This window comes from Streptomyces sp. NPDC001515 (assembly GCF_053597115.1).
Map to the genome: position 1 here is coordinate 112,444 of NZ_JBSFHN010000001.1, position 56,261 is coordinate 168,704.

Genomic DNA, 56,261 nt, shown 5'->3' on the forward strand with positions numbered 1-56,261 from the left:
ACCGTCGTCCACAACTACGCGGAGGGCACGTTCATTCAGATCCGCGCGTGCGTGTACGAAGGCTCGACGAAGCTGTCGTGCAGCCGGTGGGACCAGGGCGAGGCGTAACGCTTCGGCCGTCGGCCGAGCCGTCGCCCGTCCGAGTACCGCCGTTTCGCCGTGACCGCCACGCGGAGAGCGGAACACTGAACCGGTGACCCGGCAGACAACCACGCGCACCCGGTCCTCCCTGACCGGGTGCGCGGTCCTCGCCCTCATCGCCGCCGCCCTCGCCGCCTTCCTCGACAGGCCGGACATCCCTCCCGAAGAGCGGCTTGCCAAAAGGTCGGCCTCACGGAGTGCAGACTCCGCAACGCCGTACGGGACGGCACCCTCACCCACTCCGAGATCGCTGACGCGGCCGGCGGGCACTGGAGCGTCGAGCGCGCGCCCTCCGCCATCCGTATCGCCGTCCGCTACAGCCCGGAGGACGCGTGCTACGTGTACGAGGTGACCGGGGCCCTGAACGACACAACGGCGATACTAAAGCGGCGATTTGACTCGTGCCCGGCCCACGGCTCCGAGGGCAGCGGGGATCGCTGAGCGATAGCGCTGGGGCACTCGCCGCGCAGCACGCAGGGCACCGATCAGCTCCCGCAGATGGCCGACATCGTCCGTACCGACCGCGACCGCCTCGACCTCGGGATTCGACTCCTGGCAGTAGGGAGCGATCCGGACACGGGTACGCGAACGGGTAGGCACCCGGTTCGCTGGCGTTGCCGGGCGGGTGGCGCCTCAGGCCGCCGTGTGCCGGATGAACGCGGACCAGGCGGTGGGGGAGAGGGTCAGGGCGGGGACGGTGAGGTCCTTGGAGTCGCGGACGTGGATGGTGTGGGGGCAGGTGGCGACCTCGACGCAGTTGCCGCCGTCCGGCCCGCTGTAGCTGGACTTGGACCAGGAGAGGGCGACCTCGACGCAGTCGCCGCCGTTCTGGCCGCTGTAGCTGCTCTTGATCCACTTGACGTCAGTGCTCATAGTCCTTCTGCCATCTTCTCGACCAGTTCGCGCGACTCTTCTACGCCAAGAGCCTGAGTCCGCAGCATCCCATAGGTGGCGAACAAGTCTCCCAGGTGCGGCTGTTCGCCCACAAGGAAGTTCCGGCTCTGGACCTCCAGATACGCCAGGCGACGCCGGTCGTCGGTTTCCAGCAGGACGAAGGATCCACTCAGGCCGGAGTGCGTCTCTCTCCGAGGTGACATGACCTGAATGTGGACGTGCCGCAAGTGGCTGGCCTCAAGGATGTGCCGGAGCTGCGCTCGGTGTACGTTCCGTCCGCCGATGGGGCGGGTGAGCGCGCTGGCTTCGAGGATGAAGCTGATGTCTGGCAGCGGCTTGCGGGTGAGCAGATCTTGCCGCGCCATGCGGCCAGCGACCAGTCTCTCGATCTCGTCGTCGTCGAGGGGAGGGCAGGCTTGGCTGAACACTGCGCGCGCGTGGGCCTCGGTCTGTAGCAGGCCGGGTACGACGTGGCTTTCGTACTCGTACCGGGCTACGGCCTTGGCTTCCTCGTCGGCGAATGGTTCGAACCATGACGCCACGCGGCTGAAGCTGAACTTTGTTGCCGCTGCGATCAGCGCACCGCCAGCGCCCACCACCGCATCCGCCTTCGGTACGAACTTCCCCTTCGGTGGGCGTTGCCCCCGCTCCACCATCGCCACCTGCGACTTGGAGAAGCCGATCCTCGCTCCTAAGCCCTCCTGCGAGAGCCCTGCCATCTCGCGGTAGTGGCGGAGCAGCGCTCCGAACATCTCCGCGTTCCCGCTCCCGGTACTACTGGAGTGCACAGCCCCACCTCCACGTACACAACAGTGCACAGATGCCTTGTGTCCCTGGTCACAGTAGGTGTGCGTGCCGACGCTTAGCGCATGGAACAGAAAAATTCACCGGACCTGGTGCCTTCCTGGATTCCCGCGAGCGGGCATGCCCTGCGGCACGCGGGGATTCACTTCGACGCCGTGCGGATCAGCGGGTTGCTGGGGGAGCAAGTGGCGTACGAGATCATGCAGTTCACGGACTTCCAGGCGGGGCCGATCGTGCGGTCGCGGATCGGGATGCGGAGCATGTACTTCCTGGTGCCGCCGGGGACGGCGGGGGCGCATCGGTGGCCGGCGGGGGCGGATGCGCTGACGCGGAAGGGGGCGGAGTTCGTGGGGGTGCCCGCGTTGAACGGGCTGACGTATCCGTTGGACTGGCGGTCGGTGCCGACGGCCGAGGATCCGTTCGTGGATACGGAACTGCTGTTCGAGCTGCTGATGAAGGTGGTTGCGGACGAGATTCCTGCTGTACGGTGATCACGTCGTTACGCTCCGTGCGCTCCGCGCACGGGGCGGCCCTCGGTGGTGCGGGAACACCGGTCCGAGGGCCTTCACCCCACGATGGATTCTGGAGTCCACCGGGATGCTTTGGCATGCTATCTCGCCGTCCTACGGCTATGTGAAGGCCGCGCACGACATCGTGCGCCATCCGCGCCTCTCCAGTGACGCGAAGATCTTGATCACCTACGTGCAGGGGCTGCCCGAGCGGCGTACGGGCAAGGCTCTGAGCGATCACGCGAAGTCCCTCGGCATCACCGGGCGGGCGTACCAGAAGGCCAAGTCGCAGTTGAAGGCCAACGGCTTCGTCCACGAGTGGCGGCGGCAGGGCGACGGCGGGCTGTGGGTCACCGACCAGCTGTTCTCCAACGTTCCGCTGACCGACTTCGAGGCGCGGCGGGTCCGGGACGCGGAGGTGCCGGTCCGACCGGGTGCGCGGCATCCGGCGGTCGGTGAGCCGGGGGCTCGGGCGGCCGGTGGCTCTCCACCGGAGGATGAAGAACGTGAGGAGAACTGTCCCCACCCACCCTCCGAAGCTCCTGCGGAAGCACCTGCCGGAGCATCTGCGGAAGCGCCCGTGGCAGCCCGTGCCGAAGCTCCTGCTGAAGCCGCTGGGATCGCGGCCGAGCCCGGTACGCGGAACGGCGACCCGCAAGTCGCGCAAGCCGAGCGCGTGTTGCTCTCCCTGCGCCATGCCAGTCCCCAACTCCACCTCGGCGTCCGCGAGGCGTGCGGGCTGGCCGAGACGGCGGCCGACTGGCTCCGGCGCGGGGTGAAGGCCGCGGATTTGCGGGTCGCGCTGGTGAGTGCGCTGCCGGAGGGCGGCGTACGGTCGGCCGTGGGCTTCGTACGCCACCGGCTCGTCCAGAAGATGCCCGAGCCGCCCGCACCCGTCTTCCCGGCCTTCGTGCCGGTGCCCCCGCCGAGGCCGCCCGTGCAGTGCGAGGGGGACGGACCCGTGCACGTCTTCCGGCCCCGGGGCGACGAGACCGTATGCCGCCCCTGCGCGCAGCAGGCGGCCCTGGAGGCGCACTCGGTCAAGTGGCCGTGGCTGGGCCCCGAGGACGGCTACGAGGAGCCGGAGCCGGTGCCCTGGCGGGAGCGGTTCGCGGCGATCCAGGAGCGGGACGCCGCCGAGCGGCAGTGACCGTGACGCGGTGGCGGGTGTTGGCCCGGTGGCGGCGACCGCAGGAAGGGTGTCAATGTTGCCGAAATGCTGTGCAACATAAGGCCGTTCGAATGCTGCGGAGCGCTTCTCTTGGCGGTCTTGCGGTTGCTGCCGATGTGGTGGGTGAGCGCGGCGCCCGCACCGTATCGGTCCAGTTCGGGCAGGCGCGGGGAGATCCATTCGCTGATCGTCCGGGCGGTCCTGTCCGGCGTGCCGGGTGAGTAAATGCCGTACAGGTCAAGGGGGTTGGTTCGCGCCATCGCAACATTGCCCCCTTCCCCGTCTTTGGGAGGGCGCGCAAGAATCCCCGGACCAGGTGGGAATGCGGCGTGGGCGGGTGTCGCTCCGGGTGAGTGGGCCGCGTATGCGCCGCACCGCGAAAGACGATCTCTAGGAGTAGTCTGTGGCCTCTCGTCCTGACTTCCCGGTAATCGACGCCGACAGCCACATCGTCCTTCCCGATTCCGATCAGTGGTGGCGCGGGAGAATTCCCGAGGAATATGCCGCGTGGATGCCCCGGTACCAGGACGACCAACTGATCGCGGAAGGCCGCGTCATCGAGGGGCCGTCGGCGACGTTCCACGGAAAGCCCACCCAGGCGGCCTGGTTCGGGAGCACGCAGGGGGCGACGTACACGCCGGGCAGCTGGCTGTTCGACGACCCGGCGACCGTGGAGGTGCTGGGGGCGCTGCGGCGCGGCGGGCTGGACCCGCAGGACCGGCTGTCCGCGATGGACCGGGAGGGGATCGCGCAGGCGTATATCTTCCCGTCGAAGGTCCTGGGGCTGCTGCCCGCGCTGCGCAGCTCGTCGTTCGCGCACGCGGTGACCAGGGCGTACAACGACTGGGCGTTCGAGTACTGCTCGGCGGAGACCAGCCGTCTCCTGCCCGTGGCCGCCCTGCCGCAGCACGACATCGTGCTCGCCCTCGAAGAGGCCCGGCGGGCGCTCGACAAGGGGGTCCGCACGGTCATCCTGCGGCCGAACACCGTCGCCGGGACCAATGTGGACGACCCGGTGTACGAGGCGCTCTGGGAGTTCTGCGAGAGCAATCGGATCGCGGTCTGCTTCCACGAGGGATTCGGGGTCGCCCGCATTCCGCGCATCGGGACGGAACGCACGCACGACACCATGCAGGGGCATCTGGTCAGTCACACCTTCGAGCACATGACGGCCATCATGCTGCTCATCACCGGGGGTGTGATGGAACGCTATCCCGCGCTGAATTTCGCTTTCATGGAGACCGGTGCGGGCTGGGCGCCGTTCTGGCTGAACCGCATGGACGATCACGTCGAGCAGTTCGCGAAGGACCGCGAGCCGCTGCCGGAGAAGCCGAGCACCTATTTCAAGCGGCAGTGTTATCTCGGGGTGGAACCCGAGGACGCGCTGCTGCCGATGCTCGTGGAGCAGGGGCTTGAGGACAATCTGCTGTTCGCGAGCGACTTCCCGCATTTCGACGCGAAATTCCCGGGGGCGGTGACGGCGCTGACCGACCGGGGTGATATCGGCGAGACGGTCAAGCGGAAACTCCTCTGCGACAACGCCCGACGATTCTTCGGAATCGGCTGATGCGGCCGGTCATGCCCGCCCTCGACCCGCGGATCGCTTCCGTGCTGGCGGGTCTGGAGGCCCGTTCGCTGCGGGAGCAGCGGGAGCTGGAGGAACTGCGGGCGGCGGGCGGCACGGCCCTTCGCGAGCGGGCGGGCTCCTTCATGCTGGACGTGGGGCCCGAGGTGGGGCTGTTCCTGAACACCCTGGTCCGGCTGGCCGGCGCCCGGACCGTGGTGGAGGTCGGCGGCTCCGTGGGCTACTCGACTGTGTGGCTGGCGGAGGCCGTACGGGCCACAGGGGGGCGGCTGTACTCGATCGAGGTCGACAAGGACAAGCAGGACGAGCAGCGCGCGAACCTGGCGGAGGCCGGACTCGACGGCCACGTGGAACTGACCACCAGCGAGGCAGGGGATCTGGTGGCCACGCTGCCGGAGCCGATCGACCTGGTGCTGCTCGACCACTGGAAGGAGTTGTACGTCCGCGATTTCGACGCCTGCTGGCCGGCCCTGCGGCCCGGGGGCGTGATTGTCGCGGACAATGTGGTGGTTCCGCAGAAGAATGCCGAAGTGATCGGACGTTACCGCCGTCATATCAACGGAATCTCCGATGCGCAGAGCCAAGTGCTCTCCTTGGGGGACGGGCTGGAAGTCACCACGAAGCGTGCGTTGTCCCCAGGGAATGCGTCCCTGTGACATAACCTCTCCTCCGGAAGACGACGGCACCGAAACTAAGGCTTGTGGATGAAAATCGGCATTGAATCGGAACTGCCCACGGTGGACGCCCGCGGAATGGCGGCCGAGGAGCATTCCGTACAAGCCCTGTTCGGGAGACTCGCCGGCCGGGAGGGCTTCTCCGCCTACACCGACGCCACCAGCGGGACCGTGGTGGGCGTCAAGTCCCGTCGGAGCTCCGGAACGCTGGACGTGGGCAACGACTACGGGTTCTGCACGGTGGAGATGGCCCTCCCGCCCGAGGAGGGCTTCGCCGACGCCAAGGCGGCCTGGCACGATACGCTCGACACCCTGCTGCTGCCCGCGATGGAGGCGGAGGGCCTGTCCGTGCTGGCCCACGGCTGCCAGCCGCGTACGGAGACGCTGGGGCGGCCGTATCTGGCCGACAAGGGGCACTACCAGTTCTGGCTGGCCCAGGCGGAGCGCGTTCCCGGGCTCTACGCGGCCGACGCCTGGCCCGGGTTCGCCGCCGTGCAGTTCAACATCGACGTGCCCCTGCCCGACGTGATCCCGTTCTGCAACACCCTGATCACCATGACGCCCCTCCTGTGCGCCTGGGGGGCGAACTCCGCGGTCTTCGCCGAACGGGTCCAGCCCTGGCAGTCGCTGCGGCTGCGCGGCTACATGGAGCTGTCCGAGGCGAATCCGTTCTTCACCGACCGGCTGCTCTTCCCGAGGCGGACCTACTCCGGGCTGGCGCAGTACATGCGGGACGCCTGGGCGACGCCGATCTTCGAGGTGTCCCGGTCGGGGGTGATCTACCGGCCCCTGGTCCCCACGCTGACCACGACGGAGTTCGCCCGCGCGGGTGAGGCGGAGTTCGTGGACTTCCACGGGGCGAAGCGCACCCTGTCGTGCACGGTCGACGACCTCGCCATGGGGCTCGTCTTCTACTGGCCCGCCGTGCGCATCAGGATGCGGCTGGACGACACGTGCAGCGTCGCGGAGGTGCTGGCCGCGGTGGCGGCGGACCGGCCCGAGTCGGTGCTGTGCAACGGCGGGCGCGACACGTTCGTCGAGGTGCGGCACCTGCCCACGATGAGCCGGCAGGAGACCTTCTCGTGGCTGGCCATGGTCCTGGGCTGGATGGCGAACGTCCAGCAGTGCGAGAAGCTCTTCGTCCCCTGGAGCCTGGACCGGTCGCGTGCGGCCATGCCCGGGGTGCAGACGGACGGCTGGGGGGCCGAGGTGGCGGGCGCCCCGCTCGACCACTGGGGGCGCCAGGCCCTCGTCCTCGCGGAGGAGGGGCTGCGGCGCGGGCAGGCCGCACCGGTCGAGGAGCTGGAACCGCTGGCCCGGCGCCTGCGGGACCGGACGAACCCGGCGTCGGACGCGGTCGCGTGCCTGCGTGCCGACGGAATCGAGGCACTGGTCGAGAAGCTGAGGATGTGACGCCGTGAGCGAGCCCTCCCCGATACCCGTCCCCGCGCCCCGGCACACGTACAACTTCTGTGCCGGGCCCGCGACACTGCCCCGGCCGGTGGCCGAGCGCGTCCGCGAGGAGTTCGGCGCGCACGCGGACGACGGGGCCTCGGTCGTGGAGATCAGCCACAAGGGCCCGCGCTTCACCGCCGTCATGGAGACCGTCGACACCCTGTTCCGGGATCTGTGCGCCCTTCCCGCGAACCACCAGCTGTTCCTCATGCACGGCGGTGCGCGCATGCAGTGCTCCGCCGTGCCCCTCAACCTGATCGCCCGCTCCGCGAGCCGCACCGCGGGCTACGTCGAAACGGGGCTGTTCGCCCAGCAGGCGGCCCGCGAGGGGGCGCGCTACGGCACGGTGAAGACCGTGGCCAGCAGCGTCGCCACCGCCTTCGACCGCATCCCGGCCGTCCGTCCGGAGGACTGCCCGCAGGACGCCGCGTTCGTTCATCTGACCAGTAACAACACGGTGTACGGGACGCGGTGGAACGCCTTCCCGCAGGGGCTCCCGGCGCCTCTTGTAGCGGACGCCACCAGTGACATCCTGTCTCGCAGGATCGACCACACCCGGTTCGGCGTCGTGTACGCGGGGTTCCAGAAGAACCTGGGCCCGTCCGCCATGGCCCTGGTCACCGTCCGGGACGACCTGATCGGGCAGGCCCTGCCCGTGACCCCGAGGCTCCTCGACTACGCCGTCCAGGCCGAGACGCGGTCGCTCGACAACACCCCGAACACCTTCGCCGTCTTCGTCCTGTCCCTGGTCCTGGAGTGGATCCGCGACCAGGGCGGTCTGGACGCGGTCGAACGCACCAACGAGGCCAAGGCGGCCGTCCTCTACCGGGAGCTGGACCGGACCGCCTTCTACCGGCCCACGGCCCACCCGGACCACCGTTCGCTCACCAACATCGTGTTCCGCCTGGCCGACGAGTCGCTCACCGGCGCGTTCCTGGCAGGGGCGGTGTCCGAGGGCCTGCTCGGCCTGCCCGGCCACCGAACGGTCGGCGGGGTGCGCGCCTCCGTCTACAACGGCATGCCCATGGACGGGGTCCTGGCCCTGGCCGGCTACCTCCGCGAGTTCGAGCGCGTGCACGGCTGAGGCGGGGGGACGGGGGCGGCCCGGCAAAGCATGCGAGCCGTACGGGGCCGGGGGCGGAGGGCTGCCCGGCGAGGCACGCGAGCGGTACGCGCGGTGGTGGCCGGTCGGACGGGACCGGCCACCACCTCCCCTCAGGGCGCCGGGGGCTTGCGGAGCGTGAAGGCGTACCGGCTCAGGCTGAAGAAGTACTCGCCGCGCGCGGCCAGCTCGCGCAGCTCGTCGCTCCAGGCCCGGGTCCGATCGGCACGGGCCCGGGGGTGACCGGCGAGGAACGCCTCGATGAACCCGATCTGCCAGTAGCTGTACCGGCTCGGGTCCAGCTCCCGGTCCACGAACATCAGCGTGGTCAGGGGCTCCTCCCGGAAACCGGCGCGGCGCGCCAGGGGGCCCAGGTGCTGCGGCAGACGCGGATGGGCGACGTGGTCCTCCCACAGCTCCAGCACGTCCCGCATTCGCTCGCGGTCGGCGGAGCGCCACGCCAGCGAATCCCAGTCGGTGTCCAGGACCACCGCACGGCCGCCGGGGCGCAGGACGCGGAACAGCTCGGCCAGCGCCCGCTCGATGTCCTCGACGTACTCGTAGACCTGCACCGACAGGGCCGCGTCGAACGTGTCGTCCGGGAAGGGCAGCCGCTCCGCCCGCCCGGTGCGCAGCTCGACCGTGCCGGGCGCGGAGCCGGGCCCGCACCGGGCACGGGCCAGCTCCAGCATGGAGGCGCTGATGTCGATGCCGCAGAGCCGCCCCGCGGGGCCGGCGTCGGCGCGCAGCTCGGAGAGCAGATAGCCCGGCCCGCATCCGACGTCCAGGACGCGGTGCCCCGGCCGCACCGCGAGCTGCCGCCGCACGTGCCGGCGCTGGGCCACCATGTCGGGGGCGTGGGCCTCCGTGTCGGCCTCGGTGGCCCGGTCCCCGTCGAAGCGCAGCAGCCCCGTCATGAGCGGGCCTCCTGCGGCAGGGCGGCGCCGGGTGCATGGGCGCTTGACGCGGGGGCGGACCGTGCGGGGGAGCCAGGTGCTGCGGGGCCCGGTGCGGGGGTGGACGGCGGGCGGGTGGTGGCCAGCCAGGCACGGGCCCGGTCGAGCGCGAGGCCGGTCAGCTCCCGTGCCTCGCCCAGATAGCAGGAGGGGTCCAGCAGCGTGTCCACCTCGGCGGCGGACAGCCGGGCGGTGACCACCGGATCGGTGAGGAGGCAGTCGCGCAGCCGGGTGCCCTCGCTCTGGGCGCGCTGGCTCAGCTCGTACACGAGGACATGGGCGCTCTGCCGGCCGAGCGAGGGCGTCAGGGCCAGCATCACCGCCTCGGTGCACAGGGATTCGGCCTCCGCCCACGCGTTGGCCGCCATCCGCTCGCTGTCGACCTGGAGGCCGGAGAGCACCTCGTTCAGGATGTCGAGCGCGGCGAGCGTGTAGTGCGAGACGTCGGCCACCGCGACCCACTCCATGCGCAGACCGCGCGAGTCCCGCTCGTGCTCCTGCACCATGGCCTCGATCCCGAGGGAGGCGTGCGCGCGCACGAGACGGGCCAGCAGCACCACCTGGGCCGACCGTTCCGGATTGCGCTTGTGCGGCATCGTGCTGCTGCCGACCCGGCCGTACTGCCACCCCTCGGCGACCTCACCGATCTCGGCCCTGGACAGCACGCGTATCTCGTCGGCGATCCGGGCCAGCGTGCCCGTCAGCATGGCCAGCGCCGCCCCGAACTCCGCGACCCGGTCGCGGGCGGCGTGCCAGCCGACCGCCGGCACGCCCAGGTCCAGATCGTGGGCGAACAGGGCCAGCAGCTCGCGCCCCCGCCCGCCGAACCCGGCCATGGTGCCGACCCCGCCGGCCAGTTGCGCCGTCAGGACGCGTGGACGCAACTGCGCCAACCGCTCGGCGTGCCGCAGCAGTTCGTCCAGCCAGCCGGCGACCTTGAGGCCGAAAGTGGTCGGCAGGGCCGGCTGGCCGTGGGTGCGCCCCGGCATCAGGCTCTCCGCGTGCGCCTCCGCGAGACCGGTCAGGGTCTCCACCATGGCGCGCACGGCGGCGTCCACGCCCGTCAGCACCTCGCGCATCTCCATGGACTGCGCGGTGTCCTGGATGTCCTGCGTGGTCGCGCCGAGATGGGCCATCTCGCCCGACGCGTCGTCGCAGGCCGTCCGCAGGCCGCGCAGCAGCGGCACCAGGGAGTGCCCGGTCCGGCGGAACTCGGGGGCCAGGGCGTCCAGATCGATGCGGCCCGGCTCGGACGCGTACGAGATCCGGGCGGCGGTGCCGGGGGCGACCATTCCCAGACGCTCCTGGCACGAGGCCAGCGCCACTTCCACGCGGAGCCAGCGTCGCAGCCGGCATTGATCGCAGAATATGCGCCGGCTTTCCGCGGTGGCATATCCACCACCGTGAAATCGGGAATCGGTGATGTGCGCGCGCTGATGGGCGCAGGGTTCGACGGGGGCGGGGGACGGGGGGAATGTGTTCTCCGGACAGTCACCCGGAGCGTCGTCCACGAGGGACGCGCCGTCCTTGACGTGCGGGATGGAATCCGTCATGAAGCCTCAAATCCTCAAAGGGCGTTGGCTTTCTCTTCCGAACCGCTCGATATCAGGATGTCCCATCCCGGGAGGGGTACGACGCTGCACTCTCGGCCAGATTCCCGCCGGACCGGACGCCATCACCCTTACCGGTGAAGGCCGTTGACCGACGATTCACCGTTCCGTGTGATGATGCACGGATCGCGGACTGCAAGGGGGACACGGCGTGGGCAAGGACGAGTCGTCCATACCGGACGAGGAGTGGGAGCGGTTCCTGCGGGAGGCGGAGGCCGGGTCAGCCGGAGCGCCCGAGGAGCCGTCGGCGCGTGCCCGGATGGTGACGCGGCGTCTCGCGGACGAACCCGACCCGCCGGAGGGGTGGCGTACGCACCGGCCGCCCGCCCGGACGAAGGGCCGGACCTGGTATGTCGTCGGGTTCGTCGTGGTGCTCGCCCTGCTGGTGGTGGCGCTGATGCCCGGGACGGTGGCCGGGTGGTTCGACGGGAGGTCCGGGGACTCCGTGTCGCACGGCGGGCCCACGGGGGAGCCGGCCACGTCGGGGTCCTCGGCACGGTCCGCCGAACCGCCCACGGTGGACGACCCGTTCAAGGGATCGCCCGCCGCCGGATGGGAGGACGGGGTCTCCTCGCTCACGCTGCCCGAGGCGCGCGCCACGGGCTGGATGGACAAGGCCCAGGTGGCGCGGGCGCTGGCCCGCTCCCGCGACTTCCTCGCCGCGACGAACACCGACCCCGGCGTGCTGCGCGGCGAGCGCCCGGCGAAGGCCCTCGCCCTGCTCAACCCGCACCAGAAGGACGTCCAGGGCTATGTGAAGGCCGCGCTGTCCGCTCCGAGCGTCGACAACGACCCGCTGCACCTCTTCAGCCGCTTCGACCCGGCCCGGTTCCGCGTGGTCGACGACGTCGTCCGCACCCTCGGGCGGATCACGTACCGCGAGGGCAAGGGCGGTGCGCTCGACGTGACGGCCGATGTGACGTACGTGTACCCCGTCGTCCGCGCGGACGACGACAGCGACGAGGTGGCCCGGACCGTCGTCCGCCGCGAAACGGTCATGAGCTGGGAGGACCCGTCCAAGGTGCAGATCGAGCCGGACACCTTCTCCCTCATCGTCTTCCGCACCGACGCCGCCAACGGCGGCTGCGCCAACCGCACCGGCTTCTACGTCCCCGAGTTCGCCGCCGACCGCCAGGCCCGTGACGGCTCGCTGGAGGGCGCCCCGAAGGACCCGTACGAACGGGACACCTCCATGGCGGAACGCGTCCCGAAGGACGGCGGCGACCGGTGCGGGCGGGTGACACGGCTCTGAGGGCGGGGCGCCCGCCCCGACGACACGCCCGCGCCCCGTTCACCCCCGCGTGCGTATCCGGGGTGCGCGCCCCCGTGCGGGGGCGCAGGCGGCGCACCTCCCGTTCCGTTGAACGGCACTGCTGTTCGGGCTCCTTATGGGTGTGGTGGGGGCGAAGAAGCGTGCGCTACGGTGAGCGCGCCGTTACGCTCGGTGCGCCCGTGGATCGTGGGCCCGGGGGCCGGGACGGACTGAGGAGGACCCGTGGTGGATACCGGGGTGGAACTTTGGGACGGCGTACGGACGGCGAGGGAACCCGCGCGGTGCCGTGCGCAACTCATGGCGGCGGGGCGGACCTTGTTCGCCGTGTACGGCTACGCGCGCACCGGCGTGGAGGACCTGTGCGCCGCCGCGCAGGTCCAGGTGCGGGACTTCTACCGCGAGTTCGCCTCGCGGGAGGCGCTGCTCACCGAGTTGTACGACGAGGTCGCGACGCGCGGCATGCGGGCGTCCGAGATCGAGCTGACCGCCGAGGGCATGGACACCTGTCCGACGGAGGAGCGGGTCTACCGGCTCTTCGACGCCTATGTGCGGGCCGTCACCCAGGACCCGAAGGAGGCCAGAGTGGCCTTCGTGGAGGTGCTGGGGGTGAGCCGCGAGATGGACGAGCACCTGGCGATGTGGCGGCAGGTGTGGACGGACTTCCTGACCCAGGAGGCCGAACGCGCCCGGGGCCGCGGCCACGCGGTGGACAGCAACCTCGCGGTCGTCGTGAAGGTGCTGACCCGCTCCGTGGACGAACTGCTCGCGCACCACGGCCGGCGACCGCGCCAGGTACCGCCGTCCTGGCTCACCAGTGAGTTCACGCGGCTGTCGATGGCCATGATCGGCCCCGCCAACGGCATCCGGCCCTGACGCCTCCCGGGCGGTTACGGCCTCCGTTTGACAACACCGCTTGCCGGGGCGGCAAATGGAACCATGGCAGCGGACGAGAGCGGAACAGCGGGCAACGGCGCGGCGGCCGGCGGCGGGGCCATGGACGGCGACGAGCTGGCGTCCGTCCTGACCGGCGTGGGCCCCCGCCTGCGCGCCCTGCGCACCGAACGCGGCACGACCCTGGCCCAGCTGAGCGAGACCACCGGCATCTCGCTCAGCACCCTCTCCCGGCTGGAGTCCGGCGGCCGCAAACCCACCCTGGAACTGCTGCTGCCGCTGGCCAAGGCGTACGGGGTGCAGCTGGACGAGCTGGTGGGCGCCCCGGACACCGGGGACCCGCGCGTCACCTTCCGGCCCTTCAAGCGGCACGGCATGACCTTCGTCCCGCTGACCCGCCACCTCAGCGGCGTCAACGCGTACAAGCAGGTCATGCCCGGGGCGACCGGCACCGAGGGCCCGGTCGAACAGCGGGTGCACGAGGGGTACGAGTGGCTGTACGTGCTCTCCGGGCGGCTGCGGCTCGTCCTCGGCGAACACGATCTCGTGCTCACGCCCGGCGAGGTCGCCGAGTTCGACACCCACACCCCGCACTGGTGGGGCGCCGCCGGGCCGGAACCGGTGGAGTTCCTGAGCCTGTTCGGGCCGCAGGGCGAGCGGATGCACGTCCGGGCGAAGCCCTCGGGCGGCTGACGACGTCCTCAGACGGCGGGCAGCGACGGGTCCGGGGTCCAGGGTTCCGGCGCGGTGAGCGAGAAGCGCTCGTGGTCGCGCCAGGCGCCGTCGATGTACAGATACGCGGGCGACAGGCCCTCGTGCCGGAAGCCCAGCCTGCGGACCACGGCCAGGGACGCGGTGTTCGCGGGCTGGATGCTGGCCTCCAGCCGGTGCAGCCGCAGCTGCTCGAAGGCGTACCGCAGGATCAGCTTCAGGCCCTCGGTCATGTAGCCCCGGCCGGCCGACGGGCCGAAGGCCGCGTAACCGAGGGACGCGCCCTGATACCGGCCCCGGATCACCGAGTTGATGTTGACCGTGCCGGTGGCCTCGCCGGTCTCCCGGTTCCGGATCAGGAAGCCGACGTTGCTGCCGTCGTCGAAGCGGTGCATCCACTCCTGGAAGGCCTCCGGCGTCGACGGGAGCTGCATCCACGGCCCGTGCAGCTCGGTGCTGGCCGCCACCATCGCGCAGAACTCGTCCTGGTCGGCGAGGGTGAGGGGCTGGAGTTCGACGCGGGAACCGGCAGGGGGCGGCGCGGGGGCGGGATGCGAGGGCATGGTGCCCATCGTAGGGACGGGCGGTCGTCCGGGGATCAGCGGGGAGCGGGGCGGTACGGCCCGCCCAGGCCCCACGCCTGGTGCATCGCGTCGGCGAAGGCGGCGGCCAGCCGGTGCTCGCCGGACGGGCCCGGGTGCGTTCCGTCGTACGTGTCCGTGCGGAGGTCGTAGCCGTGCGGGTGCGAGGCCAGCAGGATCGGGGAGCCCGGCGCGTCCAGATCGGCCACCGTCTTGGCGAGGAGTTCGTTGAAGCGGGCGCATTCGGCGGCGAACGGGGCGTCCGTCTCGGCCCGCACGTTCGGTATGACGGGCAGCAGCACGCACCGGACGCGCGGGTTCGCCTCCCGGGCCGCCGTCAGGAACGCGCGGGCGTTCTCGGCGGTCTGCGTGCTGTCCGTGTAGAACCCGAGGTCTATCAGGCCGAGCGAGACGAGCAGGACGTCCGCGCGGTGCTCGGTGACCGCGTCGCCTATCACCGGGGCCATGTGCAGCCAGCCCTCGCCCCATCCGGCCAGATGGCGGCGGGCCCCGGCGGGGAAGTCCGGCGCGGCGTACGCGTCGGAGACGGCGGTGCCGGTGTCCGCGTCGTAGAGGGCGGTGCGGGGGCCGACGAGCGCGTACGGACCGTCGAAGGCGGCTTCCAGGTGCTGCCACAGGCGGTAGCGCCATGTGAAGTCACCGGCGCGTCCGATGGTCATGGAATCGCCGACGCACATGAAACGCATGGCGTCATCATGGCGGATCATGGCTCCGGCCTGCGACGTGACGATGGACACTTGTGCCATGCGTCCGTACCGACTGACCGTCCCCGCCGCCGTCGCCGCGCTGCTGGCCCTGGCCGCCGGGGTGCCGCCCGCCGCCGCGGACGGCGGGGAGCCCGACCGCGACTTCACGATCGAGGACCCCCGGATCACCGAATCCAGCGGCCTCGCGGCCAGCCGCGCCCACCCCGGGATCTACTGGACGCACAACGACAGCGACGACGGCCCGTACGTCTTCGCGGTCGACTCCCGCACCGGGAAGACCGTCGCCCGGATCACGATGAAGGGCGTGGGCGAGCCCCGCGACGTCGAGGCGATCTCCCTCGGACCGGACGGGAACCTGTACGTCGGTGACATCGGCGACAACCTCAACGGCAGCTGGGACCACGTCTGGATCTACCGCTTCCCCGAGCCGAAGGAACTGCGCGACGCGACGGTCCGGGCCACCCAGTTCGACGTCACGTATGCCGACGGGCCGCGCAACGCGGAGGCGCTGATGGTGCACCCCAAGACCGGCCGGGTCTACATCGCCTCGAAGAACGAGGACGGCGGCGGGCTCTACGAAGGCCCCCCGAAGCTCACCACCGGCACGAACAACGTCTTCCGGCGCGTGGGCGAGGTGCCGTGGGTGACCGACGGCGCGTTCTCGCCCGACGGCACCGAACTGGTCCTGCGCTCCTACTTCAGCGCCCGGGGCTACGCCTTCGCGAACGGCCGCCTCGGCACGGACTACGCGGTCGAGTCCCCGTTGCTCCCGCAGTCGGAGTCGGTGACGTACACCGCCGACGGCTCGGCGCTGATGTTCGGCTCCGAGGGCGAGCGGAGCGACGTCGTGCGCGTCGATCTGAAGAAGAACGGCGACGGCGGCCGGCGCGCCGGGGGCACGTCCCCGTCCTCGGCCGGTGCGGGCGGCACGGCCGGCGACGGCGGCACCACCGTCCCCCGCACCACCCTCACGGGCCTCGCCGTCCTCGCCGGCATCGGCCTGCTGCTGTACGTGGGACGCAGGCGGCGCAAGGGGTGACGAACCGCCTGGGTAGGGTCCTCCCACGATGACCACTCCCCTCGCGGCCCGACCCGCCCCCTTCACCTCCCCCCGTCTCGACGCCGTGCCCCTGAGCACCGGGCACGCCGACGAGATGGCGGACGTCCTCGCCGATCCCGCGCTCCACGCCTACACCGGAGGCGCGCCGGAGGACGCCGACGCCCTGCGGGCCCGCTACACGCGGCAGACCGCCGGATCCCCGGACCCCGGCGAGCTGTGGTGGAACTGGGTCCTGCGCGTACGCGACGAGGGGCGGCTCGCCGGATACGTCCAGGCCACCGTCGACACCGTCGCCGCGCGGGCCGAGATCGCCTGGGTCCTCGGCACGGAGTTCCAGGGCCGGGGCTACGCGAGGGAGGCCGCCACCGCCCTCGTCGCCCACCTCCGCGACACCGGCGCCGCCCGCACCGTCATCGCCCACATCCACCCCGACCACACCGCCTCCGCGGCCGTCGCCGGGGCGGCCGGACTGGAGCGGACGGGGGAGTGGGAGGACGGCGAGGAACGCTGGCTGCTCGCCCTCTAAGGCGTGTCCGGGTGGGCGCCCGTCGCCCCGTCCAGCAGCTCCCGGACGATGTCCATGTGCCCCGCGTGCCGGACGACGTCCTCCAGCATGTGGATCAGCACCCACCGCATCGACACGATCCGCCCGTCCCACGCCGTCCCCGTCGTCTCCAGGTCCGTCGCCGCGATGGCCCGGTCGGCGGCGGCGCGGGCGCGGGCGTAGAACGCCAGGATGTCCTGCGTCGACTCCTCCGGCGCGACCGCCATGTCCTCGGTGGCCGGGTCGAACCAGAGCTTCTCCCCCTCGAACCCGAACGGTGAGCAGAACCAGCCGTACTCCACCGTCGCCAGATGCTTCACCAGCCCCAGCAGATTCGTCCCCGACCCCGTCATCGGCCGCCGTATCCGCTCGTCGTCCAGGCCCTCCAGCTTCCACAGCACCACATCCCGGTGCCGGTCGAGCGCGGCGTGCAGGGACTCCTTCTCACTGCCGGTGTACGGCACGGTCCTCGTCATCCCCCGACGCTAGCGCCGGGGACTGACAACGGCCCCCGCCCGGCCCCTCAGCCCCGCGCACGACCCGACGCGATCAGCTCCGCCACATCCAGCTCCACCGCCGCGCCGATCGACTCGGGGAGCGGGGACCGCTGGCCGGGCGCGTACACCTCGTGGCGGTCGTAGTTGCCGCCGCCCGGCTCCGTCAGGACGTGGACGCGGCTGTGCTTGCGGTCGAGGATCACGTAGACGGGGATCTTCGCCTCGGCGTACGCGGCGACCTTGTGCCGCAGATCGCTGTTGTAGTTGCTGGAGGTGACCTCCAGGACGAGGCGGAAGACGGCCGGGTCGTAGCAGTTGTTCTCGACGAGGTGCTCGCCGTAATCAGCGTCGACCAGTGCCAGGTCGGGGATGGCGTAGTCCTCCGGACCGCTCGGCAGCCAGAGGCCGATGCCCTGGAGAACCCTCGATTCCGTGCCGTGAAGTCCTGCGGAGAGGAACGGGATCATGAGCGTGGTCAGTGCGTCCGCGTGCGGGCCGTCCGGGGGTGGGGCCACGGTGATGACGCCTCCGATGATCTCGACACGATAGCCGGGATGCTGCTCGGCGAGCCGGTTGGCGGTGACGAGCAGGGGCTCCGGTCCATCGTCACAGGGGTGCTCGACTGCTGCTGCAGACATTGCGGGCCTCCTGGAATGGGCTGGTGTCGAGAGCATCATCGTAGGGCGGAACGGTCGCAGACCGTGTTTCTGGCATATGCCACTCGGCCGAGTGAAACAGAAACGGCCCCGCACACCGTCACGGTGCGCGGGGCCGTTCCCCTGGGCGTCAGCCGTTACAGCTTCTCGATGACGTAGTCGATGCAGGCCGTCAGGGCCTGGACGTCCGACGGGTCGATGGCCGGGAACATCGCGACGCGGAGCTGGTTGCGGCCGAGCTTGCGGTAGGGCTCGGTGTCGACGATGCCGTTGGCGCGCAGGACCTTGGCGACGGCGGAGGCGTCGATCTCGTCCGCGAAGTCGATGGTGCCGATGACCTGGGAGCGCTTGGCGGCGTCCGTGACGAACGGGGTGGCGTACTTGGACTCCTCGGCCCAGCCGTAGAGGTGGCCGGCGGAGGCGGCCGTGCGGCCGGTGGTGAAGTCCAGGCCGCCCTGGGAGTTCATCCAGGTCAGCTGCTCGTTGAGGAGGAACAGCGTGGCCAGGGCGGGGGTGTTGTACGTCTGGTTCTTCAGGGAGTTGTCGATCGCCGTGGGCAGCGAGAAGAACTCCGGGATGTGGCGGCCGGAGGCGTGGACGCGGGCCGCACGCTCCAGGGCCGCCGGGGAGAAGACGCCGATCCACAGGCCGCCGTCGGAGGCGAAGGACTTCTGCGGGGCGAAGTAGTAGACGTCCGTCTCGGCGATGTCGACGGGCAGGCCGCCGGCGCCGGAGGTGGCGTCGACCAGGACGAGGGCGCCCTCGTCGGCGCCCGCGACGCGCTTGACCGGGGCGGCGACACCCGTGGAGGTCTCGTTGTGGGTGAGGGCGTAGACGTCGACGCCCGCCTCGGCCTTCGGGTCCGGGTGGGTGCCCGGGTCGGAGGCGATGACGCTCGGGTCGGCCAGCCACGGGGCGAGCTTGGCGGCCTTGGCGAACTTCGAGGAGAACTCACCGAAGTTCAGGTGCTGGGACTTCGACTCGATCAGACCGTGCGTCGCGATGTCCCAGAAGGCGGTGGAGCCGCCGTTGCCCAGGATCACCTCGTATCCCTCGGGGAGGGAGAAGAGGTCGCGCACACCGTCCCGCACCGAGCCGACCAGGTTCTTCACCGGGGCCTGGCGGTGGGACGTACCGAGCAGAGAGGTTCCGGTAGCGGCCAGCGCGTCGAGCGCCTCCGTCCGCACCTTGGAAGGACCGGCGCCGAAGCGTCCGTCGGCGGGCTTGATGTCAGCGGGAATCTGGATGTCGGCCACGAGTCGGAGCGTAGCCGCTCGGTGCGGCTGCCGCGTATCCCGTCCGTCGGATGAGACGAGGATTCCGACTCGTGGCCGTGGGAGGTACGTCCGTGCGAACGCCCCGGCGCCCTTGGAGGTCAGTCCAGGGTCACCGGGAGCTCGTACAGGTCGTTCTGGGTGACGATGGGCTTGTTGCGCAGTTCGTCCGCCGGGACGGCGAGGGCCAGCCCGGGGAAGCGCTCGTACAGCGCCGGGAGCGCGACCCCCGCCTCCAGCCGGGACAGGGCCGCCCCCGGGCACACGTGCGGGCCGTGGCCGAACGCGATGTGCCGGTTGGGCGAGCGGGTCGCGTCGAACTCCCCCGCCGTCGGACCGTGCTGCGCCTCGTCGCGGCCCAGCGCGCCGAACGACACGATCAGCGCCTCGCCCTTGGGCAGGACCTTGTCACCGACCGGCACGTCCTCGGTGGCGAACCGGATCAGGACGTGCGAGGTCGGGGTGTTCCAGCGCAGCGTCTCCTCGACCACGTTCTCCCAGGGGATCTCCCCGCCGAGCACCCGCTTGCGCTGCTCGGGGTGGGCCTCCAGGGCCGCCACCGCGTTCACGATCAGGCTGATCGTCGTCTCGTGACCGGCCGCGATGATCAACTGGAGGGTGTTGACGATCTCCTCGTCGGTGAGGTGGTCGCCGTCCTCGGAGGCCGCGATCAGGGCGCTGGTCAGGTCGTCGCCCGGTTCGGCCCGCTTGCCGTCCACGATCCTCGTGAAGAGTTCGCCGAGGTCCGCCATCATCTGCGGGACCTCCTCCGGAGGCGTCTGCGTCGAGAAGAACTTCTCGAACAGCTCCTTCAGCCGCGGGTGGTCCGCCGCGTCCACGCCCATCAGCTCGCTGATCACGTTCATCGGCAGCGGGTAGGCGAACTCCGCCTTCAGGTCGACCTTCTCGCCCTCGGGCAGCGCGGCGAGGCGGTCCAGGCTCGCCGCCGTCAGGGCCTCGATGCCCGCGCGCAGCCGCTCCACCCGCTTCACGGTGAGGGCCTGGGCCACCAGCGTGCGCAGCCGGCGGTGGTCGGCGCCGTCGACGGTCAGCATCGAGCGGCCCGGGTTGGCGAGGCCGATCAGCGGCCAGTCCATCGGGATCTCGCCGCGCTGCCAGGCACCCCAGACGTTGATGTCCTTGACGATCCGGGGGTCGGTCAGGAGTTGACGGGCCTCCGCGTGGTGGGTGACCGCATAGCAGTGCACCCCGCCCGGCAGCTCCACCTCCGCGAGCGGCCCGGCGGCGCGCAGCGCGGCGCTCTCGCCGTCGAGGTCGGCGACGAGGGGGTCGAGGGCGATGCGGGTCATGTCCGGCCTCCTGTGGCGGGGGTGGGTGTGAAGGTGACGGGCAGGTCCGTCAGGCCCCGCAGCCAGGGGGAGGGGCGTCGGGTGAGCCGTTCGGCCGGGGTGCCGAGGTCGATGTCCGGGAGGCGGTCCAGCAGGACCTCGATGCCGGTACGGGCGATGACCTCGGCGGTCTCCTGCGCGGGGAAGGGGCAGCGGTGCTCGCCGTGGCCGAACGACAGGAAGGCGTTGTTCCCGCCGGTCAGCGCGGAGCCGTCGGTGCGCACCTGCGGGTCGGCGTTGGCGGCGGCGATGCCGAGGAGCAGCAGATCGCCGGCCTGGATGTGGCGGCCCCCGAGCCGGGTGTCGCGCGAGGCCCAGCGGCCGGCGACGTTCTGGGTGGGGGTGTCCTCCCAGAGGACCTCGTTCATGGCCTCGGCGACGCTGTGCCGGCCGCCGGAGAGCGAGGCGGCGAACCGGTCGTCGGTGAGCATGAGCCGCAGCGAGTTGCCCATCCAGTCGGCGGTCGGCTGGTGGCCGGCGGCCATCATCACCATGAGGTCCTGGGCGACCTCCTCGTCCGTGAAGCCGCCCGGGTCGGCGAGCATCCGGCTGGCGACGTCGTCGCCGGGCTCCGCGTGCTTCGCGGCGAGCAGACCGAACATGGTCGCCGCGAGGTGCTGCTGTCCGGCGAGCGCGCGTTCCCGGCCGTCGATCATGTCGTTGATGGAGCCGACGAGCGCGTCGCCCTCCTCGTCGGACACGCCGTAGATCCGGGCCAGGACGCGGGCGGGGAGCAGCATCGCGTACGAGGCGATGATGTCGGTCGCGCCGGTGGTGCAGAACCGGTCGATCAGTTCGTCGGCGAACTCCTCGGCGTGCCGCTTGAGGGTGAACGGGTCGACGGCCTCCAGGGCGTCGCTGATCATCCGGGCGCGTTCGGAGTGGCGGGGCCCGACGGTGTAGAGGATCGACGGCTGCTTACGGCCGATCATCGGCAGCAGCGGCCAGTCGTCGGGGATGTTCTCCCACTGGCTCCAGAGGTCGGAGTCGCGGCTGAAGAGCGCCGGGTCGCCGGCGACCTGGTGCAGTTCGCGGTAGCCGAGGACCAGCCACGCCGGGATGCCGCCGTCCAGGACGACGGGGGCCACGGAGCCGTGGTCGCGGCGCATCTCCCGGTAGAGCTGGGCCGGTTCCGTCTGGAACCGGGGGCCGGACAGCGGGACGGCGCCTGCCGCCTCCGCGTGGGGGCACTGGGTCACGGGGTGGGCTCCGGGGTCTTCTCCGGAGTCGGTTCCGGACGGGTGGTGGCGGGCACGTCGCCCCGGGAGAGGGCGTAGAGGTGTTCCACCAGGGTGATCAGGACGTACTTGCTGGAGGAGCGGTCGCGGGCGTCGCACTCCACGAGCGGGACGTGGTCCGCGAGGTCGAGGGCCTCGCGGATCTGCTGCTCGGTGTGGAGCGGGCCGCCGAAGTCGTTGCACGCCACGATGAACGGCGTGCCGTGGTGCTCCAGGCGGTCGATGGCGTACCAGGAGTCGGCGAGGCGCCGGGTGTCGACGAGGACGACGGCGCCGAGCGTGCCGGAGAACAGCCGGTCCCACAGGAACCAGAAGCGCTCCTGGCCGGGCGCGCCGAACAGGTACAGCACCGAGCGCTCGTCGAGCGAGATGCGGCCGAAGTCGAAGGCGACGGTCGTCGACGTCTTCGACTGCACGCCGTCGAGGTGGTCGACGGCCTCGCCCGCGCGGGTCATCGTCTCCTCCGTGTTGAGCGGACGGATCTCGCTCACGGATCGGACCATGGTGGTCTTGCCGACCCCGAAGCCGCCGACGACGACTATCTTCAGTCCGTTGTCGGCCGTGGCCTGCAGGGCGGCACGGTCAGAGGTTGCGGAGTCCAACGAGCACCTGTTCCAGGATGTCGGGGTCGGGGAGCCGGTCCGCGACACGGGCGGTACGGGGATGGCGGGCGCTGATCCGGCCGGTGTCGAGCAGATCGCACAGCAGGATGCGCACGATGCTGACGGGAAGGTTCAGCTCCGCGGCGATCTCCACGACGGCGGTGGGGCGTTCGCACATCCGCAGGATCGTGACGTGCTCCGACTGCATGCCGGGGGTGGGCTCGCATTCGGAGACGACGAGCGTCACCAGGTCGAAGGCCGCCGAGTCGGACCGGCTGCGGCCACCGGTGAGGGTGTACAGCCGGTCCGGGGCGTCGTCCCGGCCGGGACGGGGCCGGCGCGTCATACGGTCGCTGTTTCCGACGGCTGCGCGGGCTCGCGCGGCGGGGCGACGAGGTGTTCGCCCAGCTGCTCGACGAGCTCGCTCATGTTGTGGCCGACGAGGCCGACGTCGGCCTGCTCGGAGGCGACGACGGCGAGGTGGGCGCCGTCACCGGCCTCCACGATGAAGAGCACGCCGCCGTAGAACTCGGTCATGGCGGAGCGCACCCCGCCGGTGCCGTTGCCGAATTCGACGGACGCGCCGTGCGACAGGCTCTGGATGCCGGCGGAGATGGCGGCCAGTTGGTCGGCCTGGTCGACGGAGAGCTCGGGGGTGCGGCACAGCTTGAGGCCGTCCCTGGACAGCACGAGGGCGTGCCGGGTGCCGGGGGTGCGTTCCAGGAGCCCCTCCAGCAGCCAGTTCAGTCTCTCGTCGGTGGTCGCGGTCATCGGGTGTCGCCTTCCGGGTGCGGGGAGTGGGGCCGGACAGCCTGCCGGAAGCTGTTGAAGCGGGCTGCCTGGGCCTTGGGGTCGGCGGTACGGGGCCGGGGGGTGGACCCGTCCGCCTCGTCGGAGTCGGAAGCGGCGGCGGACGCGCGGGCGCGTGCCTCGGCCGCGGCGAGGGTGCGGCCGCGGGAGCGCTTGGGCAGGCCGCTGTCGCCGAACCGGGGGAGTCCGCCGGTGGTGTCGGAGCCGGACTCGCCGCCCGCGCCGGAGTCGGAGCGGGCGGGCTCCTGGGTGGTGCGGGCGGTCTCGCCGGCGGGGACGGTGCCGGTGTCGGAGCGGTGGACCGGCTCGGGTTCGCGCGGTGCGGGGATCACGGGGGCGGCGACGGCCGGTTCGGGGGACGCGGCCGGTGCCGGGGTGCGGGTGATGATCTCCTGCGGCAGCATCATGAGCGCGCCGGTGCCGCCGCGCGCCGAGGGCCGGAAGGAGACGGTGAGCCCGTGCTTGCGGGCCAGCCGGCCGACGACGGCGAGCCCGAGGCGGGTGCCGGACAGGGCGGTGAGGTCCTGGTCGGTGGCCGACACGGCGTTCTCGGCGCGGCGCAGCTGCACCTCGCTCATGACGAGCCCGCTGTCCTCGACGGTCAGCACGATGCCCGCCGGGACCTCCTCGACGTACACATGGACCTCGGCGGTGGGCGGCGAGAAGTTGGCCGCGTTGTCGAGGAGTTCGGCCAGGGCGTGCATGACGCCCTCGGCGGCGTGGCCGGCGACGGCGACGTCGCTGGTCGAGTGGAGGCGGATGCGCTGGTAGCCGCTGATGCGGCCCATGGCGCCGCGCAGGATGGACTCCATCACGATGGGCTTGGCCCAGCGCCGGCCGGAGCGGGCACCGGTCAGCACGGCGATGGAGTCGGCCAGCCGGCCGGCCTGGGCGGTGCGGTGGTCGAGGTGGAGCAGGTCGCCGAGGACGTCCTCGGCGGTGTGCCGGTGCTCCATCTCGCGGAGGTCGGCGAGCATGCTGGTGGCCAGGGCCTGCATCCGGCCGGCCGCGTTGGCGCAGGCGGCGACGGCGGCGGCGCGCTCGGTCTCGCTGCGGGCGGCGCGGGCCTTGAGCCGGGCGTTCTCGGCGGTGAGCCGTTCGGCGGCGGCGGCGGCCTCGGCGGCGACCCGGGCGTTCTCGGCCGCCGCCGCGGCCTTGATCCGGGCCGTCTCGGCGGTGAACCGCTGGGCGTCGGCGGCGGCGGCGGAGACCATGCGGGAGGTCTCGGCGGTGAACCGGCTGCTCTCGGACGCGTGCAGTTCGCGCAGCCGGCGGGCCGTGACGCGGGCGTGGACGGCGACGGCCACGGCGACGGCGAGCAGGACCGCCGCCGCACCCCCGCCCCAGGCCACGGCCGTCCGGGCCGAGTCGGGGGCGGCGGCTACCGCCCACAGGCACAGGGATCCGGTGAGGGCCACGGTGACCAGCAGGGCCAGTGCGGTCGGCCGGGTTGAGGGGCGCAAGCGGAGTCCTTGGGGAGCGGACGGCGGGCGGACGGGACGGGTCGTTCGGGCGATTCCGTACTGCAACGAGCAAATGCGACAACTGGAACAGACGATTCCCAGACAAGTCTCGGTCACTATATGAGAATTGACGATCTGTTTGGGAACAACTTGTGGTGCTCTCTGTTCCATTCGTGTTCGCCAGCCGGGCATTCTCCGACCTGCGGACGTCATCCGGCAAAACGCGGGAGGTCCGCGCACGGACCGGCCGGGCCGCGCGGCATGCTGGAACGATGGCATCCGGAAACGCTCCGAACCCCCGCGCGTCCACCGAACTCGCCGACGGACTGCGCGCCGCCGTCCGCGGCGAGGTCGACCTCGGACCGACCGCGCGGGCGCTCACCACGATGGACGCCTCCAACTACCGCCGCGTCCCGCTCGGCACCGTCGCCCCGCGCGACGCCGACGACATCGCCGCCGCGCTCGCCGTCTGCCGCGACCACGGCGTCCCCGTCGTCCCGCGCGGCGGCGGCACCTCCATCGCCGGACAGGCCACGGGCACCGGCATCGTCCTCGACCTCACCCGCCATCTGCGCGCCGTCACCGCACTGGACCCCGAGGCCCGCACCGCCGTCGTCCAGCCCGGCGCCGTCCTCGACGACCTGCGGGCCGCCGCCGCCCCGTACGGCCTCACCTTCGGACCGGACCCCTCCACCCACAGCCGCTGCACCCTCGGCGGCATGATCGGCAACAACTCCTGCGGTGCCCACTCCGTCGCCTGGGGCACCACCGCCGACAACGTCCACGCCCTGACCGTCGCCCGCTACGGCGGCGGCACCCTGCGCCTGGAACCGGGCGCCGAGGGGCCGCCCGGCGTCCGCGACCTCGTCGACGGACACCTCGCCGCGCTGCGCACCCGCTTCCCCGAACTCCCGCGCCGCATCTCCGGATACGCGCTCGACGCCCTGCTGCCCGAACACGGCCGCGACGCCGTCCGCGCCTTCTGCGGCAGCGAGGGCACGCTCGGCGTCGTCACCGAGGCCGTCGTCCGGCTCGTCGAGGCCCCCGCCGCCCGCGCCTTGGCCGTCCTCGGCTACACCGACGAGACCGCCGCGGCCGAAGCCGCCCCCGGCCTCCTCCCGCACCACCCGCTCACCGTCGAGGGCATGGCCGCCGACCTCGTCCCCGACGCGGCCGGACTGCCGCGCGGCGGCGCCTGGCTCTTCGCCGAGACCGGCGGCGCCACCCCCGCCGAGGCCCGCGCCCACGCCGAACGCCTCGTCTGGGCCGCCGCCCCGGACACGGTCGGCGCGGCCGTCGTCACCGACCCGGCCGGGCAACGCGCCCTGTGGCGCATCCGGGAGGACGCGGCCGGCACCGCGACCCGTATGCCGGACGGAGGGGGCACCTCCCGCGGGAGCGCAGCCGGACGTGGGGGAGAGGCATGGCCCGGCTGGGAGGACTGCGCCGTCCCGCCCGCCCGGCTCGGCGGCTACCTCCGGGAGTTCCGCGCCCTGCTCGCCCAGCACGGGCTGCGCGGCGCCCCGTACGGGCACTTCGGCGACGGCTGCATCCACGTCCGCATCGACTTCGACCTGCTCACCGCCCCGGGCGTGGCCCGCTTCCGCGCCTTCTCCGAGGACCAGGCCGCGCTCGTCGTCGCGCACGGCGGCTCGCTCTCCGGCGAGCACGGCGACGGCCAGGCCCGCGCCGAGCTGCTGCCGAAGATGTACGGGGACGAACTCGTCGCCCTGTTCGCCCGGTTCAAGGACCTCTGGGACCCCGACGGCGGCATGAACCCGGGCATCCTCGCCCGCCCCGCCCGCCTGGACGACAACCTCCGCTTCGCCGTCCTGCCCCGCGAACCCGTCGACGTCGCCTTCGGCTACCCGCACGACGGCGGCGACTTCTCGGCCGCCGTCCGCCGCTGCGTCGGCGTCGCCAAGTGCCGTACGGAGCAGGCCACCGGGCCGTCCGTGATGTGCCCCTCCTTCCGCGCCACCGGCGAGGAGGCCCACTCCACCCGGGGCCGGGCCCGGCTCCTCCACGAGATGCTGGCCGGGGACGCGGGCGGCGTGATCACGGACGGCTGGCGCTCCACGGAGGTGCGCGACGCGCTCGACCTCTGCCTGTCCTGCAAGGGGTGCCGCAGCGACTGCCCGGTGGGCGTCGACATGGCCACGTACAAGGCGGAGTTCCTGCACCACCACTACCGGGGCCGCCTCCGCCCCGCCGCCCATTACGCCCTCGGCTCGCTGCCCCGGTGGCTGCGCCTCGCCGTGCCCCTCGCGGGCCCGCTGAACGCGCTGGCCCGCGTCCGCCCGCTCGCCGCCCTCGCCAAACGGCTGGCGGGGATCGCGCCCGAGCGGGACATCCCGCCGCTGGCGAGGGAGACGTTCACGCGGTGGCTGAACCGGAGGTGGGGGAAGGGGACGTTCATCCTCTCCAACGACCAGGTCGCCCGGTTCTGGCCCGACACCTTCACCGAGCATCTGACGCCGGAGGTCGGACGGGCGGCGGTCCGGGTCGTGGAGGCGGCGACCGGCCGCCGGGTGATGACCGCCGCACGCGGGGTGTGCTGCGGCCTCACCTACGTCTCGACGGGCCGGCTCGACCGGGCCCGCGCGGTGATGCGCCGCACCCTGGACCGGATGGAGCACACCATGGGCGACCCGATGGTCGTCCTGGAACCGAGCTGCGCGGCCACCCTCCGCACCGACCTGCCCGAACTCCTCCCCGACGACCCGCGCGCGGCCCGGCTCGCCGCCACCGTCCGCACCCTCGCCGAGTACCTGGAGGCGTACGCCCCCGACTGGGAGCCCCCGCGCACGGACCGCCCGGTCACCGGCCAGACCCACTGCCACCAGCACGCCGTCCTGGGCGACGCGGCGGACCGCCGGCTGCGCGAACGGATGGGGCTGACCGGCGAGCTGGAGGGCGGCTGCTGCGGTCTCGCCGGCAACTTCGGCTTCGAACGCGGCCACTGGGACGTCTCCGCGGCCTGCGCCGAGGACCGCCTGCTCCCCGCCCTCCGCGCCGCGCCCCCGGACGCGGAGATCCTCGCGGACGGGATCTCCTGCCGGACCCAGCTGCGCCAGTTGGCGGGGGTCCGGGCCAAGCACCTGGCGGAGCTGCTGGCGGAGGGCCTGGAGGGGACGACGGCGGACGGGCCGGAGGGGCCTACGCGCGGGCGGCGTCGACGACGGCCGTGACGAGCCGCACGTTCTCCGGGGCCGAGCCGCCCGGGTAGGTGTGCCGGCGCCGGGTGTAGCCGTACGCGATGCCGCTCGCCGGATCGGCGAACGCCTGAGCGCCGGCCGCCCCGCAGTGCCCGTACGCGTCCGGGCCCAGCTCCGGGTGGTCCTCGGAGGGGCGCTCGAAGCCCAGCCCGAAGTGGTCCGTCTGCTCGGTCACCAGATCGGTGCCGGTCAGTCCGGGCCGGGCGAACTCCGCGCGGGTCTCCGGCTTCAGGAGCGCGGGCAGCCCCGCGAACTCCCCGAGCGTGGCCGCGTACATCCCGGCCAGCCCGCGCGCCGAGGCGACCGCGGCGGCCGAGGCCTGGCCGAGCGCCCGGACGGCGGGCCGGTTGATCCACTCGGTCAGGTCGAGGTGCGCGTGGAACGAGACCGCGCGCAGGCTCCGCGGATCGGCCGGGCGGGCGGCCATCTCCGCCGCCTGCGCGGGCGTCGGGTTCAGCGGTCGGACCGGCAGGAAACGCGGCTCCAGCCCGGCCGGCTGCCCCAGAAAGACGTCCAGCCCGTACGGGGCGCGGACCCGCTCCTCGAACAGCTCCCGGAGCGTGCGCCCGGTGGCCCGCAGGACCACCTCACCGGTGAGCGCGCCGATGACCAGCGCGTGGTAGCCGTACGCCGCACCGGGCTCCCAGAACGGCGCCTGCCCCGCCAGCCGCGCCGCCAGCACCCGGTCGTCGGCCAGCTCCTCGGGCGTGAAGCCCTCCTTCACCCCGATCAGCCCGGCCCGGTGGCCCAGCAGCTCGCGCAGCGTCAGCCGGTCCTTGCCCTCGGCGGCGAACTCCGGCCAGTACGAGGCCACCGTCCGGTCCAGGTCGAGGGTGCCGTCCTGCACCAGTAGCGCGACGACCAGATGCGCGGCCCCCTTCGTGCAGGAGTACACGGCGGGCAGCGAGTCGCCCTCCACCCCGTCCCCCGCCCACAGATCGACGACCAGCTCCCCGTCCTTGTACACGGCCAGCTGGCTCCCCGGCTCGTTGTGCTCCTCGGCGAGCACGGCCCGGAACTCCTCACGCACGCCCTCGTAGCCCCCGGCCACGGTGCCGTGCACGGTGATGGCGCCGGAATGCCCGTTCGTCATGGTGACCCCCTGTGCGGCGCGTCCCTCGCGCCGTCTCCGCAGGGGGCAACCGCCGGGCGGGGCGGGGAAATTCCTTGATCGGATGCCGGGATCCGCGTGCGGGCGCCCGAACCTGCGGGGCCGGGGGAGGGCCCTGAGGTGCGGTGCCGGGGCATGCGGTGCGCGGCGGCCCCGTGGTCCCTCTCCCGGTCTCAGCCGTCCCCGTCCTCGGCGACGATCTCCCGGGCCAGGGCGGCCAGGAGGGGGAGGGCGGGGTGGCCCGGGGCGTCGCGGCGGGCGAGGAGGACGGGGAGGGGCGGGGCGTCGGTGAGGGGGCGGAAGGCGACTCCGGGGCGGGGGTGCATACCGGCCGTGGAGGCGGCGGAGACGCCGGTGCCCCGGCCGGCGGCGATGGCGGTCAGCCAGTCGTCGGTGTTGGCGACGGTGAGGGTGGCCCGGGGGCGGGCGGACGGCGGCCACAGGGCGGGGGTGGTGGTGCCGGAGACGGTGTTCAGGACGACGGTGCCGGAGGCGAGGTCGGCGAGGCGGAGGGTGGCGCGGGCGGCGAGCGGGCCGTCCGCCGCGACGGCCGCCACGCGCTCTTCCTCGTACAGCAGCTCCGTGACGAGCCCGGGGGTCTCGACGGGGCCGCGCAGCACGGCGGCGTCGACCTCGCCCCGGGTGAGGCCGGCGGTGCGGTCGTCGATGCGGCGCAGGTCCAGCGGGGTGCCGGGGTGGCGCTCCTGCCAGCGGCGCAGCAGGGGCGTGGTGTGGCGGCCGAACGCGGACCAGGCGTGGCCGATCCGCAGCGGGCGGTGGTGCGGGCCGCCGGGGTCGACGGCCTCGTCGAAGGCGGCGACCGCGGCGGTGGCCCGGTCGCGGAAGGCGATGCCGTCGGCGGTGAGGGCGAGGTGATGGGTGGAGCGGTCAACGAGCCGGCGGCCGAGGCGCTGCTCCAGGGCGGCGAGGGTGCGGGAGACGGCGGGCTGGGTGAGCCCGAGCCGGGCGGCGGCCCGGGTGATGCCGCCCTCGTCGGCCACGGCCAGGAAGGCGCGCAGATGACGGATCTCGATGCCGGAGGCGTTCCGCTCGCGCGGTGCCCCGGGCCGGGCGTTCTCCTCGTACCGACCACTCATGCGCGCGAAGCATAACGAGAGCGAGATCGGCATTTCACGCGCCGCGCGGGGGTGCCTACGGTGGGAAGACGTGCCGCACCGCGCGAGTGCAGTATCTTCAATGGGGTAGTGCAGTATGTTGCACTGCGCCATCGACTCTGAACCCCAGAAGGACAGGCCCCGGGTGAACGACCAGCGAACCGCCGCAGCATCGGCCCCGGACATCGCCGCCCCCGAGGCGGTCACCGTCCCCGAGGCGGCGGCCGCCCTCGACGGCGCTCCCCGCGCGACCGGGCGCCGCGCGGCGCTCGCGCCGGTGGCGCTGGTGGTCGCGGGCGGGCTCTCCGTCCAGTTCGGCTCGGCGATCGCGGTCCTGCTGATGCCGAGGGCCGGGGCCCTCGGCGTCGTCACGCTGCGGCTCGCCGCAGCCGCGCTCGTCCTGCTCGTCGTCTGCCGGCCCACGGTGCGCGGCCACTCGCGGGCCGACTGGGGCACGGTGCTGGCCTTCGGTCTGGCCATGGCCGCCATGAACACGCTCTTCTACCAGGCCGCCGACCGCATCCCGCTCGGCGCCGCCGTCACCCTGGAGGTGCTGGGCCCGCTCGCCCTGTCCGTCGTCGCCTCGCGCCGCCTGGTCAACGTTGTCTGGGCCGGGCTCGCCCTCGTCGGCGTCGCCCTGCTGAGCGGCGGCGGCTTCGACCGGCTCGACCCGGCCGGCGCGGCGTTCGCGCTGGGTGCCGGCGCCATGTGGGCGGCGTACATCGTCTTCAGCGCCCGCACCGGCCGCCGCTTCCCCCAGGCCGACGGCCTGGCCCTGGCGATGGGCGTCGCCGCCGTCCTCACGCTGCCCCTCGGCGTCATCGAGTCCGGCTCGAAGCTCCTGACCCCCTCCACCATCGGTCTTGGTGCCGCCGTCGCCCTCCTCAGCTCCGTCCTCCCGTACACCCTCGAACTCATCGCCCTGCGCCGCCTGCCCGCCCCCACCTTCGCGATTCTCATGAGCCTGGAACCCGCGATCGCGGCCACGGCGGGCTTCCTCGTCCTCGACCAGGCCCTGTCCTCCACGGATGCCCTGGCCATCGCGCTCGTCATCGGGGCGAGCATGGGGGCGGTACGCAGCCAGGTGCGGGGGGCCCGTAAGCAGGACATGGGCTGAGCCCTCCGGGCCTCACCGGGGCGGCTCGGGCTCCCACCAGCGCAGATGGGCCGCCGCCCGGTCCACCGGCTCGATCGTCTCCCAGCCCTCCGCGATCAGCCCCGCCTCGATCCGCCAGATGTCCACGACGGCGACGGCCGGGCCGCCGGGCAGGGTGCGGTGCGAGTGCACGACGACGTGATCGCCGTCGGCCAGCAGGTGCCGCACCTCCACCCGCATCCCGGCGAGCGGGGCGAGAGCGGCGTCGACGGCGGCGAGCCATTGCGTCCTCGTCGAGTCGTGGCCGTCGGGCCGGTGGTGGACGAAGTCCTCGGCGAGCAGGGGCGCGAGCCCGTCGGAGCTGCCGGTCTCGACGAGGGCGGCCAGGGCCCGTGCGACGAGGTCCTTGTTGCGGTCGGGAGGCGTGGCCGTCCCCTCGGACGGTGCGTCGGGTGCCGTTCCGTTCGTCTTCATGGGGAGAGTCTTCGGCCGGGCGCACGCGGATGTCGATGACATGGCGTGTCATGGCCCCGGGCCGGGCGGGCCGGTACGGTCGCCCACCATGCACACCGTCGGGGAACTCCTGCGGGGCTGGCGCGGGCGCCGGGGGCTCAGCCAGCTCGATCTGGCGCTGGCGGCGGACGTCTCGCCGCGCCACGTCAGCCTGGTCGAGACGGGCCGGACCCGGCCGAGCGCGGCCATGGTCCTGCGCCTGGCCGAGCAGTTGGACGTCCCGCTGCGCGACCGCAACCGGCTGCTGCTCGCGGCCGGTTTCGCGCCCCGGTACGCGGAACGCCCCCTCGACGACGCCGCGCTCGCGGCGGCCCGGAGGGCGGTCGATCGGGTGCTGCGCGCCCACGAGCCGTATCCCGCGCTGGCCTTCGACCGCCGCTGGAACATCCTGCGGACCAACCGCGCGGTCCACCCCTTCCTCGCGGACGTCGACCCCGCGCTGCTGCGCCCGCCGGTCAACCTGATCCGCCTGGGTCTGGACCCGCGCGGTTTCGCCCCGCTGGTGGTCAACCTGGCCGATGTGCGCCGGGTGTTCCGCGCCCGCGTGGGCCGGCAGCTGGCGGCGGCCCCCGACCCCGGCCTGACCGCGCTGTACGAGGAACTGCTGGCGCCCGGGAGCGAGGAGGCGGACGACGGCCGGTCGCTCGCGGACGGCTGCGACGTGGTCATCCCCATGGTCCTGCGCGTCGGCGGACGCGAACTGCGGCTGTTCTCGACCATCACCACCTTCGGCACGCCGATGGACATCACGCTGGACGAGGTCGCGATCGAGCTGTACTACCCGGCGGACGAGGAGAGCGCCGCGCATTTCGAGGGGGGCTGAGCGGCGGGGGTGCCGGTGCGGGCCGTGCGAGGTACGGCTCCCGGTCCCGTCGGGATCAGGGACCTTCGCGGCGCCCCCGCCCCGCTGCCGTGGTCTCGTCCGGTGCCGGGGCCGACAGACACCCCGGGGTCAGCATGCCGTCCAGGGTCAGCGCGACGAGCCGGTCCGCCTGCGCGGGGCCCATGTGCTCACGGGTCCAGGCGGCGGCGTTCATCAGGGCGAAGACGTCGGCGCCGGACACGTCCCGGCGGAGGGCGCCTGCCGCGCGGGCGATCAGCCGCTCACTCGTTTCGGTCATCCGCACGCAGGAGGCGTGGAGTTCGGACGCCTCGTCGTCCAGGCCGCCGGCCAGCACGGCGGCCAGCCCCCGGTAGGCGGCGGCGTGCTCGACCACCGCGTGCACCCACTGGGTGAGCGCCTGCGGCGGCGGGACGTCGGTGAGGAGTCGCTGCCCGCGTTCGAGAAGCGAGCGGGTGCGGTCGCTCAGAAGCGCGGAGACGAGGGCGCGGCGGGTGGGGAAGTGGCCGTACAGCGTGCCGATCGCGACACCGGCGCGCCGGGCGACGCCTTCCAGTGCCGCGTCCGTGCCCTGCTCGCGGAAGACGGCATCGGCCTCCACCAGGAGACGGTCACGATTGCGCCGGGCGTCGGCGCGCGGCCGCCGGCGCGGGGGCTCGGTCATTCTCGGGCGCTCCTTGATAAATCGAGGGTGCCTCGGGTTAACTTTTCCCGAGGGCCCCTCAGGTTAGCCGCCCGGGGTCGCCGCATGCGTTCGAGGGGGACTTGCGTGATCTTGGTGACGGGGGCCACCGGCTCCATCGGTGGTTCGCTGGTACGTCAGTTGCGTGATTCCGGGGCGGCGTTCCGTGCGCTGGTCCGCGACGAGGGCAAGGGGCGCGCGCTGGGGTGCGACTTCGCCGTCGGGGACTTCGACGACCCGGAGTCGATCGCGGAGGCGCTCGATGGTGTGGACCGGCTTTTCCTCAACGGTTCCGGCGCGGAGCCGGTGGGCGGGAAGCGGGCCATGATCCGCAGGCAGACGGCGGTGATCGACGCGGCGTGTGAGGCCGGTGTCGTGCACGTCGTGAAGGTCTCGGTCTGGCACGCCCGTCAGGGCGCGCGGCTCTCGCAGGGCGCGCACGGGGAGATCGACGCGTATCTGGAGGCGTCCGGTCCCGCCTGGTCGCTGCTGCGCCCCGCCGGTTTCATGCAGAACTTCCTCGCGCCGGGAGCGTTCACGCCCGAGGGGGACCTGGTCAGCGGTTACGGGGACACGCCGGTGTCCCACATCGACTGCCACGACATCGCGGCCTGCGCGGCCGCCCTGCTGACCGGGGAGGCGGGCCGGGGGGAGGCGTTCGTCCTCACCGGCCCGGAGGCGCTCACCGATGCCGAGGTCGCCGACAGGATCTCGGCCGCGCTGGGGCGGACCGTGGCCCGCACGGAACTGCCCCCCGACGCCTTGGCCGCGGCCATGGCGGCGCAGGGGGTGCCGCTCCGGTTCGCCGAGGACCTCGCCGTACTGGTCGGGGAGGTCGTCTCGGGATCCCAGTCCGGGGTCACCGCCTCGGTGCGCGAACTCACCGGGCGTCCGGCCCGTACGTTCGACGCCTTCCTGGCGGCCAACCTGTCGGCGCTGAGGGCTGTGGCCGGCCCGCCGGTGGCCCGAGCCGGGCGCGGCCGGGGGCGGCGTGTTTGAGGTGGACTTGACGTGTACATGAATCTCGTCAAGGTCTACCCGCATAGATCGGCGGGTGGCCCGCTCCACGCGATACCCCGCAGTACCCCCCACGTGCTCCACTCATTCGACAGGAGATCGTCTTGAGTGCAACGACACCGCTGCGCGCGACCCTCATCGGGGTCGTGCTGTCCGCGACGGCCCTGATACCCCTCCAGGGATCCGCGTTCGCAGCCCCGAAGGTCCACCACCACGCCGCTACGACCGCATCCCCGGCCGCCACCGCCGCCGCCCCCGTCGCCGGCATCGAGGACGCGACCGCGCACGCCCTGGCGGGCTCCCTCGCGGACGCCGCCTGGCGGAGACAGGTGGGTACGGCCGTCCTCGCCCAGGACGCGGTGGGCCTCCGGGCGCTCACCGCCGGCTCCGCCACCGCGACCGGCAGGAGCCTGGCCGCCGGGGTCGCCGCGGCCGACCGGGACGCCGCCGCGGCCAAGGGGCTGGGCGCCGGGGCCGGTTCGCTGCTGCGGGTGCGGCTGGCCGATCCGTCGATGGAGGCGCGGCTGGCCGGCGGGGAGGCCCCGTGGGTGGCCGCCGCGCCGTCCGACGACGACGGTGCCGCGATCACCGCGTACGACGCCTCCGGCACCGCCCACGCGCTGTCCGCCGACGCCGTACCGGACCGGCCCGTCCTCGTGGTCGACGTCGACGGCACCAAGGCCGTCAGCGAGGGGCTGAAGGTCGTCAACAAGGCGCTGGAGGCCCGAGGGCTCGCCGTCCCGGCCCCGGCGGCCGAGGTCGGCACCGCGTCGGCGTCCGCCACGGGCATCGACACCACCCTGATCAACTCGGTCCGCGTCTCCGACGTCAAGGAACCGTGGATCAAGGGCGACGCCGAGATCTTCACGCTCGTCACCGGCTTCGGGACCGACGGCAAGCCGCGCGTGGACACCGTCGAGATGCCGTACCTGAACGACGAGGACACCACGTACTACCCGAACCAGGTCCTCGTGAACTGGTCGAACTACAAATACAACCTGGCCGACGCGGTCATGATGGAGGACGACGGGGACACCAACTACCAGGCCCTGGCCAAGGCCCTCGTCTCCGTCCTGCTCACCATCACCGACCAGGGCGTCTACATCCCGCTCGCCGACGCGCTCCTGGACGCCCTCCCCACCTCGTGGTGGACCGACGACCCGGACTACGTCGACTCCTGGTACACCCTCGCCCGGACCACCAGCGGCACGCGCAACGGCGCGGCGGCCAACGGCTGGATCAACGTCTCCCCGTACCACGTCTCGGCACTCTGACCGGCCCTTCTCCCACCGGGCCCCCGCCCTTCCGGGGGCCCGGCCCGCCGTCCGCCCCGCCCCGCCCCCTACCGCGTCCCCCGCCGGCCCCCCTGATCACCCGGCGCGCCCCGCCCGCCGAACCTAGGCTGGCGGAAGAGCCGACCTGGAGGGACCCCATGACGGAACGCGACGATCTGCTCGCGCTCATGACCGACCAGCGCACCAACTTCCTCTTCACCCTCACCGACGTGGACGACGCCGGGGCCCGCGCCCGGACCACGGTCAGCGAACTGACCCTCGGCGGCCTCCTCAAGCACCTGGGCCAGGTCCAGCGGACCTGGCTCGCGGTGATCGACGGCACCGCCCCCGCCCGGGTGGACTGGGCCGACCTCGACCCCGACGGCAACCGCATGACCGACGCCGACACCCTGCCCGCCCTGCGCGCCGCCTTCGACGAGGCCGCCGCCGCCTTCGACCGCGCCGCCCGCGACGAACCCGACCTCGACCGCGAGATCACCCTCCCGGCCTACCCCTGGTCCCCGCCCGACCCCGTCGTCCGGACCGTCCGCCACGTCCTCTGGCACATCTTCCGCGAGATCGCCCACCACAGCGGCCACGCCGACATCGTCCGCGAGGCCCTCGACGGCGCGAACACCACGACGAAGATGGCCGAGGCGGCGTCGAAGGGGCGGTAGGGCCCCGGCCTACCGGAGGGTGGGCCGTCCGCCTTTCGGCAACGTCCGCCCTGCGGCTGCGTCGGCCCTGCGGGCTGTTGGGCGGCCCACTTGCCACCGCTGCCCATTCCTGGCATTCTTAAATGTTGCGAGGTCCCATGTATCCGCTTGAGGGTGCCCAGGGGATCTCGCTCTCGTGGGCCCCCGGTTTCCGCCGGGGGTTTCTGCGTTCTAGGACCGCGTATCGCTGTCGGCCCAGACGATGCCGTCGGTTCCATGGCCGGGCAGCCAATTCTCCAGGCGTCGGTACGTCTTCGACATGGGTCCCACCGGGGTCACCTTCGGCCAGATCTCGGGCCGGTTCAGTGCCAGATGGTGGAAGGCCGCGTAGCCCACCAGATCGGCGGCCTGAATGAACTGGCTGTACCTGCTGTCCTGCATGACGGGGTCTTCCAGCACCCTGCGGGAGGCGAGCGGGAGTCCGCGATGGGTGTCGCGGTAGGGCTTCGCGTTGCGGAGGGCCTGCTCCCATGCGGCCCGGGCGTCCTCGGGGGCCAGCGCGTCGGCGTCGAGGGGGCCGGACAGGCCGTCGAACATGATGAGGAGACGGGTGTCCTGGTCGAGCGCCCACGCTTCGAGATGGTTCACGAAGGATTGGTACACCTGGGCCACCTGCGTGGTGCGGCCCGCGACCGTGAGTACCCGGAGGCTGTCGCACCGGGCCAGTTGCCTGAGCATGAGGTCGTGAGCGGCCATGCGTGCGCGACGGCCGAAGCGCCGGTTCTGCTCCTCCGTCGCGCAGGGGCGCCCGCGCCCTTTCACCAGCTGGTTGGCGTGCAGCTCCGTGTTCTTCGGAACGCCCCACTCGTCCTCTAGCTTTCGCCGTCCTTCGAGCCAGTGGTGGAGCAGGTCGTTCCATCCCTCTTCGGGAACGAGAAGGCCGGTCAGGGTGCGTCCCTGATCGGCCCCGGAGTCGTCGGCGTAGCAGAAGTACACAGGCGGAATATATGGCCGACGGACCATATGGCGGTACCCGTCCGCGCTTCGTCTGTCGCCCGCCTTCCTGTTCGAGGTCTACGACGGTGAGAAGCAGAAAACCATGCAAGCACGCTTGCTTGTTTTCCGCCCCCCTGGCAGGCTCCGGTGCACACCGCACCGCCCCGAGGGGAGCGCACCGTGTCCGAAGTCGCAGCCGTGCTCGATGATCTGCGCAGGGAGAGCGAGGAACTCGATCTGCTGGTCGCGGGGTTGAGTGCGTCGCAGTGGGCGGGGGAGACGCCCGCCGAGGGGTGGACGATCGCCCATCAGGTGGCGCACCTGAGCTGGACGGACGAGGTCGCGCTGATGGCGGTCACCGATCCGGACGGGTTCGGGGGCGAGGTCGAGAAGGCGCTGGCGGATCCGGAGGGGTTCGTGGACCGGGCCGCCGAGGAGGTGCGCGCGGCGTACGCGCCGGAGGCGTTGCTCGTGCGCTGGCGGGAGGGGCGCGAGCGCCTGCAGGAGGTGTTGCGGGCGGCGCCGGAGGGGACGCGGTTCCCCTGGTACGGCCCGCCGATGAGCGTGGCGTCGATGGCGACCGGGCGGCTCATGGAGACCTGGGCCCACGGCCAGGACATCGCCGACGCGCTCGGCGTCACCCGCGCCCCCACCCCCCGGCTCCGGCATGTCGCGCGCATCGGGGTCCGGGCCCGCGACTACGCCTTCTTCGTCCACGGGAAGCCCGCCCCCGCCGAGCCGTTCCGGGTCGAACTGACCGCTCCCGACGGTGCGTTGATCGCCTTCGGTCCCGAGGAGGCCGCCCAGCGCGTGACCGGGCCGCTCCACGACTTCTGCCTGCTCGTCACCCAGCGCGCCCACCGCGACGACCTCGCCGTCCGCGCCGAAGGGGCCGACGCCGACGCCTGGCTCGACATCGCCCAGTCCTTCGCGGGACCGGCCGGAGCGGGGCGTGCCCCCGAAACGGGTCGCGCGCCCGGGAGCGGACGGTGAGCGGGGACGGGCCGGCGGCGGCCGGGGCGGACGGCGGACCCGGCGCACCGGCCCCGCCGCCTCCCGTGTCCCCACCGCCCCGGACGCCCCCGCCCCTGCGGATCGGCAACGCCTCCGGGTTCTACGGCGACCGCTTCGACGCCCTGCGCGAGATGCTCACCGGGGGTCCGCTCGACGTGGTGACCGGTGACTACCTGGCCGAGCTGACCATGCTCATCCTCGGGCGCAGCCGGCTGAAGGACCCCGCGCGCGGGTACGCCACCACCTTTCTGCGGCAGTTGGAGGAGGGGCTGGGGCTCGCCCGGGAGCGGGGGGTGCGGATCGTCGCGAACGCGGGCGGGCTCAATCCGGCCGGACTGGCGGACGCGGTACGGGAGTTGGCCGAGAAGGTCGGGGTTTCCGTGCGCGTCGCGCATGTCGAGGGCGACGCGATGCCCGTGCCCGACGGGTTCCTCACCGCCAACGCGTACCTCGGGGGCGGGGGCATCGCCGCCTGTCTGCGGGCCGGGGCCGAGGTCGTCGTCACCGGGCGGGTCACCGACGCGGCCCTCGTCACCGGGCCGGCCGCCGCCCACTTCGGCTGGGGATCCGAGGACCACGACGCGCTCGCCGGAGCCGTCGTCGCCGGGCACGTCCTGGAATGCGGGACACAGGCCACCGGGGGCAACTACGCCTTCTTCGGCGACCACGACGTGCGCCGCCCCGGCTTCCCCGTCGCCGAGATCCACGCGGACGGCAGCGCGGTCGTCACCAAGCACGACGGGACCGGGGGCGTCGTCGACGTCGGTACGGTCACCGCCCAGCTCCTGTACGAGACCGGAGGCGCCCGGTACGCGGGACCCGACGTGACCGCCCGGCTCGACACCGTACGACTGACGCGGGAGGGGCCCGACCGGGTCAGGATCTCCGGAGTGCGCGGCGAGGCGCCGCCGCCGACGCTCAAGGCCGGGCTCACCCGGCTCGGCGGCTGGCGCAACGAGGTCGTCTTCGTCCTCACCGGACTCGGTATCGAGGCCAAGGCGCGGCTGGTGAAGGAGCAGTTCGCGGACGCCTTCGCCCGCGCCGGGCGGCGGCCCGGGGAGGTGCGGTGGGAGCTGGCCCGTACCGACCGGGCCGACGCCGCCACCGAGGAGACCGCCAGCGCCCTGCTCCGGCTCGTCGTCCGCGACCGGGACCCGGACGCCGTGGGCCGTACCGTCTCCGGAGCCGCGATCGAGCTCGCTCTCGGCAGCTACCCCGGCTTCCACGTCACCGCCCCGCCCGGAAAGGGCGCGCCCTACGGGGTGTTCGAGGCCCGGTACGTACCGGCGGAGGAGGTGGAGCACGTCGCCGTGCTGCCCGACGGGTCCCGGATGGTGATCGAACCTCCGCTACGGACGCGGGAGTTGACCGACGTCGAAGAGCCGCCCCTGCCCGCGCCGCCCGCCCCCGGGCCCACCCGCCGCGCCCCCCTCGGGGCCGTCGCCGGGGCCCGCAGCGGGGACAAGGGCGGGGACGCCAACGTCGGGGTCTGGGCCCGCGACGCGGCGGCCTGGCCGTGGCTGGCGCACACGCTGTCCGTCGAGCGCTTCCGCGCCCTGCTGCCGGAGACCGCCGGGCTGACCGTCGTCCGCCACGTCCTGCCGAACCTGCGCGCGCTGAACTTCACCGTCCACGGGCTCCTCGGCGAGGGCGTCGCCGCCCAGCACCGCTTCGACCCGCAGGCCAAGGCCGTGGGGGAGTGGCTGCGCGCCCGCCGACTGGAGATACCCGTGACCCTGCTGGAGCCGGAGGACCCGCCGGACGGCGCCGCACCCGCCGCACCGGACGGCCCGGCCGGCGTCGCACCCGCCGCACCGGACGGCTCCGCACCCGCCACGCCGGCCGGCCCGGCCGACACCGCACCGGAGGACCCCGCATGACCGTCCTGCCCACCGGGCTCGACACCACGAGCCCCGACTACGCGGCGAACCGGGCCGCGATGCTCGACAAGCTCGCCGAGCTGGACGCCGCGCACGCCAAGGCGCTGGAGGGCGGCGGCGAGAAGTACACCGAACGCCACCGGAAACGCGGCAAGCTGCTGGCCCGCGAACGCATCGAGCTGCTGGTCGACCGCGACACCCCGTTCCTGGAGCTGTCACCGCTCGCCGCCTGGGGCAGCGACTATGCGGTGGGCGCCTCGCTGGTCACCGGGATCGGCGTGGTGGAGGGCGTGGAGTGCCTGATCACGGCCAACGACCCCACCGTACGCGGCGGGGCCTCCAACCCCTGGACGCTGAAGAAGGCCCTGCGCGCCAACGAGATCGCCTTCGCCAACCGGCTGCCCGTCATCAGCCTGGTCGAGTCCGGCGGCGCCGACCTCCCCTCCCAGAAGGAGATCTTCATCCCCGGCGGGGCGCTCTTCCGCGATCTGACCCGGCTCTCCGCCGCCGGCATCCCCACCGTGGCCGTCGTCTTCGGCAACTCCACCGCCGGAGGCGCGTACGTCCCCGGGATGTCCGACCACACCGTCATGATCAAGGAGCGCTCCAAGGTCTTCCTCGGCGGACCGCCCCTGGTCAAGATGGCCACGGGCGAGGAGAGCGACGACGAATCCCTCGGCGGCGCCGGCATGCACGCCCGCACCTCCGGCCTCGCCGACCACTTCGCCGTGAACGAGCAGGACGCGCTGCGCCAGGCCCGTCGGATCGTCGCCCGTCTCAACCACCGCAAGGCGCACCCCGATCCGGGCCCCGCCGCACCGCCGAAGTACGACGAGGACGAGCTGATCGGCATCGTGCCCGGCGACCTGAAGATCCCCTTCGACCCGCGCGAGGTCATCGCCCGGCTCGTGGACGGCTCGGACTTCGACGCGTTCAAACCGCTGTACGGGACGAGCCTGGTCACCGGCTGGGCACGGCTGCACGGCTACCCCGTCGGCATCCTCGCCAACGCCCAGGGCGTGCTGTTCAGCGAGGAGTCGCAGAAGGCCGCGCAGTTCATCCAGCTCGCCAACCAGCGCGACATCCCGCTGCTCTTCCTCCACAACACCACCGGCTACATGGTCGGCAAGGAGTACGAGCAGGGCGGCATCATCAAGCACGGCGCGATGATGATCAACGCGGTGTCGAACTCGAAGGTCCCGCACCTCTCGGTCCTCATGGGCGCCTCCTACGGCGCCGGTCACTACGGCATGTGCGGCCGGGCGTACGATCCGCGCTTCCTGTTCGCCTGGCCCGGCAGCAAGTCCGCCGTCATGGGCCCGCAGCAGCTCGCCGGGGTCCTCTCGCTGGTCGCCCGCGCCTCCGCCGCCGCGAAGGGGCGGCCGTACGACGACGACGCGGACTCGGCGCTCCGCGCCATGGTCGAGCAGCAGATCGAGTCCGAGTCGCTGCCGATGTTCCTGTCCGGGCGGCTGTACGACGACGGGGTCATCGACCCCCGCGACACCCGGACCGTCCTCGGGATGTGCCTGTCCGCCATCCACACCGCACCGGTCGAAGGCGCCCGCGGCGGCTTCGGCGTCTTCCGGATGTGAGCTGAGATGACCACCAGTTTCTCCAATATCACCAGTTCCTCCAGCATCACCACTTCCTCCAGCATCACCTGTCTTCTGGTCGCCAACCGGGGCGAGATCGCCGTCCGGATCTTCCGCACCTGCCGGGACCTCGGCATCGCCACCGTCGCGGTGTACTCCGACGCGGACGCCGGGGCCCTGCACGTCCGCGAGGCCGACACCGCCGTGCGTCTGCCGGGCGCCGCCCCCGCCGACACCTATCTGCGCGGGGACCTCGTGGTGGCCGCCGCGCTGGCCGCCGGGGCCGACGCCGTCCACCCGGGCTACGGCTTCCTCTCCGAGAACGCCGCGTTCGCCGCCGCCGTCCAGGACGCCGGGCTCCGCTGGATCGGCCCGCCGCCCAAGGCCATCGAACTCATGGCGTCCAAGACCCGGGCCAAGGAGCTGATGGCCGCCGCCGGGGTCCCGCTCCTCGCCCCCGTCGACCCGGCCGCCGCCACCGACGCCGATCTGCCGCTGCTGCTGAAGGCGGCGGCCGGGGGCGGCGGGCGCGGGATGCGGATCGTACGGGACGCGGCGGAGCTGGAAGGGGAACTGACCGCCGCACGGGCCGAGGCACTGTCCGCGTTCGGGGACGACGAGGTGTTCGCCGAGCCGTACGTCGAGCGTGGCCGGCACGTCGAGGTCCAGATCATGGCCGACGCCCATGACACCGTCTGGGCGCTCGGCACCCGCGACTGCTCCCTCCAGCGCCGCCACCAGAAGGTCATCGAGGAGGCCCCGGCCCCCGGACTCGACGACGCCCTGCGCGCACGGCTCCACGAGGCGGCGACGGCCGCCGCGCGGGCCGTCGACTACCGGGGCGCCGGCACGGTCGAGTTCCTGGTGACGGCCGACGGCCGGCCGTACTTCCTGGAGATGAACACCCGCCTCCAGGTCGAGCACCCCGTCACCGAAGCCGTGTTCGGCGTCGATCTGGTCGCCCTGCAACTGCGGATCGCGGAGGGCGGCCCGCTGCCCGCCCCCGTACCCCCGGAGCCCTCCGGGCACGCCGTCGAGGCCCGGCTCTACGCCGAGGACCCGTCCCGAGACTGGCAGCCACAGACCGGAGCACTGCTCTCGCTCGATCTGCCGCAGATCCCCGGGCTCCGTCTGGACACCGGATACACCGGGGGTGACACCATCGGCGTCCATTACGACCCGATGCTCGCCAAGGTCGTCGCCCACGCCCCGACCCGCCCCGAGGCCGTACGTCTGCTCGCCCGCGCCCTGGAACGCGCCCGCATCCACGGCCCGGTCACCAACCGCACGCTGCTGGTCCGCTCCCTGCGCCACCCGGACTTCGCCGACGCCCGCCTGGACACCGGCTTCTACGACCGCCATCTGCCCGCCCTGACCCAGGAGGACGACGAATCCGGCGCCCGTCTCGCCGCCACCGCCGCCGCCCTCGCTGCCGCCGCCCGCACCGCGTCCACCGGAGGCGTGAGCCGCTTCGGCGGCTGGCGGAACGTGCCGGCCCGGCCGCAGCGGCGCACCTACCGGAGCGAGCCGGACGGCCGGGAGTACGCCGTCGCGTACCGCAGCACCCGCACGGGCCCCACCCTCGCCGCCGACGGCGCACCCCGCGTCGTGGCCGCCTCCCCGCACCGCGTCACCCTCGAAACCGGGGGCGTCACCCGCCACTTCGACATCACGGCGTACGGCGACGGGGACCACGGGGACACCGCGTCCGGCGACCGGGTGTACGTGGACACCGCGTCCGGTGCGTACGCCTTCACCGCCCTGCCCCGCTTCACCGACCCGGCCGAGCGCACCGAACCCGGTTCGCTGCTGGCCCCGATGCCCGGCACCGTCGTCCGCCTCGCGGAGGGACTGGCCCCCGGCGCGCCCGTCACCGCCGGGCAGCCGCTGATCTGGCTGGAGGCGATGAAGATGGAGCACCGCATCCTCGCGCCCGCCGCCGGCACCCTCACCGCCCTGCACGCGGCACCCGGCCTCCAGGTGGAGGTGGGCGCGCTGCTCGCCGTCGTCACCGACGTAGAGGCGGAACCGCACGCAATGAGCATCGCCGCCGACGCAGGGGCGGAGCCGCACGCATGAGCACCGCCGCTCTCGACGTACAGGCGGAACCGCACGCAATGAGCACCGCCCTCGACGCACAGGAGGAACCGCAGCCATGAGCACCGTCCTCGAAACCGAAGAGCACCAGGACCTGCGCGCGGCCGTCGCCGCCCTGGGGAAGCGCTACGGGCGCGACTACATGACCGGCGTCGTCCGCGAGGAGGGACACCCCCGCGAACTGTGGGCCGAGGCCGCCAAGCTCGGCTACCTCGGCGTGAACCTCCCCGAGGAGTACGGCGGCGGGGGCGGCGGGATGGCGGAACTCTCCATCGTCCTGGAGGAACTGGGCGCGGCCGGCTCCCCCCTCCTGATGATGGTCGTCTCGCCCGCGATCTGCGGCACGGTCATCGCCCGCTTCGGCACCGAGGAGCAGAAGCGCCAGTGGCTGCCGGGCCTCGCCGACGGCAGCCTCACCATGGCCTTCGGCATCACGGAACCCGACGCCGGCTCCAACTCCCACCGGATCACCACCACCGCCCGCCGCGACGGGACGGACTGGGTCCTCACCGGCCGCAAGGTCTTCGTCTCCGGCGTCGACATCGCGGACGCCACCCTCATCGTCGGCCGCACCGAGGACGCCAGGACGGGCAAGCTCAAGGCGTGCCTCTTCATCGTCCCGCGCGAGTCGCCCGGATTCCAGCGCTCGCGGATCGACATGGAACTCCAGGCCCCGGAGAAGCAGTTCGAACTCGTCCTGGACGACGTGCGGCTGCCCGCCGACGCGCTGGTGGGCGACGAGGACGCGGGCCTCCTCCAGCTCTTCGCCGGGCTCAACCCCGAACGCATCATGACCGCCGCGTTCGGCATCGGCATGGGCCGGTACGCGCTCGGCCGCGCCGTCGAGTACGCGAAGACCCGGCAGGTGTGGAAGGAGCCCATCGGCGCCCACCAGGCCATCGCCCACCCCCTCGCCCAGGCCCACATAGAACTGCAACTGGCCCGGCTGATGATGCAGAAGGCCGCCCGCCTGTACGACGACGGCGACGACATCGGCGCGGGCGAGGCCGCCAATATGGCGAAGTACGCGGCGGGCGAGGCGTGCGTGAAGGCGGTGGACCAGGCCGTGCACACCCTCGGCGGCAACGGCCTCACCCGTGAGTACGGCCTCGCGTCCCTCATCACGGCGGCGCGGGTGGCCCGGATCGCCCCCGTCAGCCGGGAGATGATCCTCAACTACGTGTCCCACCAGTCCCTGGGGCTCCCCAAGTCGTACTGACGGCTCCCGGCTCGTACGCGCGGCTCCTGGGGGCCCGGAACCCGCCGGCACGGGCATCACCGCGTCCCCGGAACCCGCCCGCCCGCGCATTTCGTCACCCCCGGGGTCTCCCCAAGGCGCACCGGCGGACGCCATCCTGTCCCTTCACACCGTGCGGGGACGCCCCGGCACGGCGGCAGCGCACGCCCACCTCCCACGCGTCGTACGGGACCGGCCGGCCCACCCCCGCCCGGCCGGGACCCGCTCATCCGCACCGAAGGGACCCATCGCATGGCGCACGTGTTCCGGAGCGAGTACCCCGACGTCCAGCCCCTCGACACCGCGATCCACGAAGCGGTCCTCGGCCACGCGGCCGAGGAGTTCGGCGACACGGTCGCCCTGATCGACGGGACGGACGACACCCGGCGCCTCACGTACAAGCAGCTGGACGGCTTCCACCGCAGGATCGCCGCCGGCTTCGCCGCCGCCGGACTGGTGAAGGGCGACGTCCTGGCCCTGCACAGCCCCAACACGATCGCCTACCCGGCGGTGTTCTTCGCGGCGACCCGGGCCGGTGCCACGGTCACCACGGTCCATCCGCTGGCGACGGCGGAGGAGTTCGCGAAGCAGCTCCGGGACTCCTCCGCGCGCTGGATCGTGACCGTGTCCCCGCTCCTGGCCACCGCCCGCCGCGCCGCCGAACTCGTCGGTGGCATCCGGGAGATCTTCGTCTGCGACCAGGCGGAGGGCCACGCCTCCGTTCTCGACATGCTCATCGGGGACGCCCCCGAGCCGATGGTCGCCATCGACCCCGCCGAGGACGTCGCGGCCCTCCCGTACTCCTCGGGCACGACCGGCACCCCCAAGGGCGTGATGCTCACCCACCGGTCCATGGCCACGAATCTGGAACAGCTGACCCCGTTCATCCCCCTGGGCACGGGCCACCGCATCCTGGCGGTTCTGCCCTTTTTTCACATATATGGGCTGACGGCCCTGATGAACGCCCCCTTGCGTACGGGCGCGACGGTCGTCGTCCTGCCCCGCTTCGACCTCGGGCAGTTCCTCGCCGCGATCGAGCACCACCGCATCAACGGCCTGTACGTGGCGCCGCCGATCGTGCTGGCCCTCGCCAAGCACCCGGTGGTCGACCGCTACGACCTCTCCTCCCTGGAGTACATCGTCAGCGCCGCCGCCCCCCTGGACGCGGACCTCGCCACCGCCTGCTCCCGCCGCCTGGGCCTCCCGCCCGTCCGCCAGGCCTACGGCATGACCGAACTGTCCCCCGGCACCCACGTCGTCCCTCTGGCCGCCGAGAACCCGCCCCCCGGCGCCGTCGGCACCCTTCTCCCCTCCACGGAGATGCGCATCGTCTCCCTCGACACCCCCGACCAGGACGCCGCCCCCGGCACCCCCGGCGAAATCCTCATCCGGGGCCCCCAGGTCATGAAGGGCTACCTCGGCCGCCCCGACGCCACCGCCGCCATGATCGACCCCGACGGCTGGCTCCACACCGGCGACATCGGCCGCGTCGACGAGGACGGCTGGCTCTTCGTCGTCGACCGCGTCAAGGAACTCATCAAATACAAGGGCTACCAGGTCGCCCCCGCCGAACTCGAAGCCCTCCTCCTCTCCCACGACGACGTTGTTGACGCCGCCGTCATCGGCGTCAACGACACGGAGGGCAACGAGATCCCGAAGGCGTACGTGGTCCCGGCCCCCGACACCGCCCTCACCGAGGAGACCCTGACGGCCTGGGTCGCCGAACGCGTCGCTCCGTACAAGAAGATCCGCGCCGTCGAGTTCATCGAGGCCGTGCCGCGCGCGGTCTCGGGGAAGATCCTGCGGAGGGAGCTGCGGGAGCGGGAGCCGGGGCGGGGCTGAGAGCCCCTATTGGGCCGGCTGGGTGGCGCGTGCGGCGCGGCGGGGTCCCGTCCGGTTCCTCCGGGGGTCCGCTCGGGTGCCGTACGTGCCGCCCGGTCCGGCGGCGGGGAGGCTCAGTCGCGTACGTCGACGCGGACAAGGATGTCCCCCCGACCGCCTTCGCGGAGGTGCGTGGCTCCCAGCCCCTTGTACCGGATGACGGCCCGGTCGTGGATGCCCGGCGGAATGCGAAGGGTCCGCTTGCCGTCGAGAGTGTCAAGATCCCGCGTCCCCCCGGATTCCGCCATGGCGTGGGAGATGGCGACCGAGCAGCGCAGGTCGTCGCCGTCGCGTTCGAAGACCGGGTGCTTCAGCTCCACGATCTCGGCGTAGAGGTCGCCCGCAGGCCCACCGCACGTGCCGGCCTCCGCCTCGCCCGCGAACCGGATGCGTGTTCCGTGGTCGACCCCGGCCGGGATCTTCACGGTAAGGGTGCGGGTGAAGGGCGCGCGGCCCTGACCTTCGCACTTGGGGCAGCAGGCGCCGACGAGACCCCGCCCCCGGCAGGTGCGGCAGGTCTTCACCTGCCCCGCCCGCTTGCCGTCTTCGCAGTCCTGGCACCGCGTGGGGGTGGAGCCCCAGCCGGAGCCCGCGCACAGCGCGCACACCGCGGCCGTTTCGATGGTGAGGTCCTTCTGCGTGCCGAGCCCGGTCTCCTCCAGCGAGCACGCCAGCCGGACCTTGGCGTCCTGGCCGCGTTGGGGGCGCGCATAGGGCCGTACCGGGTTTTCCGGGGCGGAGCCCGCGCCGCCCGGCGGGCTCCCGGGGGCGGCCGGGTCCGGAAGCGGGCCGGGGTCGGGCGGGTCCGGAAGCGGGCCGAGGGCGGGCGCCGCGACCCGGGCGATCGTCACCTGGTATTCCTGGTCCAGCCAGATGCGGGGGTGCTGCCGTGCCCCGGAGCGGAGCAGCGACTCGTAGACGTACTCGTGGAGTTCGGTCACCGTGATGCGGCCGTCGCCGTTCAGGTCGGCGTCGCCCGTGCGCAGGCCCTCGATCAGCGCACCCGTGAACCGGGAGGGCTGTGGGGACACGGACTCGACGTGATGTCCCTCCCAGGCGTACTCGGTGCGGTTGGTGGCGGTCAGGACGGCCCGTCCGTGGCCGGCGAGTTCGTCGTTGACGTGGACGTGGCGATCGCCCTTCGCCCCGGGCAGGAACGCCCCGCTGTAACAGCAGTCCAGGATGACGACGATCGTGCGGGCCCGGCAGCGGTCCATGCGGTCCCGGAGGAACGCGGCCGGAACGGCGGTGGAGGCGAGCAGATCGGGGTCCGTGTCGCGGGCCGCGAAGTAGAGGTGGCCGTCGTCGTCCTTGATGCCGTGGCACGACACGTGCAGGAGCAGCAGATCGCTGAGGCTGCGGTTCCGGAAGAAGCGCTCGATGGCGCGCATCGCCTGATGGGCGGGGGCGTCCTTCACCTGCTCGGTGCGGAACGCGCCGATCGCCGGATCGGCGAGCACGTCCGCCAGGACCGCGCAGTCCTGCCCCGGGGAACGCAGCGTGCGCAGCGTACCGTCGTCGTAGGTGCCCGTTGCGATGAGGAGAGCGTCCCTGAGGCCCGTGCCCCAGGGAGAGCCGCTCATGACGAGCCCGCCCCCGGAAGCGGCGCGGCGGTGGGCGGCGCCTCACCGTCCGCCCCGGGCGTGATGGCCGCCGCCCCCGGCGGGGTGGTCCCCGCCCCCGGCGGGATGGCCGCCGTCACGGGCTCGGTGGCCGCCGTCCCGGGCGGGACGGCCGCCGTGGCGGGTGCGGTGCTCGACCCGGCCGCCGGCCCGGCCTCCGCTCCGGCCAGGAACGCCTCCACCAGACGCTGCTGCTGCTCCGGCGAGGCATGGCCCAGCTCCAGCACCCGCCCGTCCGCCTCGATCTTCACGGTGCGGACGGGGCGGCTGCGCATCCAGGTCTCCACCAGGCCCAGTACGGGCGGCAGCAGGGTCGGCGCGAGACTGACCACGAGGGCGCCGACCGCGATCAGCTCACCGGACTTGGCGCCCTGCGGCGCCGACAGCCCGGACCGCTCGTGCCGGACGTCCTCGACGTCGAGTTCGAGGAGACGCCTCCTCAACTGCCCGGTCAGAAAGGCGAGTTCGTCCGCGTCCGCGTCGCGACCGCCGGTCACCACCACACGCACCCGGCCCGTTGGCTCCACAAGTCCCCCCGTTCGTCCGCGACGACAAGTCTAGACGCCGAACCGTGCCCGCCCCGCTGAAACGGCATCGCGCCGAACGGGCCCGGGGCGGGGAACCGGCGGTGCACCCGGGCACGTTCCTCGGAGAGGAACGCCGCCCCGGCGCGCGCAGGACCAGGAACGCGAGGAGACCCGACGTGACGGCGAACGACACCCCCTCCCCGGCCCCCGGGCGCCTCTGGCCGCTGTGGGCGGTCGCCGCCCTCGCGTACGCCGTCGACCTGGGCAGCAAACTGGCGGTCGTCGCGAAGCTGGCAGGGCGGACGACGGTGTCGGTGATCGGGGACTGGATGGTCTTCCGGGTCCAGCGCAACGCCGGCGCGGCCTTCGGTATGGGGGAGGCGACGACGATCGTCTTCACGGTGGTCGCCGCGGCCGTCGTCGTCGGTGTCGTCCGCTACTCCCGCCGCCTCACCAGCACCCCTTGGGCCGTCGCCCTCGGCCTCCTCCTCGGCGGTGCCCTCGGCAACCTCACCGACCGCCTCTTCCGCGCCCCCGGCAACTTCCAGGGCGCCGTCGTCGACTTCATCGCCGTCCGCGACTTCAGCGTCATGAACCTCGCCGACTGGGCCATCAGTTGCGGCTGCGTCCTGGCTGTCGTCCTGTCCTTCCGGAGCGGCCCGACGGAGGAGCCCGCCGTCGCGGGGCCCGCGAGCGGCGACGCCGCCGGGAAGATCCCGGGCGGGGCGTAGTTCCTGCCCCTGTCACCTGGCCCGGCGCGCCCTGAAGGCGGGCGGGCACTCCACGGGCCCCGGGGCCGATATCGCCTGGCCGCCCCGCCGGCCGCGATGCGAGGATCGCTCCGCATCATGATCCCCCTCGCGTCCCGGAGGTCCGCATGGACATCGCCCCGCTGCTGCCGATGACCACGCCCAGGTTGTCCCTGCGCCTGTTCACCGCCGACGACGCCGACGCGCTGTACGCGTACCAGGGCCTGGCGAGCGTGGCGCGCTATCTGTACCGGCCGGCGCACACCCGGGAGCGCAGCGGGCAGGTCGCGGCCGAGCGGGCGGCGCAGACGGTCTGGAGGAGCGACGGGGACAAGGTGTCGCTGGCCGTGTGCCGGCGCGACGACCCCGCACTCCTCGGGGAGGTGAGCCTGTCGCTGGCCGACGCCCGCGCCGCACAGGCCGAGATCGGCTGGACCCTGGACCCGCGTCACGAGGGGCACGGCTATGCGACCGAGGCGGCCGGGACGCTGGCCCGGTTCGCGTTCGACACCCTGGGCGTGCACCGGCTCTACGCCCGGCTGGACGTGGAGAACGCCGGATCGGTGGGGGTCTGCGAGCGCCTGGGGATGCGCCGGGAGGCCCACCTCGTGGAGAACGACCTCGACGGGGACCGCTGGGGCAGTGAGTACATCTACGCCGCGCTCGCGGCGGACCTCGTGGACCGGCCGGGCCGCTGAGCCCGTGACAGTGCTCGGCCACCATGATCTTCCGTACGCGGGGGCCCCGGTGGGACGATCGGGCCGGCCACACGGGGTGGCCCGATCGAGGGGGCGTACATGTTCGGCAAGGTGGGGCGCATCGTCAGACATCTGGAGGCGACGGGGGTCGGGCTCGTCCCGGATCACGCGGTCGTGCTCGACGCGCCGCAGGAGCGCGCCGTCGAGCCTCTGGCCGCAGCGCGCCGGGGGGCGTACGAACCGGTCCGCGCGCTGCTCGCCGCCACGCGGAAAGAGGCGGACTGGACGCTGCGGGACGAGTGCGTGTGGAGCCTCGCCGAGAGCGCGGTGGACGACGGGGCCTGGCTCGCGGCCTGGCTCGCCACGTCGCCGGACGACCCGGACGCACTGGTCGTCGACGCGTGCCGGCGGATCAGGGAGGCGTGGAAGGTCCGCACGGCGGCGTACGCGAAAGATGTGGGCACCGAGCGATTTCGCGCCTTCCACGCGCTGCTGGACGACGCGCTGCCCGTCATCGAGGCGGCCGTCGAGGCGTCCCCGGACGACCCGGTCCCGTGGACCGCGGTCCTGACCCACTGCCTCGGGGCCGGGGCACCGCGCGAGGTCTTCGACGACTGCCTGCGCCAGGCGCTGAGCCGCGCGCCCCACCACATGTCCACCCACACCAACGCCGTGCAGTTCCTGGCCGCCAAGTGGTACGGCAGCCACGGGGAGATGCTCGACTACGCGGCTCGCGTCGCCGCCGACGCCCCCGAGGGCTCCGCACTCCGCGCCCTGGAGGTCGTCGCGCTGCTCGAAGTCGGCCTGGACACGCAGAGGAGTTCGCCCCGGGACCGGGACGGGGTCCCCGGCCCGGAACGGGTCGAGGCGATCATCGCCACGGCACTCGCGTACTCCGCCTCCCGGCCGCCCGAGGACCGGGAGGCACGGCTGGTCCGCAACCACCTGGTGTGGGAACTCAACCGCCTGAATCGCTGGACCGAAGCGCTGGACGTCTACCGCTCCATCGGCCGGTACGCCACCTCGTTCCCCTGGGCGTACGCGGGGGACCCCCTGGAAAGCTTCGTCACCATCCGGGACCAGACCCGGGCCGCGCTCGCCGCCTCCATCCCCCGCAACGGCACCGTCCCCGCCCCCGCCGTCCCCCTGCCGGAGTCCGCGCAGCCGCGGGCCGCCCTGGAGATCGCGTACGTCCCCACCAACCCGCAGCGCGCCTCGAAGGAACTGATGCTGTGCGGGGCGACGGTCCGCCTCGCCCCGGCCGGACGCTGGACGCTGATGGAGTCCGCCCCCTCGCAGGAGACGCCCGGCAAACGCGGGCGCCGCGCCACGCTGCTGCGCCTCGAAGGACTGGCCCAGGTCGCCGAGACCGCCTTCGACGCGGCCGGACTGACCACCTTGGTCGCGCAGCACACGTCGTCCGAATCCCGGGGCCTCACCGTCGTCACCAAGGGCAGGACCACCGTCCGGCACACCTGGGCGGGCCCCGGCAGCACCCCGGCCCAGGAGACCGCCCACGAACACGCCGGCCTCCTCGTCGCGGCTTCCGGCGGCGGAGACGTACGCGAGGTGGCACGGCTGCTGCGCGACCCGGGCGACCCGGGCGAACTTCTCATCCGGACCCTGGACGCGCTGGGCCTCCCGCCCCTCCCGGCGGGCTTCGGCGAACGCCCCGAGATCCTGGCCGACGCCCGGGGCGCCACCGTTCACCAGGCCCGCTCGATGTGGCAGGGCATGAAGGACTTCATGAAGGACGACAACGAGCCGAACCCGCCGCTGGAGTTGGAGGGCCGGTAGCGAGGGGACGGGGCCCGGGGCCGGACACCGTGGCTCCGGGCCCCGCAGCCAGAAAGCATGCAAGCACGCTTGCTTGTTCTTGCCGCTGCTGCCACGCTCGGCGAGGCGCCCGCCCGCAGCGAGGAGCGCGCAGCAAGGAGCGGGCCGCCCCGCAGCAAGGAGCCCGCAGCAAGGAGCGGGCCGCCCCGCAGCAAGGAGCCCGCCGCCCCGCAGCAAGGAGAGCGATCATGCCCCATCTCGCCCCGCCCGCCCACGAACGCGGGATCACCACCCTCACGCTGGACTCCCCGGCGAACCGCAACGCTCTGAGCGCCCCCCTGGTCGACGAGCTGTCGCAGGCCCTGGACGCCTGCGCGGCGGACGACGCGGTCCGTGCGGTCGTCCTCACGCACACCGGCACGACGTTCTGCGCGGGGGCGGACCTGAAGGCGCCGGCGGACCCGCACGACTTCGTCGCGCTGATGCGGCGGATCGTGACGCTGCCGAAGCCGGTGGTGGCCCGGGTCACCGGACACGTACGGGCCGGGGGGTTCGGGCTCCTCGCCGCGTGCGACATCTCCGTCGCGGGCCCGGAGGCGACGTTCGCGCTCACGGAGTCCCGCCTCGGCCTGGCCCCCGCCGTGATCTCCCTGCCCCTGCTGCCCCGCATGGACCCGCGCGCGGCGGCCCGCTACTACCTGACCGGCGAACGCTTCGACGCGACCGAGGCCGCCAGGACCGGCCTGGTGACCCTGGCCGCCGACGACGTGGACAAGGCGCTCGTCCCCGTGCTCGACGGACTGCGCCGGGCCTCGCCCCAGGGGCTGGCCGTGTCGAAGGAGCTGGTCACGGCTACTGTGCGGAGGACTTTCGACCAGTACGCCGAAGACCTCATCGCCCGCTCAGCGGCACTCTTCGCCTCCGACGAGGCCCGGGAGGGCGTGACGGCCTTCCTGGAACGCAGGGACCCCGCATGGCTGCTGTGAGCCCCACGAACTCCACGAACTCCGCGGGTCCCGCGAGCCCCAAGTCCCCCAAACAGGACCGCAGCCGGGCCACCCGGCTCCGTCTTCTGGAAGCGGCCGTCTCCTGCCTCGCCGAGCACGGCTGGGCGGGCTCGACGGTCTCCGTCGTCGCGATGCGCGCGGGCGTCTCCCGGGGCGCGGCGCAGCACCATTTCCCCACGCGGGAGGACCTGTTCACCGCCGCCGTCGAGTACGTCGCCGAGGAACGCTCCGCCGCCCTGCGCGCCCTGCCCGTCCAGGACCGGGCCGACGTCGTCGCCGCCCTGGTCGACCTCTACACCGGCCCCCTCTTCCGCGCCGCCCTCCAGCTCTGGGTCGCCGCCTCCAACGAGGACCAACTCCGCCCCCGCGTCACGGAACTCGAAGCCCGCGTCGGCCGCGAGACCCACCGCATCGCCCTCACGCTCCTCCGCGCCGACGAATCCCGCCCCGGCGTCCGCGAAACCGTTCAGGGCCTCCTCGACATGGCCCGCGGCCTCGGCCTCGCCAACGTCCTCACCGACGACACCGCCCGCCGCCGCCGGGTGGTCGCGCAGTGGGCGGCGCTGGTGGAGGGCGCGTTGGAGTGAGGGTGCGGCCCGCCCCGATGTCGGTGGCGGGGCCTATCTTCTCGGTCATGGATCACCGAGGAGAGTTCCGCCGGGCCGCCCTTGAGTCGGGCATCCCGGACGACGAGATCAGCCGCTTCACCCAGCACCTCCGTCTGACGATCGGGCTCTCCACGGGCGGCGGTGAGGGTGGCCAAGGCGGCAGTGGCGAAGGCGGCAGTGGCGCCCGCGGCCCCGTGGTGGGGCACCTCGGCGGCCTGCCCCGGCTCCCGGCGGGCACGGCCTGGCCGTCCGCCGACGGGACCCCCCTGCCGCTGCTCCTCTCCGTCGACTGCGGGGCACTGCCGCGCGTCGACGGCTTCCCCCTGCCGGCGGACGGCACGCTCCTCTTCTTCGTGGACCAGGAGAAGGACCACGAGGACACCACCGGGCGCTACGCCCGCGTCGTCCACGTACCCCACGGCACCGAAACCGTCCTCGTGGAAGCCCCCGATCCCTCCTGGTTCCGCGAACCCCTCGGCGTCACCGCCGCCCTCCGGTCCGAACTCCCCCTGTGGCTCCAGGAACGCGACGAGGACGAGGACTGGCACGAGTTCTGGGAGGACCTGGAGTGGGACGACATGTCCCCCTTCCAGCAGGGGCTGGCCCAGTACATGGAGGACGAACTGCCCCACCTGGACGACCTCCGCACCCTCGCCCACGACCTCTGGCCCTCCGCCGGCGGCATCGCCCTCGGCGGCTACGTGGACCACGGGGTCATCGGCCACCTCGCCGAACAGACCCTCGCGGGACGCGAGAAGGCGGGCGAGATCCCGCCCATCCCGACCGCCCAGTGGCCCACCCACCTGGAGAAGGAGACCCACCGCCTCGCCACCGAGTGGATATCCCTCGCCACTCAGGGCCGCTCCTACGAGGAGTACTGCACGACCTTCGTGATCCGCCACGACGACCTGGCCGCCCTACGTCTGGACAAGGCCCTGCCCATGACCGTCTTCGAGGCGCCCTGACCGGCCCGTCCGCACCGTCCGCGACCGGGTGACGCCTACACGAACTCCGCCCATATGAACGCCGCCCGGTACGCCCGCCGCACCGCGTGACCGCCCCGGTCGCCATCCACCCGGGCCCGGACCAGGGCGGCCACGAACAGCAACAGCACCGCCCCGCCGACCACCCCCATCACCAGGAACTGCCCGACCACGGCGAGCACGACCAGCACCACGGCCACGAGCCCCGCACCGAAATGCGCCTCCGTCAGCACCACCGGCGCCGCCAGCCGATGCGCCTGCCGCCGCGCCCTGCGCTCCGCCCGCTCAGCGGCGAGGCGCCGGTCGCGGACGTCCTGCGGCTCGTTCTCGTCGAAGTACATGGTCCCCCTGACGCCTTGACCGATATGGCGGAGTTCCGCGCCGCGCTCCTGAGGCTGTGGACGCCATGGCGCTCCGTCGCCTCGGCGCCGCAGACCACCAATAATCGGAGGCGTGGCACCCGCCGGGGGTGCGGCCGGCCGCAGACCGGTGTGGGCCCGTCGGTCACCCCGTCGCCGGGTTCACCTCCAGGTCGATGTCCACCGACGCGTACTCGTTCATCACGTACCCGCTCGCGCCCTCGTAGAGGCCGCGGTCCTTGCCCGTGCGGGCGTCGAGGATGACGCCGTCGGTGCCGGCGGAGGCGTAGACGGCGCCGTGGAAGGCGTTGTTGACCTCGGGCTTCTTCCGGGAGGGGTCGTCCTCGGAGATGGTCCAGAGGACCTTGTGGGTCTGGGCGTCGATGCCGTGCACGGCTTCCTTGTTGTCGCAGACGACCACGGACTTCTGGTCGTAGTGGCAGTGGAAGAAGTCGCCGGATTCTCCGCCGGGGACGAGTGCGCCGGTACGGCTGTCGCGGAGCGAGCCCGCGATGAAGAATCCGCCGCCCACCTGATCGATGTCCACGCCGGAACGGCCGCCCTGCTTCCAGCGCTGGGCGCCGTCCGCGAGCGCCAGTCCGGTGAGGGCGAGGTCTTCTTTCTGGGAGTTCCAGCCGGTCAGCACCTGGAAGGTGGCCTCGGGGCCGAGCTGGGCGCCGACGACGACACCGCTGTCCAGCGCACTGCCGGAGAAGCCCTCCTTCTGCCAGACGGTCCGGTGGGTCTTCAGGTCGACGGCGTACGTGGTGGCGCTCTCGCCGTCCTCGCTGGGGGTCGGGTTCGTGTCGGTGAAGACCCTGACGACCGCCGTACCGTCCTCGGCACCGATCACGGCCGGTTCCAGATAGCTGACGGTCGCGCCCTTCGGCGCCGGCAGGCGGGCCGTCCAGGAGACCTTGCCGGTGTCGGCGTCGACGGACCGCAGATAGACATCGGTCCGGTCCGGCGTGGTGCCCGAGCCCTTCGTGTCGTCGGCGTACGCGAAGAGGACACCGGTGTGCCCGTCCTGCTCGGCGAAGACCGGAGGGATGGTCTGGTCGTCGCTCGGCTGTCCCTCCTTGCCGGTGTAGTAGTCCTTGCGGCCGATGTCGGAGGACCAGAGCCTGCGCC

At 72.7% G+C, this 56,261-nt stretch carries 54 protein-coding genes (2 of these 54 only partly in view); 30 read left to right on the forward strand and 24 right to left on the reverse strand.

The genetic code is table 11. The features are described from left to right. Positions 1-108: the end of a hypothetical protein gene (locus ACWCXC_RS00525; RefSeq protein WP_450885700.1), read on the forward strand. 300 nt of this gene lie to the left of the window's left edge; only the last 108 of its 408 coding nucleotides appear in the window; the start codon falls outside the window, past its left edge; it ends in the stop codon at positions 106-108. A gap of 666 nt (positions 109-774) precedes the next feature. Here the strand turns inward: ACWCXC_RS00525 and ACWCXC_RS00530 are convergent. Beyond that, positions 775-1,014, reverse strand: a complete 240-nt coding sequence (locus ACWCXC_RS00530; protein WP_450885702.1) for a DUF397 domain-containing protein — start codon at positions 1,012-1,014, stop codon at positions 775-777. After that, the gene (locus ACWCXC_RS00535; protein ID WP_450885704.1) at positions 1,011-1,787 is read right to left on the reverse strand and encodes a helix-turn-helix domain-containing protein; all 777 of its coding nucleotides are present in this window, start codon (positions 1,785-1,787) and stop codon (positions 1,011-1,013) included. Before ACWCXC_RS00535 ends, ACWCXC_RS00530 begins: the two co-directional genes overlap by 4 nt. Positions 1,788-1,931: 144 nt before the next feature. On the opposite strand from ACWCXC_RS00535, the gene ACWCXC_RS00540 reads away from it, so the two are divergent. From ACWCXC_RS00540 to serC (ACWCXC_RS00565), 6 genes are all read left to right on the forward strand, one after another. Further along, positions 1,932-2,330 (forward strand): hypothetical protein, encoded by a 399-nt coding sequence (locus ACWCXC_RS00540; RefSeq protein ID WP_450886373.1) that lies wholly within the window; start codon positions 1,932-1,934, stop codon positions 2,328-2,330. A gap of 106 nt (positions 2,331-2,436) precedes the next feature. Next, the gene (locus tag ACWCXC_RS00545) at positions 2,437-3,498 is read left to right on the forward strand and encodes a hypothetical protein (protein ID WP_450885706.1); all 1,062 of its coding nucleotides are present in this window, start codon (positions 2,437-2,439) and stop codon (positions 3,496-3,498) included. Positions 3,499-3,922: 424 nt separating this feature from the next. Beyond that, positions 3,923-5,086 (forward strand): amidohydrolase family protein, encoded by a 1,164-nt coding sequence (locus ACWCXC_RS00550; protein WP_450885708.1) that lies wholly within the window; start codon positions 3,923-3,925, stop codon positions 5,084-5,086. A gap of 11 nt (positions 5,087-5,097) precedes the next feature. Then, the gene (locus ACWCXC_RS00555; RefSeq protein ID WP_450680839.1) at positions 5,098-5,760 is read left to right on the forward strand and encodes an O-methyltransferase; all 663 of its coding nucleotides are present in this window, start codon (positions 5,098-5,100) and stop codon (positions 5,758-5,760) included. A gap of 48 nt (positions 5,761-5,808) precedes the next feature. Then, positions 5,809-7,191, forward strand: a complete 1,383-nt coding sequence (locus tag ACWCXC_RS00560; RefSeq protein WP_450885710.1) for a glutamate-cysteine ligase family protein — start codon at positions 5,809-5,811, stop codon at positions 7,189-7,191. A gap of 4 nt (positions 7,192-7,195) precedes the next feature. Then, positions 7,196-8,317, forward strand: a complete 1,122-nt coding sequence (serC, locus tag ACWCXC_RS00565) for a 3-phosphoserine/phosphohydroxythreonine transaminase (RefSeq protein WP_450885712.1) — start codon at positions 7,196-7,198, stop codon at positions 8,315-8,317. A 131-nt stretch (positions 8,318-8,448) separates the two neighbouring features. On the opposite strand, the gene ACWCXC_RS00570 is transcribed toward serC (ACWCXC_RS00565), so the two are convergent. Both ACWCXC_RS00570 and ACWCXC_RS00575 read right to left on the reverse strand, forming a co-directional pair. Continuing rightward, a complete protein-coding gene (locus ACWCXC_RS00570; protein ID WP_450680842.1) occupies positions 8,449-9,252 on the reverse strand; it encodes a methyltransferase domain-containing protein in 804 nt (267 codons plus the stop codon). Then, entirely contained in the window at positions 9,249-10,622 is a 1,374-nt protein-coding gene (locus ACWCXC_RS00575; RefSeq protein ID WP_450885715.1) for a class-II fumarase/aspartase family protein, read from the reverse strand. Before ACWCXC_RS00575 ends, ACWCXC_RS00570 begins: the two co-directional genes overlap by 4 nt. A gap of 430 nt (positions 10,623-11,052) precedes the next feature. On the opposite strand from ACWCXC_RS00575, the gene ACWCXC_RS00580 reads away from it, so the two are divergent. From ACWCXC_RS00580 to ACWCXC_RS00590, 3 genes are all read left to right on the forward strand, one after another. Next, on the forward strand, positions 11,053-12,153 hold the full coding sequence (locus tag ACWCXC_RS00580) for a hypothetical protein (protein WP_450680844.1): 1,101 nt from the start codon (positions 11,053-11,055) through the stop codon (positions 12,151-12,153). A gap of 243 nt (positions 12,154-12,396) precedes the next feature. After that, positions 12,397-13,047 carry a TetR/AcrR family transcriptional regulator gene (locus tag ACWCXC_RS00585; RefSeq protein WP_450885717.1) on the forward strand — a complete coding sequence of 217 codons (651 nt, stop codon included), beginning with the start codon at positions 12,397-12,399 and terminating at the stop codon, positions 13,045-13,047. Positions 13,048-13,167: 120 nt separating this feature from the next. Next, positions 13,168-13,758 (forward strand): helix-turn-helix domain-containing protein, encoded by a 591-nt coding sequence (locus tag ACWCXC_RS00590; protein ID WP_383643225.1) that lies wholly within the window; start codon positions 13,168-13,170, stop codon positions 13,756-13,758. A gap of 8 nt (positions 13,759-13,766) precedes the next feature. On the opposite strand, the gene ACWCXC_RS00595 is transcribed toward ACWCXC_RS00590, so the two are convergent. Both ACWCXC_RS00595 and ACWCXC_RS00600 read right to left on the reverse strand, forming a co-directional pair. Next, complete coding sequence (locus ACWCXC_RS00595; RefSeq protein ID WP_450680846.1) at positions 13,767-14,339, reverse strand: GNAT family N-acetyltransferase; 573 nt, start codon at positions 14,337-14,339, stop codon at positions 13,767-13,769. Between the two features lie 35 nt (positions 14,340-14,374). Then, the gene (locus ACWCXC_RS00600; RefSeq protein ID WP_450885720.1) at positions 14,375-15,064 is read right to left on the reverse strand and encodes a GDSL-type esterase/lipase family protein; all 690 of its coding nucleotides are present in this window, start codon (positions 15,062-15,064) and stop codon (positions 14,375-14,377) included. Positions 15,065-15,122: 58 nt separating this feature from the next. On the opposite strand from ACWCXC_RS00600, the gene ACWCXC_RS00605 reads away from it, so the two are divergent. Continuing rightward, positions 15,123-16,124: a WD40 repeat domain-containing protein gene (locus ACWCXC_RS00605; protein ID WP_450680847.1), complete on the forward strand. Its 1,002-nt coding sequence runs from the start codon at positions 15,123-15,125 to the stop codon at positions 16,122-16,124. Positions 16,125-16,152: 28 nt separating this feature from the next. Next, positions 16,153-16,671 carry a GNAT family N-acetyltransferase gene (locus ACWCXC_RS00610; protein ID WP_450885722.1) on the forward strand — a complete coding sequence of 173 codons (519 nt, stop codon included), beginning with the start codon at positions 16,153-16,155 and terminating at the stop codon, positions 16,669-16,671. Here the strand turns inward: ACWCXC_RS00610 and ACWCXC_RS00615 are convergent. The 9 genes from ACWCXC_RS00615 to ACWCXC_RS00655 all read right to left on the reverse strand — a co-directional run bounded on the left by ACWCXC_RS00615 (position 16,668) and on the right by ACWCXC_RS00655 (position 24,578). After that, a complete protein-coding gene (locus tag ACWCXC_RS00615) occupies positions 16,668-17,165 on the reverse strand; it encodes a DinB family protein (protein ID WP_450680849.1) in 498 nt (165 codons plus the stop codon). The two genes, ACWCXC_RS00610 and ACWCXC_RS00615, sit on opposite strands and share 4 nt — an antisense overlap. A 47-nt stretch (positions 17,166-17,212) precedes the next feature. After that, positions 17,213-17,824 carry a Uma2 family endonuclease gene (locus ACWCXC_RS00620; RefSeq protein WP_450885725.1) on the reverse strand — a complete coding sequence of 204 codons (612 nt, stop codon included), beginning with the start codon at positions 17,822-17,824 and terminating at the stop codon, positions 17,213-17,215. A 155-nt stretch (positions 17,825-17,979) separates the two neighbouring features. Continuing rightward, positions 17,980-19,098, reverse strand: a complete 1,119-nt coding sequence (gene serC, locus ACWCXC_RS00625; protein WP_450680851.1) for a phosphoserine transaminase — start codon at positions 19,096-19,098, stop codon at positions 17,980-17,982. A gap of 119 nt (positions 19,099-19,217) precedes the next feature. Then, positions 19,218-20,426: a cytochrome P450 family protein gene (locus tag ACWCXC_RS00630; protein WP_450680852.1), complete on the reverse strand. Its 1,209-nt coding sequence runs from the start codon at positions 20,424-20,426 to the stop codon at positions 19,218-19,220. Next, complete coding sequence (locus ACWCXC_RS00635) at positions 20,423-21,664, reverse strand: cytochrome P450 (protein WP_450680853.1); 1,242 nt, start codon at positions 21,662-21,664, stop codon at positions 20,423-20,425. Before ACWCXC_RS00635 ends, ACWCXC_RS00630 begins: the two co-directional genes overlap by 4 nt. After that, positions 21,661-22,305, reverse strand: a complete 645-nt coding sequence (locus ACWCXC_RS00640; RefSeq protein WP_450680854.1) for a GTP-binding protein — start codon at positions 22,303-22,305, stop codon at positions 21,661-21,663. Before ACWCXC_RS00640 ends, ACWCXC_RS00635 begins: the two co-directional genes overlap by 4 nt. Beyond that, positions 22,286-22,651 (reverse strand): DUF742 domain-containing protein, encoded by a 366-nt coding sequence (locus tag ACWCXC_RS00645; protein WP_383642646.1) that lies wholly within the window; start codon positions 22,649-22,651, stop codon positions 22,286-22,288. Before ACWCXC_RS00645 ends, ACWCXC_RS00640 begins: the two co-directional genes overlap by 20 nt. Next, positions 22,648-23,076: a roadblock/LC7 domain-containing protein gene (locus ACWCXC_RS00650; RefSeq protein ID WP_450680855.1), complete on the reverse strand. Its 429-nt coding sequence runs from the start codon at positions 23,074-23,076 to the stop codon at positions 22,648-22,650. Before ACWCXC_RS00650 ends, ACWCXC_RS00645 begins: the two co-directional genes overlap by 4 nt. Beyond that, positions 23,073-24,578, reverse strand: a complete 1,506-nt coding sequence (locus ACWCXC_RS00655) for an ATP-binding protein (RefSeq protein WP_450680856.1) — start codon at positions 24,576-24,578, stop codon at positions 23,073-23,075. The genes ACWCXC_RS00650 and ACWCXC_RS00655 overlap by 4 nt, the downstream gene beginning before the upstream one ends. Positions 24,579-24,850: 272 nt before the next feature. On the opposite strand from ACWCXC_RS00655, the gene ACWCXC_RS00660 reads away from it, so the two are divergent. Then, positions 24,851-27,769: an FAD-binding and (Fe-S)-binding domain-containing protein gene (locus ACWCXC_RS00660; protein ID WP_450885729.1), complete on the forward strand. Its 2,919-nt coding sequence runs from the start codon at positions 24,851-24,853 to the stop codon at positions 27,767-27,769. On the opposite strand, the gene ACWCXC_RS00665 is transcribed toward ACWCXC_RS00660, so the two are convergent. Together ACWCXC_RS00665 and ACWCXC_RS00670 are read right to left on the reverse strand one after the other, a co-directional pair. After that, entirely contained in the window at positions 27,738-28,889 is a 1,152-nt protein-coding gene (locus ACWCXC_RS00665; RefSeq protein WP_450885731.1) for a serine hydrolase domain-containing protein, read from the reverse strand. The two genes, ACWCXC_RS00660 and ACWCXC_RS00665, sit on opposite strands and share 32 nt — an antisense overlap. Before the next feature lie 191 nt (positions 28,890-29,080). Then, positions 29,081-30,004, reverse strand: a complete 924-nt coding sequence (locus ACWCXC_RS00670; protein ID WP_450885733.1) for a LysR family transcriptional regulator — start codon at positions 30,002-30,004, stop codon at positions 29,081-29,083. A gap of 163 nt (positions 30,005-30,167) precedes the next feature. Between ACWCXC_RS00670 and ACWCXC_RS00675 the strand changes: the two genes are divergently transcribed. Continuing rightward, on the forward strand, positions 30,168-31,139 hold the full coding sequence (locus tag ACWCXC_RS00675; protein WP_450885735.1) for an EamA family transporter: 972 nt from the start codon (positions 30,168-30,170) through the stop codon (positions 31,137-31,139). A gap of 12 nt (positions 31,140-31,151) precedes the next feature. Here ACWCXC_RS00675 and ACWCXC_RS00680 read toward each other — a convergent pair whose 3' ends face one another. Next, a complete protein-coding gene (locus ACWCXC_RS00680; RefSeq protein WP_450885737.1) occupies positions 31,152-31,592 on the reverse strand; it encodes a nuclear transport factor 2 family protein in 441 nt (146 codons plus the stop codon). A gap of 88 nt (positions 31,593-31,680) precedes the next feature. On the opposite strand from ACWCXC_RS00680, the gene ACWCXC_RS00685 reads away from it, so the two are divergent. Next, entirely contained in the window at positions 31,681-32,454 is a 774-nt protein-coding gene (locus ACWCXC_RS00685; protein WP_450885739.1) for a helix-turn-helix domain-containing protein, read from the forward strand. Positions 32,455-32,509: 55 nt separating this feature from the next. Here the strand turns inward: ACWCXC_RS00685 and ACWCXC_RS00690 are convergent, their stop codons facing one another. Beyond that, positions 32,510-33,136 (reverse strand): TetR/AcrR family transcriptional regulator, encoded by a 627-nt coding sequence (locus ACWCXC_RS00690; RefSeq protein WP_450885741.1) that lies wholly within the window; start codon positions 33,134-33,136, stop codon positions 32,510-32,512. Between the two features lie 105 nt (positions 33,137-33,241). Between ACWCXC_RS00690 and ACWCXC_RS00695 the strand changes: the two genes are divergently transcribed. From ACWCXC_RS00695 to ACWCXC_RS00705, 3 genes are all read left to right on the forward strand, one after another. Beyond that, a complete protein-coding gene (locus tag ACWCXC_RS00695) occupies positions 33,242-34,153 on the forward strand; it encodes an NmrA family NAD(P)-binding protein (RefSeq protein ID WP_450885743.1) in 912 nt (303 codons plus the stop codon). A 122-nt stretch (positions 34,154-34,275) separates the two neighbouring features. Continuing rightward, positions 34,276-35,445 (forward strand): DUF3103 family protein, encoded by a 1,170-nt coding sequence (locus ACWCXC_RS00700; protein ID WP_450885745.1) that lies wholly within the window; start codon positions 34,276-34,278, stop codon positions 35,443-35,445. Positions 35,446-35,603: 158 nt separating this feature from the next. Further along, positions 35,604-36,122, forward strand: a complete 519-nt coding sequence (locus tag ACWCXC_RS00705; RefSeq protein ID WP_450680866.1) for a DinB family protein — start codon at positions 35,604-35,606, stop codon at positions 36,120-36,122. Positions 36,123-36,332: 210 nt separating this feature from the next. On the opposite strand, the gene ACWCXC_RS00710 is transcribed toward ACWCXC_RS00705, so the two are convergent. Further along, positions 36,333-37,097 (reverse strand): DUF3800 domain-containing protein, encoded by a 765-nt coding sequence (locus ACWCXC_RS00710; RefSeq protein WP_450885748.1) that lies wholly within the window; start codon positions 37,095-37,097, stop codon positions 36,333-36,335. Positions 37,098-37,277: 180 nt separating this feature from the next. Between ACWCXC_RS00710 and ACWCXC_RS00715 the strand changes: the two genes are divergently transcribed. The 6 genes from ACWCXC_RS00715 (at position 37,278) to ACWCXC_RS00740 (ending at position 46,762) form a co-directional block, all read left to right on the forward strand. Then, entirely contained in the window at positions 37,278-38,090 is an 813-nt protein-coding gene (locus ACWCXC_RS00715; RefSeq protein WP_450885750.1) for a TIGR03084 family metal-binding protein, read from the forward strand. A 65-nt stretch (positions 38,091-38,155) separates the two neighbouring features. Next, positions 38,156-39,991, forward strand: coding sequence for an acyclic terpene utilization AtuA family protein (locus ACWCXC_RS00720; RefSeq protein ID WP_450886375.1), 1,836 nt, complete (start codon positions 38,156-38,158; stop codon positions 39,989-39,991). Beyond that, the gene (locus tag ACWCXC_RS00725; RefSeq protein ID WP_450885752.1) at positions 39,988-41,586 is read left to right on the forward strand and encodes an acyl-CoA carboxylase subunit beta; all 1,599 of its coding nucleotides are present in this window, start codon (positions 39,988-39,990) and stop codon (positions 41,584-41,586) included. Before ACWCXC_RS00720 ends, ACWCXC_RS00725 begins: the two co-directional genes overlap by 4 nt. A gap of 6 nt (positions 41,587-41,592) precedes the next feature. Beyond that, complete coding sequence (locus ACWCXC_RS00730; RefSeq protein ID WP_450885754.1) at positions 41,593-43,665, forward strand: ATP-binding protein; 2,073 nt, start codon at positions 41,593-41,595, stop codon at positions 43,663-43,665. A gap of 76 nt (positions 43,666-43,741) precedes the next feature. Continuing rightward, positions 43,742-44,902 (forward strand): acyl-CoA dehydrogenase family protein, encoded by a 1,161-nt coding sequence (locus tag ACWCXC_RS00735; RefSeq protein ID WP_450885756.1) that lies wholly within the window; start codon positions 43,742-43,744, stop codon positions 44,900-44,902. 270 nt (positions 44,903-45,172) lie between these two features. Beyond that, the gene (locus ACWCXC_RS00740; protein WP_450885758.1) at positions 45,173-46,762 is read left to right on the forward strand and encodes a 4-coumarate--CoA ligase family protein; all 1,590 of its coding nucleotides are present in this window, start codon (positions 45,173-45,175) and stop codon (positions 46,760-46,762) included. Positions 46,763-46,875: 113 nt separating this feature from the next. Here ACWCXC_RS00740 and ACWCXC_RS00745 read toward each other — a convergent pair whose 3' ends face one another. Both ACWCXC_RS00745 and ACWCXC_RS00750 read right to left on the reverse strand, forming a co-directional pair. After that, entirely contained in the window at positions 46,876-48,384 is a 1,509-nt protein-coding gene (locus tag ACWCXC_RS00745; RefSeq protein ID WP_450885760.1) for a caspase, EACC1-associated type, read from the reverse strand. Continuing rightward, positions 48,381-48,923, reverse strand: coding sequence for a hypothetical protein (locus ACWCXC_RS00750; protein WP_450885762.1), 543 nt, complete (start codon positions 48,921-48,923; stop codon positions 48,381-48,383). Before ACWCXC_RS00750 ends, ACWCXC_RS00745 begins: the two co-directional genes overlap by 4 nt. 203 nt (positions 48,924-49,126) lie before the next feature. Between ACWCXC_RS00750 and lspA the strand changes: the two genes are divergently transcribed. The 6 genes from lspA (at position 49,127) to ACWCXC_RS00780 (ending at position 54,753) form a co-directional block, all read left to right on the forward strand. Beyond that, positions 49,127-49,681 carry a signal peptidase II gene (gene lspA / locus ACWCXC_RS00755; protein WP_450885764.1) on the forward strand — a complete coding sequence of 185 codons (555 nt, stop codon included), beginning with the start codon at positions 49,127-49,129 and terminating at the stop codon, positions 49,679-49,681. A 146-nt stretch (positions 49,682-49,827) separates the two neighbouring features. Further along, complete coding sequence (locus tag ACWCXC_RS00760; RefSeq protein WP_450680876.1) at positions 49,828-50,397, forward strand: GNAT family N-acetyltransferase; 570 nt, start codon at positions 49,828-49,830, stop codon at positions 50,395-50,397. 99 nt (positions 50,398-50,496) lie between these two features. Continuing rightward, entirely contained in the window at positions 50,497-52,194 is a 1,698-nt protein-coding gene (locus ACWCXC_RS00765) for a hypothetical protein (RefSeq protein ID WP_450885767.1), read from the forward strand. A gap of 227 nt (positions 52,195-52,421) precedes the next feature. Further along, positions 52,422-53,159 carry an enoyl-CoA hydratase family protein gene (locus ACWCXC_RS00770; RefSeq protein ID WP_450680878.1) on the forward strand — a complete coding sequence of 246 codons (738 nt, stop codon included), beginning with the start codon at positions 52,422-52,424 and terminating at the stop codon, positions 53,157-53,159. After that, positions 53,147-53,767 carry a TetR/AcrR family transcriptional regulator gene (locus tag ACWCXC_RS00775; protein ID WP_450680879.1) on the forward strand — a complete coding sequence of 207 codons (621 nt, stop codon included), beginning with the start codon at positions 53,147-53,149 and terminating at the stop codon, positions 53,765-53,767. The genes ACWCXC_RS00770 and ACWCXC_RS00775 overlap by 13 nt, the downstream gene beginning before the upstream one ends. Before the next feature lie 47 nt (positions 53,768-53,814). Then, a complete protein-coding gene (locus tag ACWCXC_RS00780; RefSeq protein WP_450885770.1) occupies positions 53,815-54,753 on the forward strand; it encodes a DUF1963 domain-containing protein in 939 nt (312 codons plus the stop codon). Between the two features lie 35 nt (positions 54,754-54,788). Here the strand turns inward: ACWCXC_RS00780 and ACWCXC_RS00785 are convergent, their stop codons facing one another. Continuing rightward, positions 54,789-55,112 carry a hypothetical protein gene (locus ACWCXC_RS00785; RefSeq protein WP_450680881.1) on the reverse strand — a complete coding sequence of 108 codons (324 nt, stop codon included), beginning with the start codon at positions 55,110-55,112 and terminating at the stop codon, positions 54,789-54,791. A 163-nt stretch (positions 55,113-55,275) separates the two neighbouring features. Beyond that, on the reverse strand, positions 55,276-56,261 hold the 3' portion of the coding sequence (locus ACWCXC_RS00790; protein WP_450680882.1) for an outer membrane protein assembly factor BamB family protein. 295 nt of this gene lie beyond the right edge of the window; 986 of the gene's 1,281 nt are visible here — the last part of the coding sequence; the start codon falls outside the window, past its right edge; it ends in the stop codon at positions 55,276-55,278.

Coding starts and splice junctions, on each gene's coding strand:
- ACWCXC_RS00530 (WP_450885702.1), bottom strand. CDS start 1,014: ATGAGCACTGACGTCAAGTGGATCAAGAGCAGCTACAGCGGCCAGAAC.
- ACWCXC_RS00665 (WP_450885731.1), bottom strand. CDS start 28,889: ATGACGAACGGGCATTCCGGCGCCATCACCGTGCACGGCACCGTGGCC.
- ACWCXC_RS00740 (WP_450885758.1), top strand. CDS start 45,173: ATGGCGCACGTGTTCCGGAGCGAGTACCCCGACGTCCAGCCCCTCGAC.
- ACWCXC_RS00600 (WP_450885720.1), bottom strand. CDS start 15,064: ATGCGTTTCATGTGCGTCGGCGATTCCATGACCATCGGACGCGCCGGT.
- ACWCXC_RS00610 (WP_450885722.1), top strand. CDS start 16,153: ATGACCACTCCCCTCGCGGCCCGACCCGCCCCCTTCACCTCCCCCCGT.
- ACWCXC_RS00735 (WP_450885756.1), top strand. CDS start 43,742: ATGAGCACCGTCCTCGAAACCGAAGAGCACCAGGACCTGCGCGCGGCC.
- ACWCXC_RS00745 (WP_450885760.1), bottom strand. CDS start 48,384: ATGAGCGGCTCTCCCTGGGGCACGGGCCTCAGGGACGCTCTCCTCATC.
- ACWCXC_RS00645 (WP_383642646.1), bottom strand. CDS start 22,651: ATGACGCGCCGGCCCCGTCCCGGCCGGGACGACGCCCCGGACCGGCTG.
- ACWCXC_RS00630 (WP_450680852.1), bottom strand. CDS start 20,426: ATGACCCGCATCGCCCTCGACCCCCTCGTCGCCGACCTCGACGGCGAG.
- ACWCXC_RS00535 (WP_450885704.1), bottom strand. CDS start 1,787: ATGTTCGGAGCGCTGCTCCGCCACTACCGCGAGATGGCAGGGCTCTCG.
- ACWCXC_RS00685 (WP_450885739.1), top strand. CDS start 31,681: ATGCACACCGTCGGGGAACTCCTGCGGGGCTGGCGCGGGCGCCGGGGG.
- ACWCXC_RS00620 (WP_450885725.1), bottom strand. CDS start 17,824: ATGTCTGCAGCAGCAGTCGAGCACCCCTGTGACGATGGACCGGAGCCC.
- ACWCXC_RS00690 (WP_450885741.1), bottom strand. CDS start 33,136: ATGACCGAGCCCCCGCGCCGGCGGCCGCGCGCCGACGCCCGGCGCAAT.
- ACWCXC_RS00765 (WP_450885767.1), top strand. CDS start 50,497: ATGTTCGGCAAGGTGGGGCGCATCGTCAGACATCTGGAGGCGACGGGG.
- ACWCXC_RS00775 (WP_450680879.1), top strand. CDS start 53,147: ATGGCTGCTGTGAGCCCCACGAACTCCACGAACTCCGCGGGTCCCGCG.
- ACWCXC_RS00730 (WP_450885754.1), top strand. CDS start 41,593: ATGACCACCAGTTTCTCCAATATCACCAGTTCCTCCAGCATCACCACT.
- ACWCXC_RS00770 (WP_450680878.1), top strand. CDS start 52,422: ATGCCCCATCTCGCCCCGCCCGCCCACGAACGCGGGATCACCACCCTC.
- ACWCXC_RS00590 (WP_383643225.1), top strand. CDS start 13,168: ATGGACGGCGACGAGCTGGCGTCCGTCCTGACCGGCGTGGGCCCCCGC.
- ACWCXC_RS00680 (WP_450885737.1), bottom strand. CDS start 31,592: ATGAAGACGAACGGAACGGCACCCGACGCACCGTCCGAGGGGACGGCC.
- ACWCXC_RS00785 (WP_450680881.1), bottom strand. CDS start 55,112: ATGTACTTCGACGAGAACGAGCCGCAGGACGTCCGCGACCGGCGCCTC.
- ACWCXC_RS00780 (WP_450885770.1), top strand. CDS start 53,815: ATGGATCACCGAGGAGAGTTCCGCCGGGCCGCCCTTGAGTCGGGCATC.
- ACWCXC_RS00560 (WP_450885710.1), top strand. CDS start 5,809: ATGAAAATCGGCATTGAATCGGAACTGCCCACGGTGGACGCCCGCGGA.
- ACWCXC_RS00605 (WP_450680847.1), top strand. CDS start 15,123: ATGCGTCCGTACCGACTGACCGTCCCCGCCGCCGTCGCCGCGCTGCTG.
- ACWCXC_RS00555 (WP_450680839.1), top strand. CDS start 5,098: ATGCCCGCCCTCGACCCGCGGATCGCTTCCGTGCTGGCGGGTCTGGAG.
- ACWCXC_RS00725 (WP_450885752.1), top strand. CDS start 39,988: ATGACCGTCCTGCCCACCGGGCTCGACACCACGAGCCCCGACTACGCG.
- ACWCXC_RS00650 (WP_450680855.1), bottom strand. CDS start 23,076: ATGACCGCGACCACCGACGAGAGACTGAACTGGCTGCTGGAGGGGCTC.
- ACWCXC_RS00660 (WP_450885729.1), top strand. CDS start 24,851: ATGGCATCCGGAAACGCTCCGAACCCCCGCGCGTCCACCGAACTCGCC.
- ACWCXC_RS00595 (WP_450680846.1), bottom strand. CDS start 14,339: ATGCCCTCGCATCCCGCCCCCGCGCCGCCCCCTGCCGGTTCCCGCGTC.
- ACWCXC_RS00545 (WP_450885706.1), top strand. CDS start 2,437: ATGCTTTGGCATGCTATCTCGCCGTCCTACGGCTATGTGAAGGCCGCG.
- ACWCXC_RS00570 (WP_450680842.1), bottom strand. CDS start 9,252: ATGACGGGGCTGCTGCGCTTCGACGGGGACCGGGCCACCGAGGCCGAC.
- ACWCXC_RS00670 (WP_450885733.1), bottom strand. CDS start 30,004: ATGAGTGGTCGGTACGAGGAGAACGCCCGGCCCGGGGCACCGCGCGAG.
- ACWCXC_RS00705 (WP_450680866.1), top strand. CDS start 35,604: ATGACGGAACGCGACGATCTGCTCGCGCTCATGACCGACCAGCGCACC.
- ACWCXC_RS00760 (WP_450680876.1), top strand. CDS start 49,828: ATGGACATCGCCCCGCTGCTGCCGATGACCACGCCCAGGTTGTCCCTG.
- ACWCXC_RS00615 (WP_450680849.1), bottom strand. CDS start 17,165: ATGACGAGGACCGTGCCGTACACCGGCAGTGAGAAGGAGTCCCTGCAC.